Consider the following 49,588-nt stretch of genomic DNA (forward strand, 5'->3'; position numbering starts at 1 on the left):
ACCAACGGAACTTCCGCACCCGAGCCATCACAACCACCCCTTCCTCCAAGCGGTGTTGCAACAACCCCATGACTCCGAGCCACCTTGAGGGACGTAAGGTCCCGCAAGGTGGCATTCACGGTTTTACGGCAGGGTGGCCAGGGAAGCTTCGAGGGTGGCCGCGGACAGCTCGTTGTCCACCATGTCCCCGGCGAGGTAGGCGCCGTACGCCGGCAGGTCGAGGTGGGCGTGGCCGCACAGCGCCGTGAGGATCACCTTCTCCTCACCGGTTTCCTTGCACCGCAACGCTTCCTGGATGCACGCCGCGAGCGCGTGCGTCGGCTCGGGTGCCGGGATGATCCCTTCGGACCGCGCGAACTGCACCCCCGCCGCGAAGCACTCCTGCTGCCCGAGCGCGATCGCCTCGATGAGGCCGAGCTCGTAGATGTGCGAGATGAGCGGCGACATCCCGTGGTAGCGCAGGCCGCCCGCGTGGATCGGGTCGGGGATGAAGTCGTGGCCGAGCGTGTGCATCTTCAGCAACGGCGTGAGCCCGGCCGTGTCGCCGAAGTCGTAGGCGTACTTCCCGCGCGTCAGCGAGGGGCACGCGGCCGGCTCGACCGCGCGGATCACCGGGTCCATCCGGCCGGCCAGCTTTTCCCGCAGGAACGGGAAAGCGAGCCCACCGAAGTTGGAGCCGCCGCCGGTGCAGCCGACCAGGACGTCCGGGGTGTCGCCGGTCAGTTCGAACTGCTTCAGTGCTTCCTCGCCGATGATCGTCTGGTGCAGCAGCACGTGGTTGAGCACGCTGCCCAGCGCGTACCGCGCGTCCGGGTCCTGCGCCGCCTGCTCGACGGCTTCGCTGATCGCGATGCCGAGGCTGCCCGGCGAGTCGGGGTGCTCGGCGAGGATGGCCTTGCCGGACTCGGTCAGCTCGGACGGGCTGGGGTGCACCGTCGCGCCGAACGTCTCCATCATCAGCTTGCGGTAGGGCTTCTGGTCGTAGGACGCCCGCACCTGCCAGACCTCGCACTGGAGGCCGTACTGGGCGCAGGCGAAGGCGAGCGCGCTCCCCCACTGGCCGGCGCCGGTCTCGGTGGTGAGCCGTGTGACGCCTTCCTGTGCGTTGTAGAACGCCTGCGGCACGGCGGTGTTCGGCTTGTGGGAGCCGACCGGGCTGACGCCTTCGTACTTGTAGTAGATCCGCGCGGGGGTGCCCAGCACCTTCTCCAGCCGTCGCGCGCGAAACAGCGGCGACGGGCGCCAGAGCCGGTAGACCTCCCGGACCTCCTCGGGGATGTCGACATAGCGATCAGTCGTCACTTCCTGGGCGATGAGCGCCTGCGGGAACAGCGGGGCGAGGTCGTCCGGGCCGACGGGCTCGCGGGTGCCGGGGTGCAGCGGCGGTGGCGGCGGCTCGGGCAGGTCGGGGATGACGTTGTACCACTGGGTGGGGAGATCGGCTTCGTCCAGGACGTATTTGGTCTGCTCAGCCATCACGCCTCCTTGGTCGGCACCTCAACTTAGGACGCGCCCGGCCGCGTAGCCAGTACGGTGACCGGGTGAGGAATCCGGTCCTGATCGACGCTCCGGCCAACCTGGGGCTCCCCGGCGCCGCCTGGGCGTCGCCGACCACGTGAGCGCGGCGGCCGCCCTGGTCGCGGACATCTTGGAAAGGGCGTGGCGATGCTGACCGACCTCCCGATGTGGCACCCGCCGTCCGGCCGTGGCCCGGGTCTGGTGCTGATCCAGGAGATCTTCGGCCTGGACGACTACCTGCGGTCGGTCGCGGCGGAGCTGGCCGGGTCGGGGTACGTGGTGGCGATCCCGGAGCTGTTCCGGCGAACCGCGCCGGGCTGGTCGTCGACGCACGACGAAGTGGGTGTCGCGGCGTCGATGGAGGTGGCTGCGTCGTTCGACCCGGCGTTGGGGCTTTCCGACGTGCTGGAGACGGTGGCCCACCTCCGTTCCCTGCCCGCGGTGACGGGCGGAGTGGGCGTGCTGGGCTTCTGCTTGGGCGGCTCCCTGGCCTTCGCCGCCGCGGCCGAAGGCGACCCGGACGTGGCGGTGTCGTTCTACGGCTCGACGGTGGCGGAGCAGATCGACGGCCTTTCCCGGGTGACGTGCCCGATCCAGTTCCACTTCGGCGGGCGGGATCCGTACATCCCCCGGTCGGACGTGGCGGTGGTCGAGGCGGTGGTCGCCTCCCATCCGGGGGCGGAGATCCACGTGCAGGAAGAGGCGGGACACGCGTTCCACAACCACGTGGCCCCGATGTTCCACCACCCGGAGGCGGCAGCACGGGCCTGGGACCTGACGACGACGTTCCTGCGGCGGAACCTGCCGACGTGAGGGCACATCCCGAATCCCTACCTGCCGATGTGAGTGCGTGACGCGCCGCCGAACCGGGACAGCGAGCCCCGAAGGGAGATCACCATGGACGACACCGACCAGCGAGGCCCGGGGCGCGGGAAGATCCAGCGGATGGACAACATCGCCATCGTCGTCGACGACCTCGCCGCCGCGAAGGCGTTCTTCGCCGAACTCGGACTGGAACTGGAGGGCGAGGCGACCGTCGAGGGCAGCGCGGTGGATCGCCTCGTCGGGCTCGAAGGAGTCCGATCGGACATCGCGATGATGCGCACCCCGGACGGCCACGGGCGGCTCGAGCTGACCAAGTACCACACGCCGTCGAGCCGGGACGGCGACCCGAGCGCTCCGGCGAACACGCTGGGCGCCCATCGCATCATGTTCGCCGTCGAAGACGTCGACGACGTCCTCGACCGGTTGCGGCCGCACGGAGCCGAACTCCTCGGCGAGCTGGTGCAGTACGAGAACAGCTACCGGCTCTGCTACCTCCGCGGCCCCGCGGGCATCCTCGTCGCGCTGGCCGAGGCGACCGGGTGAACAGCGGAGTTCATCCGGACGACGGCCGGGCCTGCTGCAGGTTCGACTGGTGGGGCCCCGAGAGCCAGTCCTGATCGAGACGCGCGTCGACCGGTTCCTCTCCTCGCCGCAGCGCGTCGATGTAGGCGTGATCGGCGGCGAGGCGGGCCGCCACCTCGGGGCCCTTGGCCACCGCGCCGTGGCCGGGGACCAGGACGTCGACGTGCCGGGCGGCCTCACCCAGCCGCTCGAGTGCCGACTCGTACGCGCTCACCTGGCCGGGGCGGCGAAAGTCGAGGATGGGGATCAGGACGTCGGAGAGCATGTCGCCGGCGAGCAGGACGCCCCGATCCGCGAGGAACATCGCCGCGTGGCCGACGGCGTGGGCCTCGTGCTCGATGATCTCGCCCGGCACGGGGCTGCCGTCGGCGGGTAGCGGGGTGAGGAGCCCGATCAGTTCGAGAGGGATGCCCGACGCGCTCTCCGCCGCCATCGCCTGCGCCCGCTCCCGGGCTGCACCGGCCGCCTGGGCGCCGGCGGAGGTGGCGTAGCGCGGCACGTCGCCGAACCGGGAATGCCAGAGCAGGTGGTCCCAGTGCGGATGGGTCGAGAACCCGGCGACCACCGGAACACCGAGCCGGTCCACGTCATCGGCGAGCTGGTCCAGTTCCGAACCGTTGATGCCGGGATCGACCAGGACCAACCCATCCTCCCCGCGCACGACGACAGCGTTGCTCCAGACCCAGTCGCTCTGCCGGACCCAAACGCCGTCGGCCACCTGATTCAGCATCGCGTCACTCTGTCAGGTGGCTCCGTCCGACGCGAGTGGCAACGCCCTCCGGCCCGGCATCATCGCGGGATCCTCGCCGACGCCGCAGCGGTCAGGGTCAGCAGTTCGCGCAGCACCTCCGCGGCGATGTCGGCCAGAGAACGCTGCTCGTCCTCGCGAATCCACTGGCCGAACGCGATCGCGAACACGGTGGCGCCCGACTCCGCCGCCAGGGTGGCGGCCACCTCGTCGACGCCTCGGCGGCGCAGGGCGTCGGCGACCGTGGTGGCGATGCTGGCGAGCTTGTGCCGCTCGCGTTCCCGCAGCGCCGGGTGCTGGTCGATGATCGATTGCCGGCTCCGGGAATGTGCCCGGCGCTCGTCCGGGAAGAAGGACGTCGCGGACTGCAGCGCGGAGGCGACGACCTCGATCGGGGACGCGTCCGGTGGTGCTGTGTCGACGCCGGCGAGGAACGCTTCCACGAGCAGCTGCTGCCCGAAGAAGAGGACCTCGCGCTTGTCGCTGAAGTGGCGGAAGAAGGTGCGCTCGGTCAGGCCGACCGACTCGGCGATCTCCGTGGCGGTCGTCTGCTCGAACCCGCGCGTGGCGAACAGCTCCAGAGCGGCCTTCTGGAGCCGCTCGGCAGCTCCCGGTTCCCAACGCACCATGCGGCCGAGTGTAGTGATGACAGCGGCTGACTTGAAGTGTACGGTGACGTCTGCGGCTGACGTCAGTCGCAGACATCAGTGCTTCGCCGATGGGCGCAGCCGTCGAGGGAGATCACCTCATGCACGTTTTCGTCACCGGAGCCTCCGGCTGGATCGGCTCGGCCGTCGTCGCCGACCTGCTCGCCGCGGGCCACGAAGTCACCGGACTGGCCCGATCCGAAGCGTCCGCCGCCGCAGTGGAAGCGAAGGGCGCGCACGTTCGCCGCGGTGACCTGGACGACTTGGACAGCATCCGCGCCGGCGCCGAAGACGCCGACGCCGTCGTCCACCTCGCGAACAAGCACGACTTCGCCAACCCGGCCGTCTCGAACGCGGCCGAGCGAGCCGCCGTCCAGACCATCGGCGACGCGCTCGTCGGCACCGACCGCCCGTTCCTGGTCGCCTCCGGTGTCGCCGGCCTCGCCCAGGGCCGGTCCGTCACCGAGGACGACGCGTCCCCGTTCCACGGCCCCGGCTCGCCGCGGGGCGGCAGCGAGAACCTTGCGTTCGAGTTCGTCGACCACGGGGTACGCACCGTGAGCCTGCGCTTCGCCCCGAGCGTCCACGGCCCCGGCGACCACGGGTTCATCGCCATCCTCGCCGCGATCGCCCGCGAGAAGGGCGTCTCCGGCTACCCCGGCGACGGCACCCACCGTTGGGCCGCCGTGCACCGCACCGACGCCGCCCGGATGGTCACCCTCGGGCTCGGGAAGGCCGCGGCAGGCACCCGCCTGCACGCCGTCGCCGAAGAAGGCGTGCCGACGCGCGAGATCGCGGAGGCCATCGGCCGCGCGTTCGACCTGCCGGTCGCGGCGATCCCCTCGGACGACGTCCAGGCCCACTTCGGGTGGATCGGCACCTTCTTCGCCCTGGACCTCGCAGCGACCAGTACCGCGACGCAGAAACTGCTCGGCTGGACACCCAGCGGACCCACTCTCGTCGACGACCTCGCCGCAGGCGCGTACTCGGCGTAGGCACGGCTAAGGGATGAGCACGATCTTGCCGCGGGTGTGCCTGCGCATCCGGTCGCGGTACGCGGCGCGCACCTCGGCGAGCGGGTAACTCGCGGCGATCGGGACGTCGAGATCGCCGGTCGCGACCAGCTTGGCCAGTTCGGCCAGCACCGCCGCGTTGGCCGAGCCGGCCATGCCCTCGCTCTTGGCGCCGGTACGGGCCGCCCCGGCGAAGTCGATGGTCACTGGGATACGCGTCGGAATTCTCGTTCGCGGCCGCCTTCAAACGCCATCACGGCGTGTCACCCGGCCGGTGGCGAACGGCTCCGAAGGCCGAGGCCGGTTCGACCGGTGAGGAACACCGGCCGAACCGGAGCCGGTGCCGGCCGGTCGCGGCTACTGTGCTCGACGATCTCCAGCAGGTCCCCGACCCGCTCGACCGCATCGCAGCTTTCCGAGGGGATGGAGGTTCCCGCGGAACTCGCCTCGTTCAAGTTCGCCCGCCAGAAGTCGAAGCTGGCCGGAACCATCCGCGGCTCCTACTTCGTCATCAAGAACGAGTACTGACCCGGAAGCCGTCGCCAGGGCCTGAGGCCCTGGCGACGGCTTCACCGCACTAGTTCCGGTAGCGGAACATGATCCGTCCGCGGTTCAGGTCGTACGGGCTCAGCTCCACCAGGACCCGGTCGAACGGCAGGATCTTGATGAAGTTCTTCCGGATCTTGCCGCTGATGTGCGCGAGGACCTTGTGCCCGTTCTCGAGCTCCACCCGGAACGTCGCGTTCCGGAGGCACTCGACCACGGTGCCCTCCACTTCGATGCCACCCGCGTTGTTCGCCATCAGCGCAGCACCAGCTCGAGGTTGCTGCTCACCCGGCGGGCCCCGACGCCCTCGAACAGCGCGGTGGCCGCTGGGTTCGCCTCGTTCACTTCGGCCGATGCCGTCTCAATTCCCTTGTGGTGCAACGCATCCAGCACGTGGGAGAGCAGCGCGCGGGCGATCCCGCGGCGCTGCCGGTCGGCGCGGACCGCGATCAGGCCGATCCGCGGCTGCCGGGTCACCGCCACCACCCGGGCCAAGCCCACGTAACCGTCCGCCGACGCGGCCACGACGTACTTCGCGAGGTCCATCGCGCCGTCCGGGTGGGCCGGCACCTCGGCCGGCATCTCCGCCCAGCCGAGCGACGCCTCGACTTCGGCGCGGATCACGTCGTCCAGCGAGCGCAGCGCATCCTGGTCGGACGCGGGCGCGATCGTCACCCCCGGCGGTGGGGGCACCGGACCCGGCGCCGTGGGGACGAGGTACTCCCACTCGCGGCGCCGCGTCGTGAAGCCGACGGATTCCCAGTGGGACTTGAGAGGCACATCGGCCTCGTCGACCACTGTGTACAGCGGCCTCGGCAGGGCGGGCAGCATCGCGGTGGCGAGCCGGGCGAAGTCCGCGTCGTGCCACGTGTCGATGCTGAGGAAGAGCCGGCCGTCGGGCCGGGGGGACGCTTCGCCGCGGCCGACCACCCGGTCGTCGTCGAGAGCGTGCCAGTGCCGCTCCGCGACCCGGGTGATCACCGGCTCGTGTTGCAGGAAGTTCATGGTGTCGCCTTTCGGGAGTGCCTGATCGAGGCGCTCCCGACGACACCTACGTCGGCCGCCCGCCCGTGACGACGAGGGGGAGCACCCACAGCGTTGCAACGTTCACGGGTCTCACCTCCACGGGCCGGGTCACGGGACTGCGGCAAGCTATCAGCCCGCGGCCCGTCCTGCCCACTCCTTTTTTCGCGGCGGCGAGCCGCGGCGGACCGGTCAGGAATCGAGAAGCGCCGGTCAGGGGCCGGACCTAGCGTTACCGGCATGACGAACATCGAAACCATCACCCTCGAAGTTGCCGACACCGCCGCCGCCGAGCGCTTCTACGCCGACGCGTTCGGGCTCACCACCCAGCTGCGTTTCCGGACTTCGGCGGAACCGAGCATCGGCTTCCGCGGGTTCACCCTCTCCCTCACCGTGCCCCAGCCCGCCGACGTCGACTCCCTGATCGGGACCGCCCTCGCGGCCGGCGCCACGACGATCAAGCCGGCCACGAAGTCCATGTGGGGCTACGGCGGCACCGTCCAAGCTCCGGACGGGACGATCTGGAAGCTCGCGACCTCCGCCAAGAAGAACACCGGCCCGGCCACCCGCGAGATCGACGCCGTCGTGCTCCTGCTGGGCGTCGCCGACGTGGCCGCGAGCAAGAAGTTCTACCTCGACCGCGGCCTGACCGTGGCGAAGAGCTTCGGCCGGATGTACGTCGAGTTCGACGCCGGGGAGAGCCCGCTCAAGCTCGCGCTGTACCGCCGCAAGGCGCTCGCGAAGGACGCCGGTGTCGCCCCCGAGGGCAGCGGCTCGCACCGGATCGCGGTCAGCGGCGCGGCCGAGCCGTTCACCGACCCGGACGGGTTCGCCTGGGAAACCCCCGCCGCCGCGAACCTCTCCTGACCAGCGGCGCAGCAGCTCGGCCGGGTACCCCCTGACCTTCGCCCTCACCGCCGTGGTCATCCTGCCGACCCTCCTGCCGGCGCGACCGGCGTCCGTGACGGCGTTCCGGCCGGGGTCACCAGAGGCCGGACACCACCCGGCCGGACGCGCCACCATCCACGTGGATCCGGCGGATGTCCCGCACCAGGTTCACCCGCTTCAGCCAGCGGTCGGCGCCGTCGTAGCGCGGCCGGAAGGGTTGACGGCCGTGGAGGACCTGGTAGTTGTCCAGGAAAAGCGCGTCGCCCGGACGCAGCACCACGTGCTCGACGCGGCGCGCCAAAGCTTCGTCGAGCGCGCTCATCGCCTGGATGGCGACCAGGTCACCGCTCTTGGCGAAGACGAAGTCGGGATCGTAACGGAGATAGGGGCGCCCGGCCGGCCCGAAGACGATCGACTGGCCCTCGGGTGGGGTCAGGGCGCCTGGCATGTCGTGCGAGTTGTCCGGCCGGAAGTGGAACCTGCGTTCGCGCAACGCACGCAGGACGTCCGCCGGCAGGTCGAGAACGCTCAGGCGGACGACGGTGGTGCCCGTCCGGTCCGGGTTGCGCAGGCAGTACAGGCCGACGTAGTCCCCGCGGGCGCTGTGGAAGGCGTCTTCGGTGTGCAGGCTCAACGAAGTGGTGCTGCTGGCGCTGGTGTCACCGTCTTCCAGGCCCCGGGCCGGGCACACGTCGTGCACCAGCCGGCCGCACTGCTGGCTCATCCACCCGAGCGGATCGGCGAGCGCGGAAGCGCAGATCAGCAGCACCATTCCCGCAAGCCGGCCCGCTGCCGTCTCCGCGGCCGCCTGCCAGTCCGCCGGGGTGGGCGGGAGGTTCTCGACCGCCGGCAGGCCCGAGACCATCGTGAGGTCGCTTTCCACCACCCGGGCGGCGGTCAGGTGTTCGCGCAACCGTGCCGGCAGCCGCGCGGCAGCGAGGGCCGCGGCCTCGGCGAGCCGATCGGGCTCGGTGACCTCGTCGGGAAACGTCCGGTCGGCCAGCGCGCCGATCGACGCGCGTTCACCCTCTGTCAGCGTGATCCGCATCATGCGCTGCTCCCGGGGATCGCAGTCGTGCGAGGTATTCACGGGTGTCACCGGCTTCCGAAGCACCGATGCGCTCGAAGATCGTCAACGCGGTCCGCAGGTCGCGGGCCGCGGCGTCCAGCTGGGCCGACTGCGCCGCGCAGCGGCCTCGCCCGTCCAGTGCCCGCGCTTCCTCCAGGGGGCTGGTGACGGCTCGGGCGAGGCTCAACGCCCCCTCGTAGTGCGACGCTGCTTCGTCGACCCGGCCGGTTGCCATCAACAGCACGCCGATGTGGTTCAAGGCTTCGGCTTCGCCCAGGCGATTGCCCAGCTCGCGGTAGATCTCAAGAGCCTTTACCTGGCTCTGCTCGGCGGCGGCCAGATCGCCGATCCGGTGCTGCGCGGCGCCCAGTTCGTTGAGGCCGCCCGCTTCGCCGAGCCGGTCGCCCAGCGTGCGGGAGATGCCCAGGGCCTGTTCGTGGGCGTCGATGGCCTTCCGGTGCTTGCCCACCATCCGCCACACCACCGCGAGACTGTTGAGCGCGAAGGACTCGTGGAACCCGTCGCCGGCTCGGTGGTAACCCTGCACGGCCCGGGTGTTCGCCTCGATCGCGCCGTCGAAATCGCCCATCGTGCGGCGGGCGATGCCCAGTTCGTTCCAAGCATCGGCCTGCCCGAGCTGGTCGCCGAGTTCTTCATAGAGGCACAATGCCTTCGAGTGCGCAGCGACCGCTGCTTGGTAGTCCCCGTCGACCAGGTTGACGATGCCCAGCTCGTTGAGCGCGAATGCCTCGCTGGTGCGCTCGCCCAGGTCCCGTGCCATCTCCAGCGCCCGCGTGTAGGCCGCGGCGGCGCCCGGGTAGTCGTCGACCAGGCGCCGCACGACACCGAGTTGCGCCCAGGCGGCCACCTGCCCGGCTTCGTCGTCGAGGGCGGTGTAGCCCGCCAGCGCCGCCGAGTGCGACTCGACGGCCGCGTGGTAGTCGCCCATCCGCCGCTGCACATTCCCCAGCCGGTTGAGCGCGTCGGCCCGGGCGAGGTCGTACCCGTTGCGGGCCGCGGACTCCGCCGCCGCCTGGTGCAACCGCAGCGCCTGGTCCCACGGCCCGACGATGTAGAGGAACTTGGCCAGGCTCTCCGCCAGCCCGATCACCTGGTCGTGCCACGCGTTGCCGATGGCGAACTCGGCGCAGGCGATCAGGTTCACCGCCTCGGTGCGCATCCAGGCCCATGCCTCCATCCGGCTGCTGAGCCGCACCCGGTGTTCGGTCAGCGCGTGGGCCCGGGTGTCGGCCCCGGGGTCGCGCAGCCCGTCCGTGGTGACGTCCTGGGCGATGTGGTACGCGGCGACCGCAGCGGTGGCGCGGTAGTAGCCGAAGAGCCGGTCGACGGCCTGCTCGCGGTCGGCCGCGGCGTCGCCTTGGCTGAGCTTGCGGCCGTATTCGCGGATCAGGTCGTGCATCCGGTAGCGGTCGAACGCGGGCTCGTCGAGGAGGTGGTCGTTGTAGAGGCCCTCGAGGTGCGCACCGGCCTCGGCCACCGGGACGTCCGCCAACGCCGCGGCGCCGTGGGCGTCCAGCTCCGGCCCGGGGTGCAAGCCGAGCCGCCGGAAGAACCGCTGCCGTTCGGCGGTGAGTTCGCGGTAGGACAGGTCGAAGGCAGCGGCCACCTCGATGTCCTCCGCGCGGAGCTCACCGAGCCGGTCGTGCGTCGAGTCCAGTTCGCCGGCCAGGTCGGCGACGCTCCACCGCGGACGGCTGCGCAACCGCCCGGCCAGCAGGGAAACCGCCAGTGGCAGCATCCCGCACAGCCGGACCACCTGGCTGACGTGCTCGTTCTCGGTGGCCCCACCCGTTCGGCCGGACAGGCGCGTGAACAGCGACGCCGCCTCGTCGAGGGGCAGGATGTCCAGCGGCAGGGTCACCACGCCACTCAGCGCGGTGAGCCGGCGGCGGCTGGTGATCATCACCAGCGAACCGGGACTGGCCGGCAACAGGGGTTCGACCTGGGCGTAGCTGACGGCGTCGTCGAGGATCAGCAGGACCCGGCGGCCCGCCAGCCGATCGCGCCACATCGCCACCCGTGCGTCCGGATCGGCAGGCACCTGCTGGGCCGGCACCCCGATGGTGGCCAGCAGGGCCGCCAGGACGTTGACCGGGTCGGCAGGCTGCTGCCCCGGTGTGTGCCCGTGCAGGCGGACGAACAACTGCGCGTCCGGGAACCGGTCGGCCAGCAGATGCCCGGCGTGGACGGCGAAGGCCGTCTTGCCGACCCCGGCCATCCCGTCGACGGCGTGGATCGCGACCGCGTCACCGCTCCGGGCGGCCTCGCTAACCGCGTCGGACAACCAGGCGAGTTCCGCAGCTCGGCCGGTGTAGGCCGGTACGTCGCGCGGAAGTGTCCGCAAGGCGAGTTGCGGATTGTCCTGCTGACCCACTCGAATACCTTCTTGATCTGCTTTTCCGGCACGAAGACCCGGAGTGTAGGGGTCAAGTGCTGCAGCGGTATCGGAAGGAACACCATCGAGGACGGCGAACTGACCTGCGGAGTTCATCAAGTGCTGCTGGAGATACACCGGGTTGTCCGGATAAGGGTGATCGGGCAGGCTCACCCAGCCGATCGCGCATGTTTCCTTGGCTTGGACGAGGAAAGGCCGATAAGTACCCGGCGAACCGTTCTCGCTGTGCCGAACCACTTCGTCGAAGAACCACGAAGAGACCATGACCGCGAGCACACCGGGCGAATTCGCCAGCGCCGCTTTCAATGGCTGCGCATCGGCCAGCCGGAACGTCAGGATCACCGACGCCGCCGTCACGCCGTGGCTGTCGTACCTGACCTCTCCGGCGTGCAACGCCATCCGCAGCCGGATGTGTTCTTCGGGGGTGGCGCGCCGGTTGTGGGCGTTCAGGCCTTCGACGAGCGCGGTGGGCAGCACGTCGACGAAGACCGACTTCGGGGTTTCGGGCGGGGCCAGCACGAAAACGCCGTCCCCGCGATCTTCGTGGTAGCACGTATCCCACGAGATACCGGCCTGCCGGAACGCCCGGCGCAACGTTTCGTACATCGTGTCCCGGACGGCGACCTGGTGGTGGTTGGCCCGGCGGTGCTCGCCGAACCCTTCGACATCGACCACGAGCACGGTTCGATGAACCGCCAGGGGAAATTGCGGAGACTTGCCCACCGGATCGGGCGCGAACTCGACCGGCGGCAACAGCGGAAGCTCCCCCACCGGCGGTTCCGGGTAGGCGGGCTGATCGGTCAGTAGCCGAAGCAGGGATTCTGCACCGGCCAAGGAAAATTGGTCGACCCGGTACACCGTCGTGCTGGCGGCGGCGAGGAAGTCCGGCACGCCGTCGAGTGTCTGCCCGGGCAGGACCACGGGCACGAAGCGGTCCAGCGCATGCGGATCGCGGTAAAAGGCGTTTCGGATCAGCCGGGCTTCCCACTGCACGCCCCGACCGACGTCCGGGCCGGTGCGCCCCTCCGCGCGTTCCCGGTACCACGAAGAGGCGATGACCAGGATGTGATCGGCCTCCCGGACCTGGTCGGCCATCCACAAGGACCAATCCTGCCGCCGGTGCTCCGCGGAAAGGTCCAGCCTGGCGTCGACTCCGCAGGACCGCAGAAACACCCACAACTCGCGTACCATTCGATTGTCGGCGGCCGAACCGGGTCCCTGGGCGTAGGAGATGAACACCCGCCGCGGTCGCGGCTTCGGGCCGGATCGCTCGCTCACCGCCAGCCCCCTCGCCTCACCGAACGCTCACGGGCCCCTCGTGCAGGGTATCCCGGCGAACCGGAGCCGATGGCGGGATAAATACGACAAATCAAGGACAAACCGGCTTCCCCGGAAATGGGAAAGATCATTGTGCGCCGGAGTACGCGACACTGGCGAGCGGCCGGGCCGGAGCCGGGGCAGACTGAAGTGCGTGCCCGAACTCCCCGAAGTGGAACTCGCCCGCCAGGTCCTCACCGGTGCGCTCGGCCGGAAGATCCGCCAGGTCGACGACCACGACGACTGGGTCTGCCGCCCGCACGCGCCCGGGGACATCGCCACCGCGCTGCGGGGCGGGCGGCTCACCGAAGCGCACCGGCGGGGCAAGACGCTGTGGTGCGAAACGGAAAACGGCGACGGGCAGCCCGGCCCGAACCTCGGACTGCACCTGGGGATGGCCGGCCAGCTGCGGTTCGCCGGCGAGAGCGGACCACCCGGCCCGCAACGGTTTCGCGGCCGCGAAGAGAAGCCCGAGTGGTTCCGGTTCGGCATCACCTTCGCCGACGGCGAACAACTGCGCCTGTTCGACACGCGGCGGCTCAGCCGGGTGCGGCTCGACCCGGATCTCGACGCACTCGGCCCGGACGCCGGGGAGATCTCGCGCCGCGACTTCGCCGAACGCGTCGGCCGTGGGCGGGCGCCGCTGAAGGCGCGGCTGCTGGACCAGTCGGTCGTGGCCGGGATCGGCAACCTGCTGGCCGACGAGACCCTCTGGCAGGCCGCGCTCGACCCGGCCCGCCCGGTGAACGAGCTGGCCGACGCCGACCTCGCGGACCTGCACAAGGCGCTGAGGAAGGCGTTGCGCGCGGCCATCCGCCACGGCGGCGTGCACACCGGCGAGATCATCGGCCACCGCCGGGCGGGCGACCACTGCCCGCGCTGCGGCGCGGAGATGAGCCACGGCACGGTCGGCGGCCGGTCGACCTGGTGGTGCTCGAAGGAACAAGCCGGCTAGCGCGGTGTGGCCGCCGGGCGTTCCGCGGCAGGACCGCACGCCGGCGGGCGGATTTTGTCGGTGCCTTTCGGTAGCGTCGCGGGCATGGCAACACTGGTGACCTTCCACGCCCACCCGGACGACGAGTGCCTCCGCACCGCGGGCGTCATGCGCAAAGCCGTCGACGAGGGGCACCGGGTCGTGCTCGTCGTCGCCACCAAGGGCGAAGTCGGCGAAGTACCCGACGGCTTTCTCGCCGAGGGCGAAAAGCTCGAGGACCGGCGAGTCGAGGAGTCGCACGCGGCGGCGGAGATCCTCGGCGTCGAACGCGTCGAGTTCCTCGGCTACCGCGACTCGGGGATGATGGGCGAGCCGACGAACGACGATCCGGCGTGCTTCTGGCGCGCCGACGTCGAGAAGGCGGCCGAGCAGCTCGCGGCGATCCTGCGCGAGGAGTCGGCCGACGTGCTGACGGTCTACGACGACAACGGCGACTACGGCCACCCGGACCACATCCAGGTCCACCGCGTCGGCATCCGGGCCGCCGAGCTGGCCGGCACGGCCCGGGTCTTCCAGGCGACGTTCAACCGCGAGTTCATGCAACGCGGCTTCGAAGCGGCCGTCGAGCAGGGCCTGATGCCCCCCGAGGCGGCGCCGAAGCCACCGGAGAACGTGGAGTTCGGCAAACCCGAAGCGGAGATCACGGCGGCGGTCGACGTGTCGAAGTACGCGCCGGTCAAGCGCGCGGCGATGCGGGCCCACCCGAGCCAGATCAGCGAGGACATGTTCATGCTGGCCATGCCGGACGACGCCTTCGCGTTCGCGTTCGGCACGGAGTGGTTCATCCGGGCAGGCCAAGGGCCGGGCATCACAGAGACAGATCTCCTGGCAGGCCTCTAAGGCCAGGCCGGCCCGGCACGCTCCGGGCCCGTGTTGACCCTCCAAGCACGCGAGTCGTCCGTCCAGGTACGCGAGTCGTCCGTCCAGGTCCGCGAGTCGTCCGTCCAGGTACGCGAGTTCGCCGCTCCGGTACGCCGAACCGGGTGACGAGACCCGTAACTCGCGTGATTGGAGGCGTAACTCGCGTGATTGAGCGGCGATCTCGCGTGTTTGGGGGCCGTCAGGCGAGGGCGGTGGTTGCGTGCGGGCCGGGCGGGTGGTGCCGTTCAATGGTCACGACACCATGGCCGGTTTCCGGGAGGGCACGTGCGCAGGACCATCGACTGGGCGGACGACGCGATCGTCATCATCGACCAGACCGCGCTGCCCGGCGAGTACCGGCTGCTCGAGCTGCGGACCGTCGACGAGCTGGTCGACGCCGTCAAACGGCTCGCCGTCCGCGGGGCGCCCGCGCTCGGGGCCGCCGGTGCCTTGGGTGTCGCGCTGGCGGCGAAGCGGGGCGGGGACGTCCGCAAACACGCCGAGGTGATCGCCCACGCCCGGCCGACCGCCGTCAACCTGGCCTGGGGCGTCGAGCGCGCCCTCGCGAAACTGGACGAGGGGGCCGACGCCGTCCTCGCGGAAGCGCAGGCCCTGCTCACCGAAGACGAAGAACTCAACAAGACCGCCTCGAAACACGCCGCCGAGATCGTGCTCGCCGAGTGCCCGCGCCGGCCGCTGCGGCTGCTCAGCCACTGCAACGCCGGGCGGCTGGCGACCGTCGGCTGGGGCAGCGCGCTCGGCGTCGTCTGGCACCTGCACGACCGCGGGCTCGTCGAAGAAGTCCTCGTCGACGAGACGCGCCCGCTGCTCCAAGGCGCCCGGCTGACGGCGTGGGAGCTCGCGCAGGCGAAAGTCCCCTACCGCGTCCAGCCCGACTCGGCGGCCGCCGCCGCGATGGCCCGCGGGCTGGTCGACTGCGTGCTCGTCGGCGCCGACCGGATCGCCGCGAACGGCGATGTCGCCAACAAGATCGGCACCTACGGCCTGGCGATCGCCGCGCGGCACCACGGCGTGCCGTTCGTCGTGGTCGCTCCTTCATCCACAGTGGACAGGTCGATCGCGGACGGCGCGGGCATCGCCATCGAAGAACGCGACGCCCGCGAGCTCACCGAATACGCCGGGGTACCGATCACCCCGCCGGGCGCGGAGGTCTTCAACCCCGCCTTCGACGTCACCCCGTACGAACTCGTCACGGCCGTGGTCACCGAGCACGGCCGGTTGACGCCCTGAAAACACTTCGGCGACGATCACCTGGGGGATCGATGAAGCGCCTGTCCCTTTCACACCTGTTCAAGTCCTGGCGCCGGCCGAGACGCCTGCAGATCCCGGACGGCACCTACCACCTCACGCCGACCGGGGACCGAAAGTTCCGGATGGTCCGCCTCTCGGAGGCCGAGGCCGAGGAAGCAGCCGGGAAGCACCACTACTGGGCCATTGTGGACGAAGACCATCCGGTGACAGCTCCGTACGCTCTGGTGCGCCAGGTGGGTTCCGGCGACGAGCGGGAGGCCTTCTACGGCAACGGGTGGAGCAGAACCGATTTGCTCATCCGCATCGAATGGGGTCGCGAAGACTTCGAGGTGGTTTCCGTTTCGGACGAGGACGTGGAACGAATCACGAGGTTCCTGGTCGACCGGTACGAGACGGCGCGGCGCCAGGCCGCCGAACCGGGGCCGCCGCCGACGGACCTCGGCCCCACACCCTAGGGACGGGGGCCGATCTCCCGCCCGCCGTCGGTCACCGTGATCGCCATGGCCGGGCAGGAGTCCGCGGCGTCGAGCACCGTTTCGTCGGCTTCGACCGAGGACGTCACCGTGTGCGCCACCGCGCCGTCGAGGGTGAACACCTCGGGCTTGAGCGCCGCGCACATCCCCGAACCGATGCAGGTTTGTTCGTCGACTTCCACGTGCCAGCTCATGGCCACCTTCCGAGTCACCATCCGATCGGCATCGACCGCGGTCCGCGGACGAGCATCTGCGTCTTCCACACGATATCGCCCTCGATGTGCAACCCCGGCATCTCGGTGACCAACGCGCGCAGCGCCTCCTGCAGCTCCAGCCGGGCCAGGGGCGCGCCGAGGCAGTGGTGGACGCCGTGACCGAAGCCCAGGTGGTGGTTCTCGGAGCGGTCGAAGCGCAGCTTGTCGGCGTCGTCGAACTGGAGCCCGTCGCGGTTGGCCGCGCCGACCGCCACCAGCACCGGCTCGCCCGCCCGTACGAGCACGCCGCCGACCGAGACGTCTTCGGTGGCGTAGCGCGGGAATCCTGCGCCGGCGCCCAGCGGGACGAACCGGAGCAGTTCCTCGACCGCGGCGGGGATCAGGTCCGGGTCGGCGCACAGCCGCCCCCACTGCTCGTGCTGGTCCTGCAGTGCGTAGACGAAGTTCGGGATCTGGCTCGCGGTGGTCTCGTGGCCGGCGACGAGGATGCCGACGCACAGGTCGACGAGCTCCAGCTCGGTCAGCCGGTCGCGGACGTCGCGGGCTTCGATCAGCGCCGTCATCAGGTCGTCCTGGGGCCGCGAGCGGTGTTCGGCGATCAGGCCGCGCATGTAGTCGCGCAGCTCTTCGCGGTTGCGCTCGAATTCCTCGGGCGTCAGCCCGCTGGTCGACAGCGCCGCGTCGCTCCAGACGCGGAACTTCGGCCGGTCGGCGACCGGGACCCCGAGCAGCTCGCAGATCACCGCGACCGGAATCGGCAACGCGTAGGCGTCGACGAGGTCGGCGGGCGGACCGGCCGCCTTCATGTCCGCGATCAAGCCGGCGGCGAGCGAAGCGACGCGCGGCCGGAGCAGCTCGACGCGGCGCATGGTGAACGCCTTCGCGACCAGCGTCCGCAGCCGCGTGTGGTCGGGCGGGTCCATCTGCAGGATGCCGCCGTCCCGCACCGCGGGTGAGCGGCGCGGGGCGTCCTTTTCCTTCTCCATCGCGCGCGAGAACCGGCGGTCGCCCAGCACCAGCCGGGCGTCGGCGTAGCGGGTGGCCAGCCACGCCGGCTCCCCGTAGGTCATCTTCACCCGGACCAGGCCGTCGGCTTCCCGGGCGGCCGCGTACGCCTCGTTCAGGTCGAGCCCGGCCTCCTCGTTGAACGGGTACGACAGCGGTTCGGTGTGGGTGGCGGTCATGCGGAACCCCCGTGCTCCAGGTTGTAAGCAGCTGCTTACAACGCTACACAGTTTCTTTCCGCCTGTCACGATCCGCCATTGCCCCGTCACCGAATACTAGGTTACGGTGACCTAGGTGTGGATCGAAATCCTCCTGCTGTCGAAGCTGGCCGCCGAGCCGATGCACGGCTACGAACTGCGCAAGGCGGTGGAGGCCTCGACGGGCCACACCCTGTCGAACAACTCGCTCTACCCGACGCTGCGGCGCTTCGTCGACGCGGGCGCGGTGAGCCGCAGCGCGGAAGAGCAGGAGGCCAAACCGCCGCGGCACGTCTACACGATCACCGACGTCGGGCGGGAGCTGCTGCACGACCTGCTCGCGGACTTCCCGGCCGACCTGGCGCTCAACGAGCCGGAGTTCCTGGCCCGCGTCGGGAACTTCGCCTGGCTGCGCGAGGAAGAACGCGCCCGGGTGCTCGAAGTCCGGAAACGCGCGCTGACCGCCGAGCACGCCCGGCTCACCGGGCTCGCCGCCGGGCAGGCCGATCCGTGGAGCCGTGCCGCGCTGCGCCACGTGCTCGGGAAGTTCGACGCCGAGCTCCGCTGGCTCGCCGACCTCACCACCGATCCGAGGGAAGACGCATGACCACCACCGAAGAAACGCCTCGCCTCCCCTTCGCCCGCGCCGACGCGCTCGCGATCGCCCCGGACTACGCGATCCTCCGCCGGCACGCGCCGGTGAGCCGGGTGCTCACCCCCGCGGGCGACCCGGCCTGGCTGGTGACGTCCTACGAGGAGGCCAAGGAGGTCTTCCGCGACCACCGCTTCGGCCGGTCGCACCCGGCGCCGGAGCAGGCGTCGCGGATCTCCCACGCCGCGGTGCAGGACGGTCCGAGCGGTGACTTCGAAACCGAAGAGCGGGAACACAAGCGGATGCGCCGGATGCTGGCGCCCGCGTTCTCCGCACCCCGCATGCGCGCCCTCGGCGACCACATCGCGGAGCTGACCGACCGCTGCCTCGACGACCTGCAGGCCGCACGGGACGCAAACCCCGGCGAGCCCGTCGACCTGACCGACTTCCTCGCGTTCCCCTTGCCGGTGCTGGTGATCTGCGAACTGCTCGGCGTCCCCTACGCCGACCGGGAGCACTTCCGCGGCCTCTCCGAGCGGATCGCGATGATGGACGGCGGTGAGGACGCCCAAGCGGCCATGGCGGAGTTCATGGCGTACATGACGAAGCTGGCCGACGCCAAGCGCGCGGACCCGCAACCCGACGTCATCTCCGACATGGTGCAGGTCCAGGCCGAAGACGCGACCTTCACCGACGATGACCTCGCCCGGATGGGTGCCGGGCTGCTGTTCGCCGGCCACGAGACGACGTCGACGCGCATCGCGATGGGCACGCTGTTCCTGCTCGCCGACACCGCCCGCCGCGACCGCTTCGCCGCCGACCCCGACGGCCAGGTGAACCAGACCGTCGAGGAGATCCTGCGGCTGACCGCCACCAGCGGCACCGGCCTGCTGCGGTACGCGCACGAGGACGTCGACATCGCCGGGACGCGGATCATGCGCGGCGACGCCGTCCTGATCTCCAGCGACGCGGCGAACCGGGACGCGTCGGTGTTCGCCGACCCCGACGGGTTCGACCCGGACCGCACACCGAACGTGCACCTCGCCTTCGGCACCGGCGCCCACGTCTGCATCGGCGCCAACCTCGCCCGCACCGAGCTGCGGACGGTGTTCCCGAAGCTGTTCCGCCGCTTCCCCGGCCTGCGGCTCGCCGTCGGCATCGACGAGATCCCGGTCCGCACCAACCGCGTCGCCGGCGGCGTCGAGCGCGTCCCCGTGGAGTGGTGAGCCATGCAGATCACCGTCGACGCGGGCAGCTGCGTCTCGTCCGGCCAGTGCGTTCTGCTCGCGCCGGAGACGTTCGACCAGAACGAGGACGACGGCACGGTCGTGCTCCTCGCGGCCGAGCCGCCCGCCGGTGAGGAGGAGGCGGTCCGGCAGGCGGAACTGACCTGCCCGGCCGCCGCGATCCGCCTTTCCGGCGCGTAGGGCCGTCGCGCCCGCGTCCGGTTTGCCGGTTAGCCTGCTCCGATGACGGAGCAGGCGCGCAAACGGGACGCGGTCGCGACGCGGCAGGCGTTCCTGGACGCCGCCGCGAAGCTGTTCGCCGAACGCGGCTTCGACCGGACGACCGTGCGGGACATCGCCAAGCTGGCCGGGGTGAACCAGGCGCTGCTGTTCCGCTACTTCGGCAGCAAGGAGGCGCTGTTCGAGGAGGTCATCGCCCGGTCGGGGCGCGAGCAGCTCGCCACCACCCCGCCGGAGCGGCTCTTCAGCACGTCCCTGCGCAGCATGCTCGAGCCCGGTGGCCGGCGGAACCGGGCACTGGAGACGTACCTGCGCTCGTCGGGCAGCGACGGCGCCGCGGCCGCGATCCGGCAGGAGGTCGGCCGGGAGTACGCCGGGGTGCTCGCGACGCTGACCGACGCCCCGGACGCCGAGCTGCGTGCCGACCTCGCGCTCGCCTGGCTCATGGGTATCGCGTTGGTCCGCGAGGTCACCGGGAAGGAACCGCTGGCCGGCGCCGACCCCGACGACATCTGCCGTCTCGTGCTGACCGCGATCAAGACGCTGCTGGAGCGCAGCGAATAGTCACGGCAGGGCGCGGCGCAGCAGCTCCGCCAAGTGCACCGGTTCGCGGCCCGACTCCTGGGCGATCTGCGTCCGGCAGCTGAAGCCGTCCGACACGACCACCGTCTCCGGGGAGGCCGCGCGGATCGCGGGCAGCATCCGGTCCTCCGCCACCGCCTTCGAGACCTCGTAGTGGCCGCGCTCGAACCCGAAGTTGCCGGCCAGGCCGCAGCAGCCCGAGTCCAGGGTCGTGTTCCGGACGCCCGCGGCGGCCAGCGCGGCCTCGTCGGCGCCGAAGCCCAGCACCGCGTGCTGGTGGCAGTGCACCTGCGTGATCGCGTCGACGTCGAGCGCCGCGAACGGGATCGGCGCCCGCGCGAGGAGTTCGGCGAACGTGAACGTCCGCGAAGCCAGCAGTTCCGCGCGCGCGTCGCCCGGCATGAGCGCGGGCAGGTCGCCGCGGAACAGGGCCGTGCAGCTGGGTTCCAGGCCCGCGACCTCGTAGCCGTCCTCGAGGTACGGCGCCAGCACGTCCAGGGTCCGGTCCAGCACCCGGCGCGCGACGCCGAGCTGGCCGGTCGACACCCACGTCAGTCCACAACAGACTCCGCGGTCCGGCAGCACGACGTCGTACCCGGCCGCGGTCAGCACCTCGTGGGCGGCGTCGAGCACAGAAGGCGTCAGGAAGTTGTTGAACGAGTCCGGCCACAGCACCACGCGACGCTCCCCCGTCGCCCGGCGGCGCAGGTCCGCCCGCGCGCGGGTGAACGGCGCGGACGCGAACGACGGCAGCTCGCGTTCCGGCGCGATCCCGCCGAGCCGTTTCACCAAGCGGGCCAAGGAGGACCGCCCGACGGCGTTGGCCAGCCGCGGCAGCCGCGCGCTGAGCCGCAGCCACAGCGGCAGCCAGCCCATCGAGTAGTGCGACGCCGGGCGCAGCCGCCGCCGGTAGTGCTGGTGCAGGAACTCGGCCTTGTACGTCGCCATGTCGACATCGACCGGGCAGTCCGACAGGCAGCCCTTGCAGGACAGGCACAGGTCGAGGGCGTCGCGGACTTCGGCCGAGCGCCAGCCGTCGGTGATGACCTCGCCGTTGATCATCTCCGCGAGCAGGTGCGCGCGCCCGCGCGTCGAGTGCTTCTCCTCGCGGGTGGCGCGGTAGCTCGGGCACATCACGCCGCCACCGCCGGTGTTGCGGCACTTCCCCACCCCGACGCAGCGCCGCATCGCCTGCCCGAAGCTCCCCCGGTCCTCCGGGTAGCCGAGGAAGACGGCGTCCTCGACGGAGGAGGGTGCCTGCCGCACCCGCAAATCGGCGTCGACGGGACGCGGCGCCACCAGGATGCCGGGGTTCATCCGCCCGGCCGGGTCGAAGATCGCCTTGAACCGCGCGAAGAGGGCCATCATCTCCGGGCTGTACATGCGGGACAGCAGCTCGGACCGCGCCTGGCCGTCGCCGTGCTCGCCCGACAGCGAGCCGCCGTGCGCCGCGACGAGGTCCGCGGCCTCCTCCAGGAACCGCCGGAACCCGGCGATCCCCGGCGCCGAAAGCAGGTCGAAGTCCAGGCGCAGGTGCAGGCAGCCTTCGCCGTAGTGGCCGTAGACCACGCTGCGCCGCCCGTGCGACCGCATGAGTTCCTTGAACTCGCGCAGGTACGCGCCCAGCCGCTCGGGCGGGACGGCGGCGTCCTCCCAGCCGGGCCACGCCTCCGAACCGTCGGCGAGCCGCGTCGCGAGCCCGGCGCCTTCCTCGCGGATGCGCCACAGCCGGCGTTGCGCGGCCGGGTCGTCGAGGATCGTGAACCCGGTGAGGTCGAGGGACGCGGCCAGCGCGCGGGCCCGCCCGGCCGGGTCGTCGCCGGCCAGTTCGACGAACAGCCACGCCCCGCCCGGCGGCAGGTCGCCCGCCCGCCCGGGGAGCATCGCGACCAGTTCGGCGTCCACGCCTTCGACGGTCAGCGGGGACCACGGCAGGATCGACGGCACCGCGTCGGCCGCCGCGATGTCGGAGGAAAAGCCCAGCACCGCGAGTACGCGCTGCCGAGGCAGTTCGGCCAGTGCGACCGTGGCTTCGAGCACCGTGACGCAGGTGCCCTCCGAGCCGACGAGCGCCTTGGCGACGTCGAACCCGTTCTCCGGCAGCAGGTGTTCGAGCCCGTACCCGGAAACCCGGCGCGGCCACGTCGAAAGTTCCTTGCGCAGCAACGCCAGGTTGTCGCGGACCAGCGCGCGCAGCTCGTCGAAGATCCGGCCCTCGGTGGGCTCGTCCGGGCCCACCCGCAGCCGCGTGCCGTCGTAGAGCAGGACCTCCAGCGAGCGGACGACGTCGACCGTGCGCCCCCACGCCACCGAGTGCGAGCCGCACGCGTTGTTGCCGATCATCCCGCCGAGCGTGCACCGGCTGTGCGTCGACGGATCCGGGCCGAACCGCAGGCCGTGCGGGGCCGCGGCCGCCTGCAGGTCGTCGAGCACCGTACCGGGCAGCACCCGCGCGAGCCGCGCCTCGGGGTCCAGCGACAGCACCCCGCCGAGGTGCCTCGACGTGTCGATCACCAGCCCCGGCCCGCACGCGTTCCCGGCGACGCTCGTCCCGCCGCCGCGGGCGATCACCGGCAGGTCGCGCGCGCGGGCCTCGGCGACCGCCGCGACGACGTCGTCGACGGTCTCCGGCAGCACCACGCCGCGCGGCACGTGCCGGTAGTTGGACGCGTCGGTCGTGTACAGCGCGAGCGTGGCGGCGTCGGTGAGGATCTCCACGCCCCCATTCAAGTCGACGGAGGGCCGCCGGACCTCTCCAGCCGGGTATGTCCGAAAGCACATTCCGTGTGCCATCGTGATCGCGTGACGGCAAAGGAGCACGTCGCCGAGTACAGCGCGGTGCTGGGCGAGCTGCTGCGCGAGCGCGAGAAGCTGCTCGGCACGCTCGACCGGGTCGCCGCGCTGCACGGGACCGCGCGCCTGATCCGGGAGACGGTCGGGGCGAAGGCCGGGTTCGTCGCCGAGCTCGACCGGCCCGAGCTGGCCGTGATCCGCTGGACGTCCGGCACCCGGACGGACTCGCTGCAGGACCTCGAGGTGCCGGTCGGCCAGGGCATCGGCGGGCGGGTGCTGGCGCTGGGCCGCCCGGTGCGGGTCACCGACTACGTCAGCTCGCCGGCGATCACCCACCACTTCGACGCCCAGGTGCGCGGCGAAGGCCTGGCCGCGATGCTCGCCGTCCCGATCGTCGCGCGCGGCGAGACCGTCGCCGTCGCCTACGCGGCCATGCGCGAGCCCGCCGACTTCGGCGACGACGCCGTCCGGCGGATGGAGGAGGTCGCGCGCGAGGCCGGGACGGCGTTGCACCTGGCGAAGGTGGCCGAGACCGACCGCACGGCCGCGGTGGCCGGCGAACGCCTGCGGATGCAGAGCGCGCTGCACGACTCCGTCGGCGCGCTGCTGTTCTCCATCGGCGTCCAGGTGCGTGACCTGCACGAGGACTTGTGCGGGCTCCCGGGCCTGGAGGCGCGGCTGCGCCGGCTGGAAGGCGACGTCTCGGCGGCGGCGGGCGCGTTGCGGGAGTCCCTGCTGGCGCTGTCGGAGTGCAGCCCGGAGCGGGCCCTGCCGGTCGAGCTGGCCGAGCACTGCCGCTCGTTCCAGGCGCGCTGCGGCGTCCCGGCGCGGTTCGTGCAGCTCGCCGCGGTGCCGCCGCTGGACGCCGAACGCACCGCGCTGCTGGTGTCCGCCGTGCGTGAGGGCCTGCTCAACGTCGAGAAGCACGCCCGGGCGTCGTCGGTGATCGTCAGCCTGCTGCCCAGCGACGACGGGGTCCAGGTGGTCGTCGCGGACGACGGCACCGGCACCGACCCGGTCCCCGGCACGGGCATGGGCCTGCGGACGCTGACCGGACGCGCCGAGCGGCTCGGCGGCCGGGTCAGCCTGGTCCGCGACGACGACGACGGCTGCACCCTGCGCGCGTGGGTGCCGCTGGTGCGGCCGTGACCCACGCGACCGTCTTCGTCGTCGACGACCACCCGGTGGTCCGCGACGGCGTGGCCCTGCTGCTGCGCTCGGACCCGTGCCTGAACGTGATCGGCTCCGCGGAGTCCGGCCGGCTGGCGATCGAGCGGGTGGCGTCGCTGGCCCCGGACCTGATCCTGCTCGACCTGCGGCTGCCGGACATGCTCGCGCCGGAGGTCGTCACCGAGCTGCGCCGGGTGCACCCCGACGGCAAGATCGTGGTGTTCACCGCCCACGGCGACCACCAGGGCGTGCTGGCCGCGCTGGAGTCGGGCGCGCACGGCTGCCTGCTCAAGGACGCCGCCGGCGCGCAGCTGGTGACCGAGCTGCGCCGGGTCCTGCGCGGCGAGCGCGTCGTCGACCCGCGGATCCTGCCCGACGCCGGGCAGCGCTCGGACGCACTGGCCCGCAGCGGCCTGACCCGCCGCGAGTACGAAGTCCTGCGGCTGGCCGCCCAGGGCCAGACGAATCCGGAGATCGCGGAGTCGACGGGACTGGCGCGCAACACGGTGAAGACGTACCTGCAGTCGGCGCTGCACAAGCTGGGCGCGCGCAACCGCGTCGAGGCGATCGGCAAGGCCAGCGAAGCCGGGCTGCTGTGAGATCCTCGGCCGGGTGACGATCGACCTGCACACGCACAGCACGGCCTCGGACGGGACGACGCCGCCGGCCGAGCTCCCGCGGCTGGCCGCCGAGGCCGGGCTGACCGTCCTCGCCCTCACCGACCACGACACCTTCGCCGGCCTGGAAGCGGCGGCGACCGCTGCCCCCGGCATCGAGCTCGTCCCCGGCGTGGAAATCTCCTGCCGCCTCGACGACGCGGAGGTCCACCTGCTCGGCCTCTTCGTCGATCCCGGGCACGCGCCGCTGGCGGCCGAACTCGAGCTGATCCGCACCGACCGGGACCGCCGCGGGGTGCGGATGGTCGAGCGCTGCCGGGAGCTGGGCGCACCGATCACCCTGGAGCAGGTGCGGGCGATCGCCGGGGGCGCACCGCTGGGACGTCCGCACATCGCCGCGGCGCTGGCCACCGTGGGCGTCACCGACGCCTTCACCGCCGACTGGATCGCCGACGGCGGCCGCGCCGACGTGCCGAAGCACGTGTTGTCCGCGGTGGCGGCGATCGCGCTGGTCCGCGCGGCCGGCGGTGTCGCGGTGCTGGCCCACCCGCGCTCGGTGAAGCGCCGGGCTTCGGTTTCCGACACGCAGCTGGCGCGGCTCGCCGACGCCGGGCTGACCGGCATCGAGGCCGACCACCCGGAGCAGCCCCCGGAGGTCCGAGGCCGGCTGCGAGCGATCGCGGCGGACCTGGGGCTGCTCGCGACCGGCTCGAGCGACTTCCACGGTGACCGCAAGCCGGTCCGCCTCGGCGAATACACCACCTCCCCCGAGGTGTTCGCGGCACTCCGGGAGGCCGCCGTGTCCGTTTTGTAGCCGCCTACCTCTCCAGGTGGGGGTATCGGATCACTCCCGCCGAACGCAGGATGACCGCCACCGATCGTGACTCGCGTCACACGAACGGAGGAGGCCTCTTGCGTCCTGGAGTGAGTCCGTGCTGACCGTGCGTGGCCTGCGGGTGCGGTACGGCCGGTCGACGGCCGCCCTGCACGGGATCGACCTCGACGTCTCCGCCGACGGGGTGCTGGCCGTGCTCGGCAGCAACGGTGCCGGGAAGTCCACTTTGCTCAGAGCCGTCTCGGGCACGCTCCGGATGCACCGCGGCTCGATCGACGACGGTGAAATCCGCTACGACGGCCACGCGCTCGGCCGGCTCGACCCCGCCCGGATCGTCCGGCTCGGCGTCGTCTGCGTCCCCGAAGGCCGCCAGGTGTTCGCCCGGATGACCGTCGAGGAGAACCTGCGGGCCGGTGGCATCGGGGCGCGCACCGCGGCCGAAAGGGACACCGCCCGGAAGCGGGTCGACGAGCTCTTCCCCGTGCTGGCGGAACGGGCCAGGCAGCGCGCCGGGCTGTTGTCCGGCGGGGAGCAGCAGATGCTGGCGATCGGCCGGGCGCTGATGTCCGCGCCGCGGCTGCTGCTGCTGGACGAACCTTCGCTGGGCCTGGCCCCGAAGGTCGTCGGGCAGATCGCGCGGACCATCCGGGAGATCCACGCCCGCGGCACCGCCGTGGTGCTGGTCGAGCAGAACGCGGTGATGGCGCTCGGCGTCGCCGACCACGCCGTCGTGCTCGAGGTCGGCCGGGTCGCACTGGCCGGAACGGCGGCCGAGCTCTCCGCCAGCCAGGACGTCCGGCGGCTCTACCTCGGCGGGCACGCCGAGTCGCCGGAGACCACCGGCGCCGAGGCGGAAACCGCCCGCGCCCGGCCGGCGGGCCGGACCCTGTCGAGGTGGGCCGGATGACGGCGCCGGAGCTGCGCGTCGAGAACGTCTCCCTGCGGTTCGGCGGAATCCGCGCCCTCGACGACGTGAGTTTCACCGTCGCCCCCGGCTCGCTGCACGCGCTGATCGGGCCGAACGGCGCCGGGAAGTCCAGCTGCTTCAACGTCATCAGCGGCCTCTACCGGGCGAACGCCGGCCGCGTCCGGCTCGGGGACACCGACCTCACCGGGCTCGCGCCGCACAAGCTCGCCCGCCTCGGCGTCGGGCGGTCGTTCCAGAACGCCGCCCTCTCCCCCGGCTCGACCGTGCTGGACAACGTCATGCTCGGCCGGCACGCGCTGACCCGCGGCGGATTCCTGGAAACCGGGCTGCGGCTGCCGTGGACGGTCCGCGCCGAACGGCGGCACGCCGGGCGCGCGCGGGAGATCTGCGCGTTCCTCGGGCTCGGCCCGGTCGTCGACGCGCCGGTCGGCGTGCTGCCCTACGGCGCGGTCAAGCGCGTCGACCTCGCCCGCGCGCTCGCCGTCGAGCCGGTGCTGCTCCTGCTCGACGAGCCCGCGGCCGGGATGAACGCGACCGAGACCGCCGAGCTGGCCGGCACCATCAGCGAGATCCGGGCGGAACTGGGTATCTCGATCGTGCTCGTCGAGCACGACATGGGTCTGGTGATGGGCATCGCCGACCGCGTCACGGTGCTCGACTTCGGCAGGCGCATCGCCGACGGCACCCCGGCGCAGGTCCAGTCCGACCCGGACGTCATCCAGGCCTACCTGGGGACGGAGGCGGCGTGAACACCTTCCTGCAGCTCGTGGTGAACGGCCTCGGCAAGGGCGCGGTGTTCGCGTTGCTGGCGCTGGGGTTCGTGATCATCTTCAAGGCCACCGAGGTGGTCGACTTCGCGCACGGCTCGCTCGTGCTCTTCGGCGGCTACCTCGTCGTGGTGACGCGGGACGCGCTGGGCTGGGTGGGCGCGTCGCTCGTCGGCGTCGTCTCGGCCGGGTTGCTGGGCCTGCTCGTCGAGCGGCTGCTGCTGTCGCGCTCCCGGCACGCCGACGCGAACAGCCTTGCCCTGCTCACCATCGGCGTCGACGTGATCGTCACCGAGGAGATCGTGCGCCGCCTCGGCGTCACGCTGCCCTTCCTCGGCGACGCGTGGGACGCGAAGCCGTTCCAGCTCGGCGGGATCACCCTGTTCCGCACCCAGCTGGTCGCCCTCGGCGTGGCCGCGGTGCTGATCACGGCGTTCTGGCTGGCCTTCAAGTACTCGAACTGGGGCGTGGCGATGCGGGCGCAGGCGGAGAACCGCGAAGCCGCCGCGCTGATGGGCATCCGCAGCTCCCGCGTCACCGCGACCGCGTGGCTGGTCGCCGGGCTCCTGGCCGGGGTGGCCGTGCTCTTCATCGCGACGCAGGACTTCTCCGGCGCCGGGCTTTCGCGCGGGACGCACTCGATCGCGCTGGCCGCGTTCCCCGCGGCGATCCTCGGCGGCCTCGACTCGACGGCGGGCGCGGTGGTCGGCGGCCTGGTCGTCGGCCTGGTGGAAGCGCTGTCGGCGCAGTACGTCTCGTTCGACTTCTCCAAGAGCGCGGTGTTCCTGGTGATGCTGGTGGTCCTGGTGGTGCGGCCGTCCGGGCTGTTCGGCACGAGGGAGCGAACGCGTGTCTGAGCAAACCGTGTCCGAAGTGGACAGCCCGCCCGCCGCCGACGCGCCGGCGTCACGGCCGAACCGCGACCCGGCGCGGCTGGTCCGCGCCGCGGCGTGGCTCGCGCTGCTGGTCGTCCTGCTCGCCCTGCCGCTCTACCTCGACGCGGCCTGGTTGAAGGCCGGGCAGTACCTGATGATCGGCGCGGTCGGCGCGATCGGGCTGACCCTGGTCGTCGGGCAGGCCGGGCAGCTTTCCCTGGCGCACGCGTTCTTCCTGCTCGCCGGGGGCACCGCCTACACCGTCCTGTCCGGGCCGGCCGGCGACGAGCGCGTGGTCGGCTTCGGCCTCGACCCCGGCCTCTCGCTGCTGGGCGCGGTGGTCGTCACGGCCCTGCTCGGGCTGGCCTTCGCCCCGGTCGCCGGGCGGCTGCGCGGGATCTACCTGGGCGTCGCCTCGCTGGCGCTGGTGTTCCTCGGCCTCTACTTCGGGCAGTCGGCCGAAGAGCTCACCGGCGGCACGTCCACCGGGCGCACGCCGGCACCGTTCTCCCTGTTCGGCTTCCCCTTCACCAACGACGGTCCCCGGCTCGAACTGCTCGGCGTGCCGATCCGGCAGGCGGAACGCACGTGGTACCTGTTCCTGCTGCTCACCGTGCTGGCGTTCGTGATCGCGCGCGGCGCCGCCGGTGGCCGGGTCGGACGCTCGTGGCGCGCGGTGCGCGACAACGAGGCCGCGGCCGCGGTGATGGGGGTCAGCGTGCTGCGCGCCAAGGCGGGCGCGTTCGCCGTCTCCTCGGCCTACGGCGGCCTCGCCGGCGCGATGACCGTGCTGTGGTTCGACATCCTCAAACCGGACGAGAGCGAGTTCGGCACCTACGGCATCAACGTGTCGATCGCCTACCTGGCGATGGTCATCATCGGCGGGCTCGGCTCGGTCCCCGGCGCGCTGGTCGGCGCGCTGATCGTCAACGGCCTGCCGCAAGTGCTCGCCCTCTACTCCGCCGACCTCGGCTGGTTCTCCGGCACCGGCGACGGCGCGCTGACCCCGGTCCTGGTCAGCTCGTTCGTCTACGGCGCCGCGATCATCCTCGTCGTGCTGTTCGAGCCGGGCGGGCTCGCCGCGATCGGCCGCCGGATCACCCAGCGGCGCTTTCGCCGTCAACTCCCGGAGGAACCATGAAACGCACACACCTGGCGGCGGCGCTGGTGGCCGCCCTCGCGCTCTCGTCGTGCAGCACGAAAGCGAACGACTCGGGCTCGTCGGGGCCGGACAGCTCCGGCGTCAAGACCGGCAAGGGGGTGACGGCGACCGAGGTGACGCTGGGCGTGATGACCGACAAGTCCGGCGTGTTCAAGAACCTCGGCCTCGGCGTCACGCAGGGCAACGAGCTGTGGGCCAAGGACTTCAACGCCGCCGGCGGGGTCTGCGGGCGGCAGGTGAAGCTCGACGAGGTCGACCACGGCTACAAGGCCGACACGGCGAAGACGCTGTACCCGCAGATCGAGCCCAAAGTGCTCGGGTTCGTGCAGTTGCTCGGCTCGCCGGTGGTCGCCGCGCTGAAGCAGAACCTGGCTTCGGACAAGACCGTCGCCGCGCCCGCGTCGTGGTCCTCGGAGCTGCTCGACAACCCGTACGTGATGATCGTCGGGACGACCTACGACCTGGAGATGATCGACGGCCTGGCGTACCTGCAGGAGCAGGGGCTGCTCAAGGACGGCGACACCATCGGGCACGTCTACATCGACGGCGAGTACGGCAAGAACGGCCTGCGCGGCTCGCAGTTCTACGCGAAGAAGCACAGCCTGTCGGTCAAGGAAGTGAAGATCACCTCGACCGACAGCGACCTCACCAACGTCGTCACCGGGCTCAAGGGCGCCGGCGTCAAGGCGATCGCGCTGACCACCACCCCCGCCCAGACCGGGTCCGCGGTGGCGGCGAACAAGGCCCTCGGGCTGAACGTGCCGGTGCTCGGCAACAACCCGACGTTCGACCCGGCGCTGCTCAAGAGCCCCGCCGCCGCGGCGCTCGACAAGCTGACGATCGTCGCCAGCAGCGTGCCGTTCTCCGCGGACCTGCCGAAGGCGAAGGACGTCGCCGCGAAGTTCAAGGCCGCGTACAAGGAAACGCCCAACGGCGGTGTCCCGTACGGCTACGCCGTCGGCGAAGTGTGGGGCGCGGTGCTGAAGAAGGCCTGCGACAACAAGGACCTCACCCGCGACGGCATCGCCGCGGCGCTGAAGCAGACGACGTCGGCGAACACGGACAACCTGGTCGCGGCGCTCGACTTCTCCAAGCCGGGGACGCCGGCGACGCGCCAGGTGTACGCGGCCACCCCGGACGCCTCCGCCGAGGGCGGCGTCAAGTACGTCAAGCCGCTGTTCGAAGCGCCCGAGGCTAAGGAGTACGTGGCTCCGCACCAGAGGTGAGCCGGCGTTCGGCCAGCGCGGCCGCCTCCCGCAGCGGCGTGGTCGCGTTGGCCTCCGCGGTCTTCAGCAAGTCCGCGACGGTCTGCTCGATCGTCTCCACGCGGGCGAGCGCGGCCTCGTGGTCCAGGCCCTCCGCTTCACGCGAAAGGGTGTAGATGATCCCGCCCGCGCTCGCCACGTAGTCCGGGATCCACCGGACACCGCGGGCGGCGAGGTCGTCGGCCACCGTGTCGTCGGTGAGCTGGTTGTTGGCCGGGCCGACGACGAGCGGGGTGTCGAGCCGGGCCACCGTCTCGGGATCGAGCACCCCGCCCACCGCCGCCGGGATCACCACGTCGGCCGTCGACGTGAGCACTTTCTCCGGCTCGGCCCAGCTCAGGCCGAGCCGCTCGGCTGCGGCGCGCTTCGCCGGGTCGATGTCGGACACGACGACGTCGGCACCGGCCGCGTGCAGGCTCGCCGCGAGGTGGGCGCCCACCGAGCCGTAGCCGCTGATCACCACCCGGCGCCCCGTCATGTCCGCCGAGCCGACCGCCGCCCTAAGCGCGGCCAGCACGCCGACGGCGGTCGGGCCGCTGGAGGAACCGGTGCCGCCCGCCGACTCGGGCGTGCAGAACGCGTAGGGCGAGGCCTCGCGGAGCACCAGCATGTCGGCCGGGCCGGTGCCGACGTCCGGGCCCGCCTGGTAGCGGCCGCCGAACTCGGCGATCAGGTCCGCGTGGTCCAGGAGGACGTCCCGGCGTTCCGCCGGCGAGAGCACGCGGCCCGGCTCGAGCGCGATGACGCTCTTGCCGCCGCCGAAAGCGAGCCCCGCGACCGCGCACTTGGCCGTCATGGCTTCGGACAGCCGCAGGACGTCGTCGACGGCTTCGGTGAGGGTGGCGTAGGGCTTGAAGCGGCAGCCGCCGACGGCCGGGCCGAGGACGGTGGAATGGATCGCGATCATCGTGGTGACGCCGGATCGACGGCCACGACGGGCGACGAGGTGCTCATGTGCGGTCATGACGACTGAAGTTAGAGTCATCGTCGGCAGCGTCGGCGGTTCGCCGAACGAAATTCGTCCCGGAGGGGATGGTCACGGTGCTCGACGAACTTGATTCGGCGATCGTGCGGCAGTTGCAGGAGGACGCCCGGCAGACCAACCGGGACATCGCGCGCAAGGTCGGCATCGCGCCGTCGACGTGCCTGGAACGCATCCGGCTGCTGCGCGAACGCGGCGTCATCCGCGGGTACCACGCCGACATCGACCTGCCGAGCCTCAACCGCGGCGTCCGGGCGCTCGTCACGGCGCAGGTGCGGCCGCTCAGCCGGGCGGTGATCGATTCCTTCCAGCGGTCGATCGCCGAACTGCCGGAGGTGCTCTCGGTTTACGTGACCGCGGGGAGTGACGATTTCCTGATCGAAGTGACCACACCGGACATCGACGCGTTGCACGCATTCCTGACCGACCGGCTGGCGTTGCGCCGGGAGATCGTCGGCTTCCGGACGTCGATCGTTTTCCGGCACCTGCGGAAGACGACGATTGAACCGCTTCCGTAGGGGTACTCGGGGTTCACCCCGGAACCGCACGACACGCCACCCCTACGTGCACCCCTGAAATACCCGGGTTCGCACGCTCGGAGGCGGAAACTGTCGGTGGCGAGGCGTCTAATGAGCACGACGGGAAGGAGGCGCCGCCATGATCACCGAACTGAACCATCGTGAGCGGGCCACGTTGAGAGCCGTGGCCGGGGGCCACGCCGAGATCCGCTGCAGCTGCGAGCCCGACCTGTTCATCGACGGCCTGAGCTGCTGCGACCAGTCCACCGTGCACCGGCTCGCGCGGCTCGGCCTGATCGCACCGGCCCGGATCGGCAAGTGCGGCGAGCGCGTGCCCGCCCTGCTCACCGAGGCCGGCTCGCGGGCACTGGGCGAGGTCCTCGCCATCGCCGCGTAAAGACGTTGCTTCACACTGGGGTCACTGCCAGCATCACCTGATGCACGTATTCCTCGAAACCGAGCGGTTGATCCTCCGCCGGTTCACCGAGAACGACGCCGACGCGCTCTTCGAGCTCTACGACGACCCGGCCGTGATGAAGTACCTCAATGGGGGACAGCCGGCGGACCGCGCCGAGATCGTCACGCTGGATCTCCCCGCGTTCCTCGGTTACTACGAGCGTTTCCCCGGCTACGGGTTCTGGGCGGCGATCGAAAAGAGCACCGGCGGCTTCCTGGGGTGGTTCCATTTCCGGCCGCGGCCGGATGATCCGGCGGACGAGCCGGAACTCGGCTACCGGCTGCACCGGAAGGCGTGGGGCAAGGGCTACGGCACCGAAGGCTCCGCGGCCCTGCTCGCGAAGGGCTTCACCGAACTGGGGGTCCGGCGCGTGACCGCGTCGACCATGGTGGTGAACCAGGCCTCGCGCCGCGTGATGGAAAAACTGGGGATGAAGCTGGTCCGCACGTACTTCGAGGAGTTCCCCGAGCACGAGCGGGCGCCGGGCAGCGAGCAAGGTGACGTGGAGTACGCGATCACCCGCGAAGAGTGGGTCAAGGGCTCGTGAGCGCCGCGCCCGGCGCTCACGAGCTCCCGGCTCAGCGGTAGACCTCGAACTCGTAGATCCGCGCCGCGCCGTTGCCGTCGTTGGCCGGGCTGGTGAGGTTCAGCTTCACGTACCGCGCCGAGCGGGTCCCGATCGGGTGATACGTGCGGCTCGCCCGGGAACCGGTCACGGACGCGACCGTCGTCCACGTGCTGCCGTCCGTGGACGTCTGGATCGTGAAAGCCGCGGTGTTCCAGCCCGTCGTCTCCCCGCCGAGGCCGGCGTGCTCGACGACGAACGACGACACGTTCTGCGCGGACCCGAGGTCGACCTGCAGGAACTTCGTCGCCGCGGTGGTGCAGAACTTGCTGTTGTTCGCGAGGCTCCCGTCGACGGCGTTGGCCGCGCCCTCGGCCGAGTTGCACGGCGCCGAGCCCGTGGCCGCCTTGCCTTGCGCCACGTTCGTGCCGAGCTCCGGCGCGGCGGGCGGCGGCGTGAACCCGTCGTTGTACGACGGCGGGACGTCCGCCGTGCTCGTGCCCCACGTACCCGGCGACGAGCCCATCGAGTAGCTCAGCGTCGACGCGCCCGCGATGTCGCCGTAGCGGATCCACGACTTGGTCGTCGAAACGCCGTTGACGCTGAGGTTCTGCACGTACTGGGCGCCCTGGCCCGCGCCGGTGCCGGTGATCCGGATCGTCCCGCTCGGCCGGAGGATCGAAGCCGAGGGGAACAGCGGGCCGTGCAGGGCGAGGACGTCCGCGCCGGGTGTCGCCGGGTACATCCCCAGGGCGGCGAAGACGTACCACGCCGAGGTGGCGCCCAGGTCGTCGTTGCCGGGCAGGCCACCCGGGCCGGTGGTGAACGACTCGTTCATCACGCGCCGCACGGCCGAGCTGGTGCCCTGCGGGTGGGCCGCGTAGTTGTACGCCCACGGCACCCCGTGCTCGGGCTCGTTGCCGATGTAGAAGTACGGCTGGGTGAGGCCACCGTTGAGCTGCGTGAAGTGGTGGTCCAGCCGCTGGACGGCGGTCTGGCGGCCGCCCATCAGGTTGATCAGGCCCTGGTAGTTGTAGGGCACCATCCACGTGTACTGCGACGGGTTGCCCTCGGTGTAGCCGCTGTTGCTCGACGGCACGACCGGCCACGCCCACGTGCCGTTGCTGCCGCGCGGCTGGATGTAGCCGGAATCGGGCCCGAAGACGTTCTGCCACCACTGGGCGCGCTGCATGTAGGTGTTGTACTTCGCGGTGTCCCCGACGGCCTTCGCGAACTGAGCCACCGCGAAGTCCGACGCCGAGTACTCGAGCGAGTCCGACGGGTCCTCGTAGACGTAGTGCCGGCTGAGGTAGCCGCTTTCCCGGCCGCGGATCGCCTGCCCCTGCGTGGCGCCGCCGCTCGCGCTCTTGTCCATCAGGGTCAGCGCCGCCGCGGTGTCGAAGCCGCGGACCCCGAAGGCGTACATGCTGCCCACGATGATCGGCCCGGGGTCCCCGGTCATCACGAAGTGCTCGTTGCTGTTGTGCGACCACTTGGGCAGCAGCCCGCCCTGCTGGCCGTCCAGCACCATCGACTTCGCGATGTCACTCGCCTCGTCGGGCGCGACCAGCCCGATCAGCGCGGCCCACGACCGGTAGATGTCCCAGCCGGAGTAGTTCTGGTAGACGGTGTGCGCGGCGGTGTGGATCGCCTGGTCGAACCCGCGGTACTGACCGTTGGTGTCGCTGGCGATGTTCGGGTTCTGGAACACGTGGTACAGCGCCGTGTAGAACTTCTGCAGGTCCGCGGCCGCGCCGCCGCTCACCTGGACGCGGTTCAGGACGTTGTTCCAGCTCGTGTCGGCCGCGCCGCGGATCCCGGCGAAGTCGAAGCCGGGGTTCTCGGCGGCGAGGTTCGCCTGCGCGTTGGCCAGGCTGACGAACGAGATGCCGACCTTCGCCTGCACCGTGTTGTTGGTGGAGGTGTCGAAGGTGACGTAGCCGCCGGAGTTCGTGCCGCTGGTGCTCGCGGACCCGGCCGAAACCGTCCCGCCGAGCCAGGTACCGAACCCGCTGGGCGCGCGGTCGAACTGGATCACGTAGAAGACCGGGTAGGTCTTCGAGGAGCCGCAGAAGCCGCCGCCGGTCACCGAGCCGGTGATCTGGCTGCCGCTGATGCTGACGGACCCGCTGCGGCTGCCGGTCGCGCTGCGGCTGGTGTTGACCAGCAGCCGCGCGCTCGTCGTCGCGGGGTAGGTCAGCTTCATGGAGCCGGACCGCTTCGTGGCGGACAGCTCGACGGTCGTGTTGTAGGTGTCGAGCTTGTTTTTGTAGTAGCCGGGCGCGGCCGATTCGTTCGCCTTGGTGTAGCGGCCCGCGTACCCGGTCCAGCCGGTGCCCGGCGACGTGCCGAGCGCGCCGGTGATCGGCAGCAGGCCGAGGTCTTCGTTGTTGGCGCAGCCGGCGCCGTTGAAGTGGGTGAGGCTGAATTCTTCGATGCTGGTGTCGCCGTAGCGGTAGCCGGACGGCGACGCGGTCGGGGTGTCCGGGCTGAACTGCACCATCCCGAACGGCACGACCGCACCCGGGTAGGTGCTGCCGCCGGCGCCGCCGGGCACCGGGTTGGGCGAGTTGCTGTTGTCGGTGCCGATGAAGGGATTCACGTACTGCGTGAGGGCGAGCGCCGCGGCGCCGGCGGTCGTCGCGGGCAGCGCGGCGAGCCCCGCCCCCACGAGTACTGCGGCGAGCACGGCCCCGCGTACCCGTCTTGTCGTCGGTCTGGACATGACCCTTCCTCTCCTTGTCGCACGGTTCCGCCGGGTGACAACGATGTCGGGCGATGCGGTGGTGAAGTCAGGCAGCAACAGCTAAGCGGTGACAACGTTGTCAGCATGGCGTGAGCCGCGGTTGCGGCGGACTGGCGATCGAAGTGGTACCGGAACTCGGTGGCAGGACATGGTGCCACGGCAGAGCCCGATCGCGGTAGCACCGAAAGTTCGTTGCGCGGCAACCGAATCCGGGACCGGACCACTCACCGGCCGTGGACCACCCAGTGGTCGCCGAGTTCCGTGGTCGTCGCTTCGCCGTTGGTCAAGCCGGCGAGCCAGCTCGCGAACGCCTCGGCCTCGCCGGGGGCGAGGCCGATCTCGAAGCGAGCCGACTCGTCGAAGCGGGTCGCGTGGAGCAGGTACGGCGACGCGCGCAGGTCGTTCTCCAGCCGGCCCGCGCGGTCGTAGCTCACCGCCACTTCCACGAGACGGAGACGGCGGTGTTCTAGTACACCAACAACTTCCAGTGCGTCCGAAACGGACTGACCGTACGCGCGGATCAATCCGCCCGCGCCCAGCAGCACCCCGCCGAAGTACCGCGTCACCACCGCGACGGTGTCGGTCAGCTCGCGGCGGCGCAGCACTTCCAGCATCGGCGTGCCCGCGGTACCCGCCGGCTCGCCGTCGTCGCTGGAGCGCCGGGTTCGCCCATCCGGCCCCAAAACGAAGGCGTGACAGTGGTGCCGTGCACCCGGATCCGCGCGGCGGCGGGCCACGATGAACTCGCGCGCGGCCGCTTCCGACGTCACCGGAGCCAGCGCGCAGAGGAACCTGGAACGCTTGATCTCGATCTCGTGGACCCCGGCACGAGCCACGGAGAGATAACGATCAGTCATCGGCCAAGTCCGCCATGCACCCAGCTTCCCACCACGCAGCTGGGGTACGACAGCCGCCCCGGACCACTTCGGACGGACGTTTCCGCAGGTCAAAGGCGCAGGAGCCCGCTCTGCGGGAGATCCGGCCCGGCATATGGGACTACCCCGGGGCACGTCAACGCAAGCGTGGCATTTCCCACCCGGGGGCAACGACGTATGTCGATAACAGCGAATTCACACTATCGTCATAAGACCCGGCGAACCCGGGAGTAACACCGCGCGCTCCGGACGGCCCCCACCACCGTGGCCGTCCTGTGCGCGCACGCAGCACCCGACACGTTCGGCTGCCCAGTGTTGTGCGGCCTCCCAGATGATCCGCGTCCGGTTTCCGAGCATCGGCGCTCGGCCGGTACCTCGCGGCATCTTGCACTGTGACACCGCCATTGCACTGTGACACCACCACCAACGCCGACAACAGCAACTGTTCTCGACTGACCATCGCGGTCCCGGACCACTTCGTTAACCGGTTCAGCTCGAACCACTCGATGAGGTGAGTACCGGTCGCGCCAACGCCTTGGGAGGCGGCCAGCCGTGACCCACCGTGCCAGTTCCCTGCCCCCGTTCGGGGAGCAGCTCAGCAACGCCGAGGCCGAGGGCCTCTACCGGAGCGACTACGAACACGACGCCTGCGGTGTCGCCTTCGTCGCCGACCTGACCGGGCGCCGAGATCACGCGATCGTCGCCAAGGCCCTGGTCGCGTTGCGCAACCTGGAACACCGCGGTGCTCGTGGCGCCGAACCGGACACCGGCGACGGCGCCGGCCTGCTGATCCAGATCCCGGACGAGTTCTACCGCGAGGTCGTGGACTTCGAACTCCCCGAACCGGGCACGTACGCCGTCGGCACGGCTTTCCTGCCGCAGGACGAAAAGCGCCGCGGCCGGGCCATGACGACCATCGAGCGCATCGCCGCCGAGGAGGACATGCGCGTCCTCGGCTGGCGCGAGCTGCCGGTGCACACCGAACACTGCGGGCCGACCGCGGCCGAGACCATGCCGCACTTCACGCAGTTGTTCCTCGCCGCGCGGCGGCCGAAGCCGGAACACGCCGACCCGCTCGCCATCGAGCGCAGCGCGTTCTGCGTCCGCAAGCGCGCCGAGCGCGAGCTCGCCGAGGACGACGTCTACTTCCCGAGCCTCTCCTCGCGCACGATCGTCTACAAAGGAATGCTCACCGAGCCCCAGGTCGAGCGGTTCTTCGCCGACCTGACCGACGAGCGCGTCACCAGCGCCATCGGCCTGGTGCACTCCCGCTTCTCCACCAACACGTTCCCGTCGTGGCCGCTGGCGCACCCGTACCGGTACGTCGCGCACAACGGCGAGATCAACACGTTGCGCGGCAACCGCAACTGGATGGACGCCCGCGAGGCCCTGCTGGAGACCGACCTGATCCCGGGCGACCTCAAGCGGATCTACCCGGTGATCACCCGCGGCGCCAGCGACTCGGCGTCCTTCGACGAGGTCCTGGAGCTGCTCCACCTCGGCGGCCGCTCGCTGCCCCACGCCGTCCTGATGATGATCCCGGAGGCCTGGGAGAACCACCAGGAGATGGACCCCGCGCGGCGCGCGTTCTACGAGTTCCACTCGACGCTGATGGAGCCGTGGGACGGCCCGGCGCTGGTCGCCTTCACCGACGGCAGCCAGATCGGGGCGGTGCTCGACCGCAACGGCCTGCGCCCCGGCCGGTACTGGGTGACCGACGACGGCCTCGTCGTGCTCGCCTCCGAGGTCGGCGTGCTGGAAATCGACCCGGCGACGATCGTCCGGAAGGGACGCCTCGAACCCGGCCGGATGTTCCTCGTGGACACCGTCGAAGGCCGGATCGTCGAGGACGAAGAGGTCAAGACCGAACTGGCCACCGCCCACCCGTACGACGAATGGGTCGAGGCCGGTCTCCTGCACCTGGAGGACCTGCCGGAGCGCGACCGCGAGGTCCCGCTGCACGCCGCGCTCGTGCGCCGCCAGCAGGCGTTCGGCTACACCGAGGAAGAGCTCGAAGCCATCCTCGAGCCGATGGCCCGCACCGGCGCGGAGCCGATCGGCTCGATGGGCAACGACTCGCCGATCGCGACGCTTTCCAGCCGCCCGCGGCTGATCTTCGACTACTTCATCCAGCTGTTCGCGCAGGTCACGAATCCGCCGCTGGACGCCATCCGCGAGGAGCTCGTCACCGCGCTCGGCACCCAGATCGGCGCCGAGCCGAACCTGCTCGTCGGCGACGCCGCGAGCTGCCGCCGGATCGCGCTGCCGTTCCCGGTGCTCGACAACGACCAGCTCGCCAAGCTGGTGCACGTCAACGACGACGGCGACCTCCCGGAGTTCCAGGCGGTCACCGTGCTCGGCCGCTACAACGTGCACGGCGGCGGCGAAGCCCTCGTCAAGCGGCTCGACGAGATCCGCGCCGAGGTGTCGGAGGCGATCGAGGACGGCGCCCGGCTGATCGTGCTGTCCGACCGCGGCGTCGACGAGAACCACGCGCCGATCCCCTCGCTGCTGCTGACCGGCGCGGTGCACCACCACCTCGTCCGCGAGAAGACGCGCACGCAGGTCGGCCTCATCGTCGAAGCCGGCGACGCGCGCGAGGTGCACCACATCGCGTTGCTCATCGGCTACGGCGTCGCCGCGGTGAACCCGTACCTGGCGATGGCGACCGTCGAGGAGATGGCCCACCAGGGCCTGATCCCCGGGGTGACGCCGAAGCAGGCGACGCAGAACCTGATCAAGGCGCTCGGCAAGGGCGTCCGCAAGACGATGTCCAAGATGGGCGTTTCGACCGTCGCGTCCTACACCGGCGCGCAGATCTTCGAGGCGATCGGGCTCGGCGAAGAGGTCATCGAGAACTGCTTCACCGGCACGACGTCCCGCCTCGGCGGCGTCGGCTTCGAGACGCTCGCCGACGAGGTCGCGAAGCGGCACGAGTACGCCTTCCCGGCCGACGGCGTCCGGGCCGCCCACCGCGAGCTGCAGACCGGCGCGGACTACCAGTGGCGCCGCGAAGGCGAACCGCACCTGTTCAACCCGCAGACGGTGTTCAAGCTCCAGCACTCCACGCGGTCCGGGAAGTACGAGGTCTTCAAGGAGTACACGAAGGCCGTCGACGACCAGGCCGAGAAGCTGCTGACGCTGCGCGGGCTGTTCGACTTCAAGTACGGCAAGCGCGCGCCGGTGCCGATCGACGAGGTCGAACCGGTCTCGGAGATCGTCAAGCGGTTCGCCACCGGCGCGATCTCCTACGGCTCGATCTCCATGGAGATGCACCAGACGCTGGCCATCGCGATGAACCGCCTCGGCGGGAAGTCCAACACCGGCGAGGGCGGCGAAGACCCGGAGCGGCTGTACGACCCGGAGCGGCGCAGCGCCGTGAAGCAGGTCGCCTCGGGCCGGTTCGGCGTCACGAGCGAATACCTCGTCAACGCCGACGACATCCAGATCAAGATGGCGCAGGGCGCGAAGCCCGGCGAAGGCGGGCAGCTGCCCGGCGCGAAGGTGTACCCGTGGATCGCGAAGACGCGGTTCTCGACGCCGGGCGTCGGCCTCATTTCGCCGCCGCCGCACCACGACATCTACTCGATCGAGGACCTGGCCCAGCTGATCCACGACCTGAAGAACGCCAACCCGAACGCGCGCATCCACGTGAAGCTCGTGTCCGAGGTCGGCGTCGGCACGGTCGCGGCGGGCGTGTCCAAGGCGCACGCCGACGTCGTGCTCATCTCGGGCCACGACGGCGGGACGGGCGCGTCGCCGCTGTCGTCCATCAAGCACGCCGGCGGCCCGTGGGAGCTCGGCCTGGCCGAGACGCAGCAGACGCTGCTGGCCAACCGGCTGCGCGACCGGATCGTGGTGCAGACCGACGGCCAGCTCAAGACCGGCCGCGACGTGATCATCGCGGCGCTGCTCGGCGCCGAGGAGTTCGGCTTCGCGACCGCGCCGCTGGTGGTGTCGGGCTGCATCATGATGCGCGTCTGCCACCTCGACACCTGCCCGGTGGGCGTCGCGACGCAGAACCCGAAGCTGCGCGAGAAGTTCAGCGGCAAGGCCGAGTACGTCGTCAACTTCTTCGAGTTCATCGCCCAGGAGGTCCGCGAGTACCTGGCGGAGCTGGGCTTCCGGTCGATCGCCGAGGCGGTCGGGCACGCCGAGTTCCTCGACAAGCGCAAGGCGATCGACCACTGGAAGGCGGCCGGGCTGGACCTGTCGCCGATCTTCCACGTGCCCGACGTGGCCCCGGCGGGTCTGCGGCTCCAGCAGACCAAGCAGGACCACGGGCTGGAGAAGGCACTCGACAACACGCTGATCCAGCTCGCCGAGGGCGCCCTGAACTCGGGCGACAAGGTGCGGCTGGAACTGCCCGTCCGCAACGTGAACCGGACCGTCGGCACCATGCTCGGCTCGGAGCTGACGAAGCGGTGGGGCGGCGAAGGCCTGCCCGACGACACCATCGACGTCACCTTCACCGGCACCGCGGGCCAGTCGTTCGGCGCGTTCGTGCCGAAGGGCATCACGCTACGGCTGTACGGCGACGGCAACGACTACGTCGGCAAGGGCCTGTCCGGCGGACGGCTGATCGTGCGGCCGCCGCGGGACGTGCAGTACACCGCCGAGGAGCAGATCATCGCCGGCAACGTCATCGCCTACGGCGCGACCAGCGGCGAGATCTTCATCCGCGGCAAGGTCGGCGAGCGGTTCTGCGTGCGCAACTCCGGCGCGCTGGCCGTCGTCGAAGGCGTCGGCGACCACGGCGGCGAGTACATGACCGGCGGGCGGATGGTCGTGCTCGGCCCGATCGGGCGCAACTTCGCGGCCGGCATGTCCGGCGGCATCGCGTACGTGCTGGACCTGCCCGCCCACCGCGTCAACCCGGAGATGGTCGACCTCGACCCGCTGGACTCCGAGGACGCGGACTTCCTGCGGGAAACGCTGGAAAAGCACTACAACGAAACGGAATCCGCGGTCGCGCGGGAACTGCTGGCCGACTGGGACGCGGGCGTCGACCGCTTCGGGAAGGTCATGCCGAAGGACTACAAGCGCGTGCTCGCCGCCCAGGTGCAGGCCGAGCGGGACGGGCGCGACGTGAACGAGGCGATCATGGAGGCCGCACATGGCTGACCCCAAGGGCTTTCTGACCACCACCCGCGAAGAGCCGAAGCGCCGTCCGGTCGACCTGCGGCTGATGGACTGGCGCGAGGTCTACGAAGACTTCGCCACGACGAAGCTGGAGAAGCAGGCCGGCCGCTGCATGGACTGCGGCATCCCTTTCTGCCACCAGGGCTGCCCGCTCGGGAACCTCATCCCGGAGTGGAACACCCTGGTGTGGCGGGACGACTGGCGCCAGGCGATCGAGCGGCTGCACGCGACCAACAACTTCCCGGAGTTCACCGGCACCCTGTGCCCGGCGCCGTGCGAGACGGCGTGCGTGCTCGGGATCAACGACGACCCGGTGACGATCAAGCGCGTCGAGATCTCCATCGTCGACCGCGCCTTCGAAGAGGGCTGGGTGACCCCGCAGCCGCCGACGTCGAAGACGGGGAAGAAGGTCGCGGTCGTCGGGTCCGGCCCGTCGGGACTCGCCGCGGCGCAGCAGCTCACGCGCGCGGGCCACAGCGTCGTGGTCCTCGAGCGGGCCGACAAGATCGGCGGGCTGCTGCGCTACGGCATCCCCGAGTTCAAGATGGAGAAGCACCGGCTGGACCGCCGTCTCGCGCAGATGGAGGCCGAAGGCACGGAGTTCCGGACGTCGGTGAACGTCGGCGTGGACATCACCGCCGCGGAGCTGACTGCTTCGTACGACGCCGTGGTCCTCGCGGGTGGCGCGACCGACTGGCGCGACCTGCCGATCCCCGGCCGGGAGCTCGACGGGATCCTCCAGGCGATGGAGTTCCTGCCCCCGGCCAACCGGGTCGCCTCCGGCGAGCTCGAGAAGTCGCCGTTCGACGCCGCGGGCCTGGACGTCGTGGTCATCGGCGGCGGCGACACGGGCGCGGACTGCGTCGGGACGTCGCACCGGCAGGGCGCGCGTTCGGTGACGCAGCTGGAGATCATGCCGAAGCCGCCGGAGGCCCGTTCGGACGCCCACCCGTGGCCGACGTACCCGATGATCTACCGGGTGTCCTCGGCGCACGAAGAGGGCGGCGAGCGGCTCTACGCGGTGAACACGCAGGAGTTCCTGGGCGACTCCGACGGGCGCGTCCGGGCCCTGAAGCTGGTCGAGGTGCGCAGCGAGGGCGGCAAGTTCGTCCCGGTGCCCGGCACGGAACGCGAGCTGCCGGCGCAGCTCGTCCTGCTGGCGATGGGGTTCCTCGGGCCGCAGAAGCAGGGCCTGATCGAGGACCTCGGCGTCGAGCTGGACGCGCGCGGCAACGTGGCCCGCGACAAGGCGTTCAAGACGAGCCTGGACAACGTGTTCGTGGCCGGCGACATGGGCCGCGGCCAGTCCCTGATCGTGTGGGCGATCGCGGAGGGCCGCTCGGCCGCGGCCGGCGTCGACGCCTACCTGACCGGGCGCGGCTTCCTGCCCGCCCCGATCGCGCCGACGGACCGGCCGCTCGGGTAAGACCCGGCGCCGGCGGAGGTGTCATCGTCGCCACCTCCGCCGGCGCTGTCCCATCCTCAGCCGTAGTACCCCTTTTCGAGGTCGTCCAGCAGCCCCGGTTGCGCGGGCCGCCAGCCGAGCAGCTCCTGGGTGCGCCGCGTCCGAGACGTGCACCGCGGGCCAACGCTGTGTCCCGTCGCCGACGTACGCGGCGATGCCCTTCTCGCGCCCGAAGCGTCACGGCGGCACTGACCGCGGCCGCCTTCGGGCCGGAGCGGCGGTGGCCGGGGCCGGCGGATCCAGGCGGTCGTCGCGGGCCACCGCGACCTGCGGGAGCGCGAACTCCTCAAACGCGCCACCCTCACCGCCGCGATGGCCGGCGCCCTGCGCGAACGCGGGGTGCCGGACCCGGCCGCCGGTCTGGCCGCGGAGATCGGCCGCCTCGCCTTTTCGACGGCCTTCGCCCGGTGGGCCGCCCCGGCGAACGAGCAGGAGTTCACCACGCTCGCCGCCGAGGCGGTGGCGGAACTGATGGCGGCGACCGGCAGCCTCGGCTGAGCCGCTACCTGGACGCGGCGCGGCCCGCGAACACCTCGAACAAGCTCGCGAAGCTGTCCGGCCCGTGCCCGGCCGCGCTCGCCCGCTCCATCGTGGACAGCAGCAGCTCCGGCAGCGCGTTGTCCACGCCCCGGGCCTCGGCCGCGTGGATGAGGTGCCCGATGGCCGCGACCTGCACGTCGACCGTCGCGTCGTCGCCCGGGTAGCGGCCCGCGTCGACCTGGGTCGCGTAACGCGTCAGGAACCGGTTCACCGTGGCCAGCCAGCGGATCGCCACCGGGGTGAACTCGGCCGCGGGGGTCTTCTCGGCCCCCACCAGCGCGGTGCCGTGGAGCCAGCCGGCCATCGCCGACCACATCAGGCCCAGCAGGGCGGCGTCGTACAGGGACGCCCGGCCCGGGTCGGCGCCGAGGTACACGGGGTCGCCCAGGGCCGACAGCGCTGCTTCGTGCGCGTCGAACACCGGGCGCGGGCCGCTGTACAGGAACATCACGTCGGACCCGCCGACGCCCTCCGGCGTGGTCATGATCGCGCCGTCGAGGTAGCCGGCGCCGCGCGAGCCGAACCACCCGGCCGCCTCCTGCGCCTGCTCCGGGGAGCCGGACGTGAGGTTGACGAACGCCTTGCCCCGCAACGCCTCCGCGCCGGGCTCGAGCACGGCGCGCAGCACGTCGTAGTCGAGCACGCAGGCGACGACGAGCGGGCTCGCCGCGATCGCGTCCGCCGGGGTGGCCGCGAGCCGGGCACCCCGCTCGGCCAGGGGCGCGGCCTTCTCCGCCGTCCGGTTCCACGCGGTCACCGGGTGACCGCGGTCCAGCAGGGCCCCGGCCAGCGCCGAGCCCATCGTCCCCAGACCGAGGACGGTCACGGGCTGCTTCATTTCACTGCTCCTTGGGGGTTCGTGATCATCTGCCGCCAGGTTCGCAGCGCGGAAGTGGCCCGGCCAGTGGCACCGGTGACGGCTGCCACCAAATTCCTGCCATACGATCCGGGCATGAGCGCAGGGTCCGTCGCCCTGGTCGTGCCCGGCGAGATCGGGCTGCGGTCCTGGGATCTGTACGAGGTGAGCATCGCGGCCACCGTGTTCGGGATGCCGCAACCCGATCTGGCCGACCCCTGGTACGACCTGCGCCTCTGCGGCGTCGGGTCCGCGGTGCCGGACCCGCCCGGCCTGGCGCTGCGGACGCCGTACGGGCTCGACGGCCTCGACGGCGCCGGCACGGTCATCGTGCCCTCGGTCCCGGACGCCTGCGTGGCGGACGGCGTACCGGTGGCTCCGGACCTCGTCGCGGCCCTGCGCCGCGCTCACGGCAACGGCGCGCGGATGGTGTCGCTGTGCACCGGCGCCTTCGCGCTCGCCGCGGCCGGGCTGCTCGACGGCCGCCGCGCCACCGCCCACTGGATGCACACCGCCCAGCTCGCCGAACGCCACCCGGAGGTGCTGGTCGACGACTCCGTGCTCTACGTGGACGACGGCGACGTGCTGACCAGTGCGGGGATGACCGCCGGGCTCGACCTCTGCCTGCACCTGGTCCGCCGCGACCTCGGCGCGCACGTCGCCAACCAGCTGGCCCGCCGGCTGGTCGTGCCGGCGCACCGCCCCGGCGGCCAGGCGCAGTTCGTCGACCTCTCGGTGCCCGCCAGTGACTCCGCAGGCCTCGCCCCGGTGCTGGACTGGGCCCGCGCCCACCTCGACCGCCCCCTGACGATCGAGGACCTGGCCCGCCGGGCCGCGGTGAGCCCGCGCACCTTCTACCGGCAGCTCCGGCGCGCCACCGGGACGACCCCGCTGCAGTGGCTGCTCAACCAGCGCCTGGCCCGGGCGCAGAGCCTCCTGGAGTCGACCGCGTTTTCGGTGGAGAAGGTCGCGGCGCTGAGCGGGCTCGGCACCGCGAACAACCTGCGCCACCACTTCCTCAAGCAGGTCGGGGTGGCCCCGGGCGACTACCGGCGGGCCTTCCCTCGCGCCGCGGAGGTGCCACCATCCTCTGTGGACATCCACCGGGCCTAACTGTCCAGGAGAGCGCTTCCCAGCGGGGTGAGCGAGTGCAGCACCGTGTTGCGCTCGCGGTGCGTGATGATCAGTCCCGCCCGCCGGAGCACCGTGGTGTGCTTGCTGGCCGCCGAGGGCGTGACCCCCAGCCGCGCCGCCAGTTCCGACGTCGAGCAGCCGACCGCCAGGATCGTCAGCGCCGCCGCGCGGGTCGGGCCCAGCAGGGCCGCCAGTGCGTTGCCCGGTCCCTTGCGGACGCTCGGACCCGCGAACCCTGCGGGGTGCGCGGCGTGGCGGACGGACGGGTAGTGCAACCGGGGCGTCCCGCCGGGGGACGGCGGGACCAGGGCCGGCCCCACCGAGAAGTACGTCGGGACCACCAGCAGGCCGGTGCCTTCCGAGGGAAGCGTCCCGGCGATCCGGTCGTCGGTCTCCAGGACCGGTGCCGCCCAGCGCACCTTCGGCCGCAGGCCGGTCAGCAGCGCGTCGACCCCGCCGTGGAGCAGCACCTGCGTGCGCATCCCGAGGTCGGCGTCCACCTGCGCGCACACGACGTCCCAGCACGGCGCGAGCGCGAGGTCGTGGTAGTCCTGCATCGCCTGGACCAGCCGCGGCAGGCCCGCGGTGTCGCCGTCGGCGAGCGCGGCCGCCCAGCCGGGCAGGTCGCGCTCGACCGGCGCGGTGCGCAGCGCGGACTTGAGGCGCACCGGTTCGGTCTCGAGCACCGCGGCGAGCCCGGAGTCCAGGTCGTAGCGGCCCGCGGCGGGCAACAGGAATTCCGGAACCGGTGCGTCCGGACGGCAGAGCCACAGCAGCACCGACGCCGGCTCGGGCAGTCCTTGCCAGACCCGGTGGCGCCACCGGTTGAACGCCGCCGACGCCGCGTGGCGGCCGCCGTCGCGCCGCTGCAGCACCTGCAGGCTCCCGGTCAGCTCGCCCATCGGATCGGCCGCGGCCGCGAGCCCGATCCGGACGAGGTCCTGCAACGTCAGTCCGATGCGCACGATCCCCCCGGGGTGTCTGCCCGTGCATCGGCACCCGATTCCGTTCCGTTACACCGCTGACCTGTGTGTTGGCCCCTCCCGGAAATCTCCTCGACGGCGGCCGGACGGCACTGAATGATGTCTGCAGAGACCGCTTTCGGGGGTTTGACGGTCTCGACGAGGGGGAATCGCCGGCACGACCACGCGCCGGGTCCACTGTGGCCCGGCGCCGGTTCGCGCACGCTTTCTCCCTTCGTCGTCATCGGTGCAGCGACGAAAAAAGGGGAACCATGACGAAGATGAAGCGCCTGATGGTGACGGTCGCCGCGGCGGCCGGCCTGTTCGGCCTGGTGGCCGTTCCGCAGGCCGGTGCCGAGCCGGTCGACGGCAAGGGGGACGTGCAGGTCCAGACCCTTGCCGGGGGCATCAAGCTGCGGCCCTCCAAGGTCGCTGCCGCGCACCGCTCCACCGCCGGGGTCGCCGGTGCCCAGGTCGCCGAGGCGGACGCCTACCTGATCGAGTCGGCCGCCTTCGGCCGCTGCTGGGACGCCGACCTGAACACGATCGGCGGCAACGGCACGATCATGGCGCTGTGGGACTGCAACGTGTACGCCGCCAACCAGGCGTTCTACGTGACGCGGAACCCGGAGGGCTACCTCCGCTTCCAGAACGTGCAGAGCGGCCGGTACCTCGAGGCCGACCTGAACACGATCGGTGCCAACGGCACGAAGGTCCAGCTGTGGGCCTACAGCCCCGGCGGCAAGAACCAGCAGTGGATCGACACCGTGAACCCGGAGGGCTACCTGCGGCTGCAGACCGTCGCGAGCAACCGCTACCTGACCGGCGAGGGCTCGGTCGGCGGCAACGGCACGCGGATGCAGCTGTGGGACTTCATGGCGGGCGCCAAGTCCCAGTGGTGGTTCTGATCCGGCAGGCGAAGTGAAGACGCGGGCCCCGGCCGGGGCCCGCGTTTTTCTTTTCCGCGGGATATTTCGCGCTCAACTTAAACTTTCGTGTGAAACCGGCGGACGGGTGGCACGCCCCGCCCCCGGCACGGCACCCTGGATCCAGGGGACCCGGTCGGCCGAGGGGGGCTACCGGCCGGCCGGGTGCCCGCCGAGAGGCGGGCTTTTTTTCACACGGGAGGGGACCCGAATGAGTGTCGATCTGTCCACCACGCTGTCCTGGACCACGGCGACCGGAGACGCCGCGACGATGCTCGGCGAGCTGCAGCCGAACATCCTCAAGGCCCACGTCCGCGATCACCTGTCCGCACTGTTCCTCGCCTTCGGGGACGCGGCCCAGGCGCGGGCCTTCCTCGTCTCGGTCACCGGGAAGATGAAGTCCGCCAAGGCCCACCTCGACGAGGTGGGCGCGTTCAAGACCGGAGGCGGCGCGGGAACGCCATACGTCGGCGTGGGGCTCACCGCGGCCGGCTACCGCGCTCTCGGCGTCGACGGAAACATGCCGCAGGACGAAGCGTTCCTGCGGGGGATGTCGGCGCCGGACACGCGGCGGAAGCTGAACGACCCGCCGCGTTCGACGTTCGATCCGGGCTACCACGGGGAAATCCACGCCGTCGTGCTCGTCGGGGACGCCACCGACAAAACAATGACCGCGCGGCGCAACGAAGTCCTCGGGCTGCTGCCGGACTCGGCCACGGTGCTCGCGGAGGAAGCCGGCCTCGGCCGGGTCAACGCGCGTGGCGAAGGCATCGAGCACTTCGGGTACGTCGACGGCCGCAGCCAGCCGCTGTTCCTCACCGAAGACGTCGACGCAGAGAAGAACAACACCGACGGCATCAACGTGTGGAACCCGGCGGCGCCGCTCGGGCAGGTACTCGTTCCCGACACCGCGGCGCCGGATCCCGGTGTGCATTTCGGCAGCTATTTCGTTTTCCGCAAATTGGAACAAAACGTCCGGCGGTTCAAGCAGGCCGAAGCCGATCTGGCCGACACGCTCGGCCTGACCGGCGAAGACCGCGAGCGCGCCGGGGCGATGCTCATCGGCCGCTTCGAGGACGGCACGCCGCTGACCACCCAACGGGAAGACGGCGCGGAAAGCCCGGTGTCGAACAACTTCACCTACGACAGCGACCGCGCCGCGCTGAAGTGCCCGTTCCAGGCGCACATCCGCAAGACGAACCCGCGCGGCTCCGGCGGCGCCGAAGACCCGGCCGGCGAGCGGCAGCACCTGATGGCCCGCCGGGGCGTCACGTACGGGGAGCGCCCGGACGACCCGAACGCCGACGTGCCGCCCGCGGCCCGGCCGAGCGGCGGGGTCGGGCTGCTGTTCATGGCCTTCAACTCCGTGCTGGGCAAGCAGTTCGAGTTCACGCAGGCGATCTGGGCGGACAACCCGGGCTTCCCGATCGTCGACGGCGTCACGCCGGGGCTGGACCCGGTGATCGGCCAGGGCGAGCGCGGGGCGTCGGACTACACCGTGGACTGGGGCGGCTCCGCGCAGCAGGCGGCCGGCCCGGTGCCGCAGGCGGTGACGGTACGGGGCGGCGACTACTTCTTCATGCCGTCGCTGGCCTTCCTGCGCTCCCTCTGACCACGGGGGCCGTGAATGCCACCTTGAGGTGGCATTCACGGACTTGCGGGCGGGATGCTCCTATGGAGGTCAAGAGCTCCGTTTAAGATCATTTGTGGTGATCAGCTGGTAGAGCTCTCGGGCGATGTAGCGTTTGAGGCAGCGGAT

At 71.2% G+C, this 49,588-nt stretch carries 45 protein-coding genes and 1 pseudogene; 30 read left to right on the forward strand and 16 right to left on the reverse strand.

From position 1 onward, the window contains the following. Positions 1-123 precede the first annotated feature (123 nt). Positions 124-1,476 carry a TrpB-like pyridoxal phosphate-dependent enzyme gene (locus AB0M80_RS41565; RefSeq protein WP_364575942.1) on the reverse strand — a complete coding sequence of 451 codons (1,353 nt, stop codon included), beginning with the start codon at positions 1,474-1,476 and terminating at the stop codon, positions 124-126. 189 nt (positions 1,477-1,665) lie between these two features. On the opposite strand from AB0M80_RS41565, the gene AB0M80_RS41570 reads away from it, so the two are divergent. Together AB0M80_RS41570 and AB0M80_RS41575 are read left to right on the forward strand one after the other, a co-directional pair. Next, positions 1,666-2,331, forward strand: a complete 666-nt coding sequence (locus tag AB0M80_RS41570) for a dienelactone hydrolase family protein (protein ID WP_364575944.1) — start codon at positions 1,666-1,668, stop codon at positions 2,329-2,331. An 84-nt stretch (positions 2,332-2,415) separates the two neighbouring features. Further along, positions 2,416-2,886: a VOC family protein gene (locus tag AB0M80_RS41575; RefSeq protein ID WP_364575945.1), complete on the forward strand. Its 471-nt coding sequence runs from the start codon at positions 2,416-2,418 to the stop codon at positions 2,884-2,886. A gap of 10 nt (positions 2,887-2,896) precedes the next feature. On the opposite strand, the gene AB0M80_RS41580 is transcribed toward AB0M80_RS41575, so the two are convergent. Both AB0M80_RS41580 and AB0M80_RS41585 read right to left on the reverse strand, forming a co-directional pair. Beyond that, a complete protein-coding gene (locus tag AB0M80_RS41580) occupies positions 2,897-3,655 on the reverse strand; it encodes an MBL fold metallo-hydrolase (RefSeq protein ID WP_364575947.1) in 759 nt (252 codons plus the stop codon). 59 nt (positions 3,656-3,714) lie between these two features. Further along, a complete protein-coding gene (locus tag AB0M80_RS41585) occupies positions 3,715-4,302 on the reverse strand; it encodes a TetR family transcriptional regulator (protein ID WP_364575949.1) in 588 nt (195 codons plus the stop codon). A gap of 119 nt (positions 4,303-4,421) precedes the next feature. Between AB0M80_RS41585 and AB0M80_RS41590 the strand changes: the two genes are divergently transcribed. Beyond that, on the forward strand, positions 4,422-5,315 hold the full coding sequence (locus AB0M80_RS41590) for an SDR family oxidoreductase (protein WP_364575951.1): 894 nt from the start codon (positions 4,422-4,424) through the stop codon (positions 5,313-5,315). Between the two features lie 6 nt (positions 5,316-5,321). On the opposite strand, the gene AB0M80_RS41595 is transcribed toward AB0M80_RS41590, so the two are convergent. Then, complete coding sequence (locus tag AB0M80_RS41595) at positions 5,322-5,540, reverse strand: zinc-binding dehydrogenase (RefSeq protein WP_364575953.1); 219 nt, start codon at positions 5,538-5,540, stop codon at positions 5,322-5,324. A gap of 201 nt (positions 5,541-5,741) precedes the next feature. Here AB0M80_RS41595 and AB0M80_RS41600 point away from each other — a divergent pair. Next, a pseudogene (locus AB0M80_RS41600) lies at positions 5,742-5,861 on the forward strand (phage tail protein); the annotation flags it as partial. A 49-nt stretch (positions 5,862-5,910) separates the two neighbouring features. Here the strand turns inward: AB0M80_RS41600 and infA are convergent. Beyond that, the gene (infA, locus tag AB0M80_RS41605) at positions 5,911-6,135 is read right to left on the reverse strand and encodes a translation initiation factor IF-1 (protein WP_364575955.1); all 225 of its coding nucleotides are present in this window, start codon (positions 6,133-6,135) and stop codon (positions 5,911-5,913) included. After that, positions 6,135-6,884, reverse strand: coding sequence for a GNAT family N-acetyltransferase (locus AB0M80_RS41610; RefSeq protein ID WP_364575957.1), 750 nt, complete (start codon positions 6,882-6,884; stop codon positions 6,135-6,137). Before AB0M80_RS41610 ends, infA begins: the two co-directional genes overlap by 1 nt. Positions 6,885-7,142: 258 nt before the next feature. Here AB0M80_RS41610 and AB0M80_RS41615 point away from each other — a divergent pair, with 258 nt between their 5' ends. After that, a complete protein-coding gene (locus tag AB0M80_RS41615) occupies positions 7,143-7,769 on the forward strand; it encodes a glyoxalase (protein WP_364575959.1) in 627 nt (208 codons plus the stop codon). Between the two features lie 115 nt (positions 7,770-7,884). Here the strand turns inward: AB0M80_RS41615 and AB0M80_RS41620 are convergent, their stop codons facing one another. Continuing rightward, on the reverse strand, positions 7,885-8,841 hold the full coding sequence (locus AB0M80_RS41620; protein ID WP_364575961.1) for a TauD/TfdA family dioxygenase: 957 nt from the start codon (positions 8,839-8,841) through the stop codon (positions 7,885-7,887). After that, entirely contained in the window at positions 8,813-12,553 is a 3,741-nt protein-coding gene (locus AB0M80_RS41625) for a tetratricopeptide repeat protein (RefSeq protein WP_364575963.1), read from the reverse strand. Before AB0M80_RS41625 ends, AB0M80_RS41620 begins: the two co-directional genes overlap by 29 nt. Before the next feature lie 193 nt (positions 12,554-12,746). Here AB0M80_RS41625 and AB0M80_RS41630 point away from each other — a divergent pair, with 193 nt between their 5' ends. The 4 genes from AB0M80_RS41630 to AB0M80_RS41645 all read left to right on the forward strand — a co-directional run bounded on the left by AB0M80_RS41630 (position 12,747) and on the right by AB0M80_RS41645 (position 16,174). Further along, on the forward strand, positions 12,747-13,547 hold the full coding sequence (locus AB0M80_RS41630) for a DNA-formamidopyrimidine glycosylase family protein (RefSeq protein ID WP_364575965.1): 801 nt from the start codon (positions 12,747-12,749) through the stop codon (positions 13,545-13,547). 84 nt (positions 13,548-13,631) lie between these two features. Continuing rightward, on the forward strand, positions 13,632-14,426 hold the full coding sequence (locus AB0M80_RS41635; protein WP_364575967.1) for a PIG-L family deacetylase: 795 nt from the start codon (positions 13,632-13,634) through the stop codon (positions 14,424-14,426). Positions 14,427-14,732: 306 nt separating this feature from the next. Beyond that, entirely contained in the window at positions 14,733-15,698 is a 966-nt protein-coding gene (gene mtnA / locus AB0M80_RS41640; protein WP_364575969.1) for an S-methyl-5-thioribose-1-phosphate isomerase, read from the forward strand. A gap of 32 nt (positions 15,699-15,730) precedes the next feature. Continuing rightward, positions 15,731-16,174: a hypothetical protein gene (locus tag AB0M80_RS41645; RefSeq protein ID WP_364575971.1), complete on the forward strand. Its 444-nt coding sequence runs from the start codon at positions 15,731-15,733 to the stop codon at positions 16,172-16,174. Here AB0M80_RS41645 and AB0M80_RS41650 read toward each other — a convergent pair. Together AB0M80_RS41650 and AB0M80_RS41655 are read right to left on the reverse strand one after the other, a co-directional pair. Then, a complete protein-coding gene (locus tag AB0M80_RS41650; RefSeq protein WP_364575973.1) occupies positions 16,171-16,386 on the reverse strand; it encodes a ferredoxin in 216 nt (71 codons plus the stop codon). The genes AB0M80_RS41645 and AB0M80_RS41650 overlap by 4 nt on opposite strands. Positions 16,387-16,400: 14 nt before the next feature. Further along, positions 16,401-17,591 carry a cytochrome P450 gene (locus tag AB0M80_RS41655; RefSeq protein WP_364575975.1) on the reverse strand — a complete coding sequence of 397 codons (1,191 nt, stop codon included), beginning with the start codon at positions 17,589-17,591 and terminating at the stop codon, positions 16,401-16,403. Between the two features lie 115 nt (positions 17,592-17,706). Between AB0M80_RS41655 and AB0M80_RS41660 the strand changes: the two genes are divergently transcribed. From AB0M80_RS41660 to AB0M80_RS41675, 4 genes are read left to right on the forward strand one after another with little or no spacing between them, the layout of a single operon-like run. Then, entirely contained in the window at positions 17,707-18,216 is a 510-nt protein-coding gene (locus AB0M80_RS41660; RefSeq protein ID WP_364575977.1) for a PadR family transcriptional regulator, read from the forward strand. Beyond that, a complete protein-coding gene (locus AB0M80_RS41665) occupies positions 18,213-19,427 on the forward strand; it encodes a cytochrome P450 (RefSeq protein WP_364575979.1) in 1,215 nt (404 codons plus the stop codon). Before AB0M80_RS41660 ends, AB0M80_RS41665 begins: the two co-directional genes overlap by 4 nt. A 3-nt stretch (positions 19,428-19,430) precedes the next feature. Beyond that, positions 19,431-19,628 (forward strand): ferredoxin, encoded by a 198-nt coding sequence (locus AB0M80_RS41670; RefSeq protein ID WP_364575981.1) that lies wholly within the window; start codon positions 19,431-19,433, stop codon positions 19,626-19,628. 42 nt (positions 19,629-19,670) lie between these two features. Further along, entirely contained in the window at positions 19,671-20,231 is a 561-nt protein-coding gene (locus AB0M80_RS41675) for a TetR family transcriptional regulator (protein WP_364575983.1), read from the forward strand. Here the strand turns inward: AB0M80_RS41675 and AB0M80_RS41680 are convergent, their stop codons facing one another. Then, positions 20,232-22,967 carry an FAD-binding and (Fe-S)-binding domain-containing protein gene (locus tag AB0M80_RS41680; protein ID WP_364575985.1) on the reverse strand — a complete coding sequence of 912 codons (2,736 nt, stop codon included), beginning with the start codon at positions 22,965-22,967 and terminating at the stop codon, positions 20,232-20,234. Positions 22,968-23,051: 84 nt separating this feature from the next. On the opposite strand from AB0M80_RS41680, the gene AB0M80_RS41685 reads away from it, so the two are divergent. The 8 genes from AB0M80_RS41685 to AB0M80_RS41720 all read left to right on the forward strand — a co-directional run bounded on the left by AB0M80_RS41685 (position 23,052) and on the right by AB0M80_RS41720 (position 30,622). After that, positions 23,052-24,191, forward strand: coding sequence for a GAF domain-containing protein (locus AB0M80_RS41685; RefSeq protein WP_364575987.1), 1,140 nt, complete (start codon positions 23,052-23,054; stop codon positions 24,189-24,191). Continuing rightward, positions 24,188-24,811 (forward strand): response regulator transcription factor, encoded by a 624-nt coding sequence (locus AB0M80_RS41690; RefSeq protein WP_364575989.1) that lies wholly within the window; start codon positions 24,188-24,190, stop codon positions 24,809-24,811. The genes AB0M80_RS41685 and AB0M80_RS41690 overlap by 4 nt, the downstream gene beginning before the upstream one ends. A gap of 13 nt (positions 24,812-24,824) precedes the next feature. After that, positions 24,825-25,643 (forward strand): PHP domain-containing protein, encoded by an 819-nt coding sequence (locus AB0M80_RS41695; RefSeq protein ID WP_364575991.1) that lies wholly within the window; start codon positions 24,825-24,827, stop codon positions 25,641-25,643. Between the two features lie 118 nt (positions 25,644-25,761). Continuing rightward, complete coding sequence (locus AB0M80_RS41700) at positions 25,762-26,571, forward strand: ABC transporter ATP-binding protein (RefSeq protein WP_364575993.1); 810 nt, start codon at positions 25,762-25,764, stop codon at positions 26,569-26,571. Beyond that, positions 26,568-27,341, forward strand: a complete 774-nt coding sequence (locus AB0M80_RS41705; protein ID WP_364575995.1) for an ABC transporter ATP-binding protein — start codon at positions 26,568-26,570, stop codon at positions 27,339-27,341. Before AB0M80_RS41700 ends, AB0M80_RS41705 begins: the two co-directional genes overlap by 4 nt. Continuing rightward, positions 27,338-28,216, forward strand: coding sequence for a branched-chain amino acid ABC transporter permease (locus AB0M80_RS41710; RefSeq protein ID WP_364575997.1), 879 nt, complete (start codon positions 27,338-27,340; stop codon positions 28,214-28,216). The genes AB0M80_RS41705 and AB0M80_RS41710 overlap by 4 nt, the downstream gene beginning before the upstream one ends. Before the next feature lie 7 nt (positions 28,217-28,223). Beyond that, on the forward strand, positions 28,224-29,375 hold the full coding sequence (locus AB0M80_RS41715; protein WP_364576029.1) for a branched-chain amino acid ABC transporter permease: 1,152 nt from the start codon (positions 28,224-28,226) through the stop codon (positions 29,373-29,375). Beyond that, complete coding sequence (locus tag AB0M80_RS41720) at positions 29,372-30,622, forward strand: ABC transporter substrate-binding protein (RefSeq protein WP_364575999.1); 1,251 nt, start codon at positions 29,372-29,374, stop codon at positions 30,620-30,622. Before AB0M80_RS41715 ends, AB0M80_RS41720 begins: the two co-directional genes overlap by 4 nt. On the opposite strand, the gene AB0M80_RS41725 is transcribed toward AB0M80_RS41720, so the two are convergent. Next, on the reverse strand, positions 30,591-31,625 hold the full coding sequence (locus tag AB0M80_RS41725; RefSeq protein WP_364576001.1) for a Glu/Leu/Phe/Val dehydrogenase dimerization domain-containing protein: 1,035 nt from the start codon (positions 31,623-31,625) through the stop codon (positions 30,591-30,593). The genes AB0M80_RS41720 and AB0M80_RS41725 overlap by 32 nt on opposite strands. Positions 31,626-31,693: 68 nt before the next feature. Here AB0M80_RS41725 and AB0M80_RS41730 point away from each other — a divergent pair, with 68 nt between their 5' ends. The 3 genes from AB0M80_RS41730 (at position 31,694) to AB0M80_RS41740 (ending at position 33,165) form a co-directional block, all read left to right on the forward strand. Further along, complete coding sequence (locus AB0M80_RS41730; RefSeq protein ID WP_364576003.1) at positions 31,694-32,161, forward strand: Lrp/AsnC family transcriptional regulator; 468 nt, start codon at positions 31,694-31,696, stop codon at positions 32,159-32,161. 139 nt (positions 32,162-32,300) lie between these two features. Next, positions 32,301-32,558, forward strand: coding sequence for a hypothetical protein (locus AB0M80_RS41735; protein ID WP_364576005.1), 258 nt, complete (start codon positions 32,301-32,303; stop codon positions 32,556-32,558). Between the two features lie 40 nt (positions 32,559-32,598). Then, entirely contained in the window at positions 32,599-33,165 is a 567-nt protein-coding gene (locus AB0M80_RS41740) for a GNAT family N-acetyltransferase (RefSeq protein WP_364576007.1), read from the forward strand. A gap of 31 nt (positions 33,166-33,196) precedes the next feature. Here the strand turns inward: AB0M80_RS41740 and AB0M80_RS41745 are convergent, their stop codons facing one another. Both AB0M80_RS41745 and AB0M80_RS41750 read right to left on the reverse strand, forming a co-directional pair. Continuing rightward, positions 33,197-35,908 (reverse strand): GH92 family glycosyl hydrolase, encoded by a 2,712-nt coding sequence (locus AB0M80_RS41745; protein WP_364576009.1) that lies wholly within the window; start codon positions 35,906-35,908, stop codon positions 33,197-33,199. Between the two features lie 245 nt (positions 35,909-36,153). Beyond that, positions 36,154-36,786, reverse strand: a complete 633-nt coding sequence (locus tag AB0M80_RS41750) for a YigZ family protein (protein ID WP_364576010.1) — start codon at positions 36,784-36,786, stop codon at positions 36,154-36,156. Between the two features lie 570 nt (positions 36,787-37,356). On the opposite strand from AB0M80_RS41750, the gene gltB reads away from it, so the two are divergent. The 3 genes from gltB (at position 37,357) to AB0M80_RS41765 (ending at position 43,909) form a co-directional block, all read left to right on the forward strand. After that, positions 37,357-41,928, forward strand: coding sequence for a glutamate synthase large subunit (gene gltB, locus AB0M80_RS41755; protein WP_364576012.1), 4,572 nt, complete (start codon positions 37,357-37,359; stop codon positions 41,926-41,928). After that, complete coding sequence (locus tag AB0M80_RS41760; RefSeq protein ID WP_364576014.1) at positions 41,921-43,372, forward strand: glutamate synthase subunit beta; 1,452 nt, start codon at positions 41,921-41,923, stop codon at positions 43,370-43,372. Before gltB ends, AB0M80_RS41760 begins: the two co-directional genes overlap by 8 nt. Before the next feature lie 351 nt (positions 43,373-43,723). Beyond that, entirely contained in the window at positions 43,724-43,909 is a 186-nt protein-coding gene (locus AB0M80_RS41765; protein WP_364576016.1) for a hypothetical protein, read from the forward strand. Positions 43,910-43,913: 4 nt separating this feature from the next. Here the strand turns inward: AB0M80_RS41765 and AB0M80_RS41770 are convergent, their stop codons facing one another. After that, positions 43,914-44,789 (reverse strand): NAD(P)-binding domain-containing protein, encoded by an 876-nt coding sequence (locus AB0M80_RS41770; protein ID WP_364576018.1) that lies wholly within the window; start codon positions 44,787-44,789, stop codon positions 43,914-43,916. Between the two features lie 114 nt (positions 44,790-44,903). Between AB0M80_RS41770 and AB0M80_RS41775 the strand changes: the two genes are divergently transcribed. Further along, complete coding sequence (locus AB0M80_RS41775) at positions 44,904-45,920, forward strand: helix-turn-helix domain-containing protein (RefSeq protein WP_364576021.1); 1,017 nt, start codon at positions 44,904-44,906, stop codon at positions 45,918-45,920. On the opposite strand, the gene AB0M80_RS41780 is transcribed toward AB0M80_RS41775, so the two are convergent. Continuing rightward, on the reverse strand, positions 45,917-46,906 hold the full coding sequence (locus AB0M80_RS41780; RefSeq protein ID WP_364576023.1) for a winged helix-turn-helix domain-containing protein: 990 nt from the start codon (positions 46,904-46,906) through the stop codon (positions 45,917-45,919). The two genes, AB0M80_RS41775 and AB0M80_RS41780, sit on opposite strands and share 4 nt — an antisense overlap. A 269-nt stretch (positions 46,907-47,175) precedes the next feature. On the opposite strand from AB0M80_RS41780, the gene AB0M80_RS41785 reads away from it, so the two are divergent. Beyond that, positions 47,176-47,811, forward strand: coding sequence for an RICIN domain-containing protein (locus AB0M80_RS41785; protein ID WP_364576025.1), 636 nt, complete (start codon positions 47,176-47,178; stop codon positions 47,809-47,811). A 229-nt stretch (positions 47,812-48,040) separates the two neighbouring features. After that, positions 48,041-49,441 (forward strand): peroxidase, encoded by a 1,401-nt coding sequence (locus tag AB0M80_RS41790; RefSeq protein WP_364576027.1) that lies wholly within the window; start codon positions 48,041-48,043, stop codon positions 49,439-49,441. Positions 49,442-49,588: the final 147 nt, after the last annotated feature.

The organism is Amycolatopsis sp. NPDC051045, assembly GCF_040682955.1.
Classification (GTDB): domain Bacteria; phylum Actinomycetota; class Actinomycetes; order Mycobacteriales; family Pseudonocardiaceae; genus Amycolatopsis.

Bases quoted from the DNA above. Each gene is read 5' to 3' on its own strand.
- AB0M80_RS41565 (WP_364575942.1), bottom strand. From the start codon at position 1,476: ATGGCTGAGCAGACCAAATACGTCCTGGACGAAGCCGATCTCCCCACC.
- AB0M80_RS41570 (WP_364575944.1), top strand. From the start codon at position 1,666: ATGCTGACCGACCTCCCGATGTGGCACCCGCCGTCCGGCCGTGGCCCG.
- AB0M80_RS41575 (WP_364575945.1), top strand. From the start codon at position 2,416: ATGGACGACACCGACCAGCGAGGCCCGGGGCGCGGGAAGATCCAGCGG.
- AB0M80_RS41580 (WP_364575947.1), bottom strand. From the start codon at position 3,655: ATGCTGAATCAGGTGGCCGACGGCGTTTGGGTCCGGCAGAGCGACTGG.
- AB0M80_RS41585 (WP_364575949.1), bottom strand. From the start codon at position 4,302: ATGGTGCGTTGGGAACCGGGAGCTGCCGAGCGGCTCCAGAAGGCCGCT.
- AB0M80_RS41590 (WP_364575951.1), top strand. From the start codon at position 4,422: ATGCACGTTTTCGTCACCGGAGCCTCCGGCTGGATCGGCTCGGCCGTC.
- infA (WP_364575955.1), bottom strand. From the start codon at position 6,135: ATGGCGAACAACGCGGGTGGCATCGAAGTGGAGGGCACCGTGGTCGAG.
- AB0M80_RS41610 (WP_364575957.1), bottom strand. From the start codon at position 6,884: ATGAACTTCCTGCAACACGAGCCGGTGATCACCCGGGTCGCGGAGCGG.
- AB0M80_RS41615 (WP_364575959.1), top strand. From the start codon at position 7,143: ATGACGAACATCGAAACCATCACCCTCGAAGTTGCCGACACCGCCGCC.
- AB0M80_RS41620 (WP_364575961.1), bottom strand. From the start codon at position 8,841: ATGATGCGGATCACGCTGACAGAGGGTGAACGCGCGTCGATCGGCGCG.
- AB0M80_RS41635 (WP_364575967.1), top strand. From the start codon at position 13,632: ATGGCAACACTGGTGACCTTCCACGCCCACCCGGACGACGAGTGCCTC.
- AB0M80_RS41645 (WP_364575971.1), top strand. From the start codon at position 15,731: ATGAAGCGCCTGTCCCTTTCACACCTGTTCAAGTCCTGGCGCCGGCCG.
- AB0M80_RS41650 (WP_364575973.1), bottom strand. From the start codon at position 16,386: ATGAGCTGGCACGTGGAAGTCGACGAACAAACCTGCATCGGTTCGGGG.
- AB0M80_RS41655 (WP_364575975.1), bottom strand. From the start codon at position 17,591: ATGACCGCCACCCACACCGAACCGCTGTCGTACCCGTTCAACGAGGAG.
- AB0M80_RS41665 (WP_364575979.1), top strand. From the start codon at position 18,213: ATGACCACCACCGAAGAAACGCCTCGCCTCCCCTTCGCCCGCGCCGAC.
- AB0M80_RS41670 (WP_364575981.1), top strand. From the start codon at position 19,431: ATGCAGATCACCGTCGACGCGGGCAGCTGCGTCTCGTCCGGCCAGTGC.
- AB0M80_RS41675 (WP_364575983.1), top strand. From the start codon at position 19,671: ATGACGGAGCAGGCGCGCAAACGGGACGCGGTCGCGACGCGGCAGGCG.
- AB0M80_RS41705 (WP_364575995.1), top strand. From the start codon at position 26,568: ATGACGGCGCCGGAGCTGCGCGTCGAGAACGTCTCCCTGCGGTTCGGC.
- AB0M80_RS41720 (WP_364575999.1), top strand. From the start codon at position 29,372: ATGAAACGCACACACCTGGCGGCGGCGCTGGTGGCCGCCCTCGCGCTC.
- AB0M80_RS41725 (WP_364576001.1), bottom strand. From the start codon at position 31,625: ATGACCGCACATGAGCACCTCGTCGCCCGTCGTGGCCGTCGATCCGGC.
- AB0M80_RS41730 (WP_364576003.1), top strand. From the start codon at position 31,694: ATGGTCACGGTGCTCGACGAACTTGATTCGGCGATCGTGCGGCAGTTG.
- AB0M80_RS41735 (WP_364576005.1), top strand. From the start codon at position 32,301: ATGATCACCGAACTGAACCATCGTGAGCGGGCCACGTTGAGAGCCGTG.
- AB0M80_RS41740 (WP_364576007.1), top strand. From the start codon at position 32,599: ATGCACGTATTCCTCGAAACCGAGCGGTTGATCCTCCGCCGGTTCACC.
- AB0M80_RS41745 (WP_364576009.1), bottom strand. From the start codon at position 35,908: ATGTCCAGACCGACGACAAGACGGGTACGCGGGGCCGTGCTCGCCGCA.
- AB0M80_RS41750 (WP_364576010.1), bottom strand. From the start codon at position 36,786: ATGACTGATCGTTATCTCTCCGTGGCTCGTGCCGGGGTCCACGAGATC.
- AB0M80_RS41760 (WP_364576014.1), top strand. From the start codon at position 41,921: ATGGCTGACCCCAAGGGCTTTCTGACCACCACCCGCGAAGAGCCGAAG.
- AB0M80_RS41765 (WP_364576016.1), top strand. From the start codon at position 43,724: ATGGCCGGCGCCCTGCGCGAACGCGGGGTGCCGGACCCGGCCGCCGGT.
- AB0M80_RS41770 (WP_364576018.1), bottom strand. From the start codon at position 44,789: ATGAAGCAGCCCGTGACCGTCCTCGGTCTGGGGACGATGGGCTCGGCG.
- AB0M80_RS41775 (WP_364576021.1), top strand. From the start codon at position 44,904: ATGAGCGCAGGGTCCGTCGCCCTGGTCGTGCCCGGCGAGATCGGGCTG.
- AB0M80_RS41785 (WP_364576025.1), top strand. From the start codon at position 47,176: ATGACGAAGATGAAGCGCCTGATGGTGACGGTCGCCGCGGCGGCCGGC.
- AB0M80_RS41790 (WP_364576027.1), top strand. From the start codon at position 48,041: ATGAGTGTCGATCTGTCCACCACGCTGTCCTGGACCACGGCGACCGGA.